This window comes from Sulfitobacter sp. IGS-18, assembly GCF_059628195.1.
In genome coordinates, this window is record NZ_CM184556.1 from 1232312 (window position 1) to 1289233 (window position 56922).

A 56922-nucleotide genomic window follows, 5' to 3' on the forward strand; every position below is an offset into this window, starting at 1 on the left:
GCGGCGGGCCTGCGCGCGGACCTCTGTGTCTGGGATGTGCAGCATCCGGCGGAACTGGCCTATCGCATCGGCTTCAACCCCTTGCATCAACGCTATTTCGGAGGTGTCTCATGATCCTGAATCCCGGTCAGGTCAGCCTGAAAACGCTGGAGCGCATCTGGCGCGGCGATGATCCCGTGACGCTGGATGTGACCGCGAAACCGCAGGTCGTGCGCGCCGCGGCGCTGGTGGCTGAGGCCGCGGCGCAGGCTGCGCCCGTCTATGGCGTCAACACGGGTTTCGGCAAGCTGGCCAGCCGCAAGATCGCGCCCGAAGACACCGAAACCCTGCAACGCAACCTGATCCTGAGCCATTGTTGCGGTGTGGGAACGGCGCTGGGCGCACCGCTGACCCGGCTGATGATGGTGCTCAAGCTCAACTCTCTGGGGCGGGGTGCCTCTGGCGTGCGCTGGATGATCTGCGCCCTGCTGGAGGGCATGCTGAACGCGGGCGTGATGCCGGTGATCCCCTCGCAGGGTTCTGTCGGCGCCTCGGGCGATCTGGCCCCGCTGGCGCATATGGCGGCGGTGATGATCGGCGAAGGGCGCGCGGTTTATGACGGACAGGAAATGTCAGGTGCCACGGCGCTGGAACGGGCCGGTCTGACGCCCGTTGTGCTGGGGCCGAAGGAAGGGCTGGCACTGATCAACGGTACGCAGTTTTCGACCGCCTGCGCCTTGGCGGGCCTGTTCGAGGCACAGAACGCCGTGCGCAATGCCATGGTTATCGCGGCACTCAGCACCGATGCGATCATGGGGTCCACCGCGCCGCTGCTTGCCGAGATCCACAGCCTGCGTGGCCACAGCGGCCAGATCGAGGTCGCCGCAGAGATGCGCGCGCTGATGGAAGGCTCCGAGATTCGCGACAGCCACCGCGAAGGCGATACCCGCGTGCAGGACCCCTATTGCATCCGGTGCCAGCCACAGGTGCTGGGTGCCGCGCAGGACGTGATCCGACAGGCCGCCCAGACGCTGGAGATCGAGGCCAATGCCGTCACCGACAATCCGCTGGTGCTGGTGGAGCAGGGGCTGATCGTCTCGGGCGGGAACTTTCACGCCGAACCCGTTGGATTTGCGGCGGATATGCTCGCCCTTGCTCTGGCAGAGATCGGCGCGATCGGGCAGCGGCGCGTGGCGCTGATGGTCGACCCGACCCTCAGCCACGATCTGCCGCCGTTCCTGACGCCCAATCCGGGCCTGAATTCCGGTTTCATGATCGCCGAGGTGACCACGGCGGCGCTGATGAGCGAGAACAAGCACCTTGCCAACCCCTGCGTGACCGACAGCACGCCCACCTCTGCCAATCAGGAGGACCACGTGAGCATGGCCGCGCATGGGGCCTACAGGCTGGCACGGATGGTGGATAATCTTTACGTGATTCAAGCGGTTGAGGCGATGTGCGCAGCCCAGGGGATCGAGGCGCGTGCGCCGCTTGCAACAGCGCCCCGGTTGCAAAAGGCCATCGCCTGTTTGCGCAGGGCGGTGCCGACACTGGCGCAGGACCGTTACCTTGCCCCGGATATCGAAGCTGCGACCGCATTGGTGCGCAGCGGTGCATTGGTGGAGGCCGCGACATGATCGAAGTGGTTCAGGGCAGCCTGCCCATCGTGCTGGGCCTGCCGCACACCGGCACCGAGGTGCCGCCGGATATCTGGGAGGGGCTGAACGAAACCGGCCGTGCGCTGGCCGATACCGACTGGCATATCGACCGGCTGTACAACGGCCTCGGGCTGGATGTGAGCACGGTGCGCACACCGATCCATCGCTACGTGATCGACGTGAACCGCAGCCCCGAGGACAATTCACTTTATCCCGGTTTGAATACCACGGGCCTTTGTCCGCTGACGGATTTTGACGGCAAGCTGATCCACCTTGAAGGTGCAGCACCCGACGCAGCAGAGATCGCGCGAAGGAAAGAGGCCTATCATACGCCCTATCATGACGCCTTATCCACAGAACTGGCGCGGGTGAAGGCCAAACACGGCGTGGTGCTCTTATACGATTGCCACTCGATCCGCTCTGTTATCCCCTATCTTTTTGAGGATACCCTGCCAGATCTGAACATCGGGACGAATTCATCCCAAAGTTGTTCACCGATCATGGAAAGGGCCGTCCATACCCGGTGCCGGGCCGCGCAGGACTATCGAACGGCACTCAACGGGCGCTTCAAAGGCGGCTGGACCACCCGACACTATGGAAAACCGGCCGAAAACCAGCACGCGCTGCAGATGGAGCTGGCCCAATCCACCTATATGGACGAGCGCCCGCCCTGGCAGTGGCGCGCCGACAAGGCAGAGCGGCTCAGACCGGTGCTTTACCGTATTCTCAATGACTTGATCGAACTTCTTAACGAAAGGCCACTGCGATGACCGACCCCCGTCACAACATCCGCGACGTCTATCCTGCCACCGGAACCGAGATAACCGCCAAGAGCTGGCTGACCGAAGCGCCACTGCGGATGCTGATGAACAACCTGCACCCGGATGTCGCTGAAAATCCACATGAATTGGTGGTTTACGGTGGCATCGGACGCGCGGCGCGCACCTGGGCGGATTTCGACCAGATTGTCGCCTCTCTGACCGCGCTGGAGGCGGATGAAACCCTTCTGGTGCAGTCCGGAAAGCCTGTGGGCGTGTTCAAAACCCATGAAAATGCGCCCAGGGTGTTGATTGCAAACAGTAATCTGGTGCCGCACTGGGCCAATTGGGATCACTTCAACGAATTGGACAAGCGCGGGTTGGCGATGTACGGCCAGATGACCGCCGGATCCTGGATTTACATTGGAACACAAGGGATTGTGCAGGGAACCTACGAGACTTTTGTCGAGGCGGGGCGCCAGCATTATGACGGCAACCTTACAGGCAAATGGATCCTGACAGCGGGTTTGGGCGGCATGGGCGGCGCACAGCCCCTCGCGGCCGTGATGGCGGGCGCCTGTTGCCTGGCAGTCGAATGCAACCCCGACAGCATCGCCTTCCGGCTCCGCACCGGCTACCTTGATGAACGCGCCGAAACGCTGGACGAGGCCCTGGCGATGATCGCGGAGTGGACCTCGAAGGGCGAGGCGAAATCGGTCGGTCTGCTGGGCAATGCGGCGGATGTCTTTCCCGAATTGGTCAGGCGCGGGGTGCGCCCCGATATCGTGACCGACCAGACCAGCGCGCATGATCCGCTGAACGGCTACCTGCCGCAGGGCTGGGGATTGGCCGAGTGGCGCGCCAGGCGTGAAACGGATCCGAAGGCGGTGGAAAAGGCCGCGCGGGCCTCGATGAAGGTTCATGTCGCCGCGATGGTCGACTTCTGGAACGCCGGCGTGCCGACGCTGGACTACGGCAACAACATCCGCCAGGTGGCGCTGGAAGAGGGGCTTGAGAACGCCTTTGCCTTTCCCGGCTTTGTACCCGCCTATATCCGTCCCCTGTTCTGCCGGGGCGTGGGCCCGTTCCGGTGGTGCGCGCTGTCGGGCGATCCGGAGGACATCTACAAAACCGATGCCAAGGTGAAGGAGCTGATCCCCGACGACCCGCATCTGCACAAATGGCTCGACATGGCGCGGGAGCGGATCAGCTTTCAGGGCCTACCTGCGCGCATTTGCTGGGTTGGCCTGGGCCTGCGGGACAAGCTGGGCCTTGCCTTCAATGAAATGGTCCGCAGCGGAGAGCTGAAGGCCCCCATCGTCATCGGGCGCGATCACCTCGATTCCGGCTCCGTCGCGAGCCCGAACCGCGAAACGGAGGCGATGAAGGATGGCTCGGACGCCGTCAGCGACTGGCCGCTGCTGAACGCGCTGCTGAACACGGCCAGCGGCGCGACCTGGGTGTCCTTGCACCACGGCGGCGGCGTTGGCATGGGGTTTTCCCAGCATTCCGGCATGGTGATCTGCTGCGACGGCACCCCAGAGGCCGACCAGCGTATCGCGCGTGTGTTGTGGAACGACCCCGCGACCGGGGTGATGCGCCATGCGGATGCAGGCTATGAAACGGCGCTGGATTGCGCCCGCGGACACGGGCTGAACCTGCCGGGGATTCTGCGTTGACGGCAAGGCGGCGTGCGTGAGCATAGCTCACGACACCCCGCCCGCCGTCCCGGCAAATGAGCAGACATTCTAATCGAACCGGGCTTGAAAGCTCGTCGGCGTCAGGGTGACGTGGTGATCCAGCGGGGGGCGTAGCTCGAATGCTCTCGGCCCCCGCGCGTTGTTGTAGATCCTGAAGAGATGCCAGGTATCCCTGTTCTCATCCGCCACACGCAGTTCGTTTTGTGAGATATGGAACGGCGTGCGATCCCAGCCATTTGTCGTCTTGACCTCAAGCAGGCGAGGGGTGCCGTCCGGCGCGAAGCTGGAAATGTCGTAGCCCGCGCCGTCGCCCATCTCCTCGCTGACCCATTTGACCTGCCGAGCCAGATCGTCCCGGCCAGCATCCCTGAGCATCGCCCGTTCATGGGCCAGCGCGCGTTCTTCGCCCAGCCGTCCGAGCGCGCGATTGCGTTCCTGCTGTGCCGCGACGTCGAAATGTCGCGCGATGCTGCGCAACTGTTCGGCCTCTTCCGGAGGCGGGGTGTTGCGCATCGTGGGCGGAGTATCCAGGAACAGGCGGTCGTTGGTGAAGGCCATACCCGGGGTCGCGGCCTTTGGCAGCCGCTCGACCCATTCCGGATGAGCGCGCAGCCAGCGGTCGACAGCCTCGGCCAGCGTCGTCTGAACATTGAACCGGGGCAGGTAGCCGGTAAGGATCGGCTGGCCGAAGGCCGGCATCAGGGCGGAGATATTTGCATGCTTGAACTCGATCGAGCCTTTGGAGCGGTCGATCCGTTCCTGTAGGGCGCGGTTGTGTTCCGCCTTCACATATCGGCGGCCACAGAGATCGTCGGCGAGCATGGCGAAATAATCCGCCACGATCAGATCGTTCTCTTCGTCTGTCCAGGGACCTTCCGCCATTTCAGGACCTTAGCCGCAGTCAGCTGGGCTGTCACGCGGGGAGGCGAAAACTGCGGAATCTGTAAGCCGGCCTGCAAACCGCACCAGTATCCGCGCTGCCAAAGCAGTGAAGCAAGCGTCTGTGTTGTCGAGGAGATTGGAGGCGAGTACCGGAATCGAACCGGTGTACACGGATTTGCAAGAGTATCTAAAAGACTGTTTTAAAATGATAACGCGTTTAGATCGCCACGCAAAATCGGCGGAACATATCAAGAAAGTTTAGACTTGCGCTTGCGGTCGCTCGAAGTGGTCAGGCTGAGAACATATGAGCACAATCAGGCAATGAGGAGACGATACTCCGGCGTCTGTTGTCGGCCCAGACCTGCAATTTGCCTGGTTCGGCATTGCTGTAGCGTAGCTTCCCATACTAGACATCGCGTCTAGCCAGCTAACATCTGTTGCGATAGCGTCGTTTGGACGACTGGTAATATCAAAATCTGAGAAGTGACGTCTTGGGCATCGAAGAATTTGTTCCGAAGATAGGGACGGGCATTGACGGCATAGGTTTCCTCTTTGGTGCAGGCACTTCATTCGAATCCGGCTATCCCCTTGTTTCTGGCTTGACGAAATCAGTAGTGGGATCGCTGTCTCCGAAAGATCGAGACGCATTGGATGAAGCGCTGAGCGCAAAGGGGATGAGCTACCAAGATGACAGTGGGCTACCTAACATCGAGGAAATCTCAGACATCGTCATTGAACATCACACAAACAGTCAGGCGCAAAGGTTTCACGATCTAAAAGAAAAGGTCAGAGAGTTGGTGCGAGAAGCAATACTTAGCGTCTCGAATCCGGACATCACCAATCAGGTGATGCTGCTTGAAAAGTTAAAAAGGCGATCGTTTGATAGACCCACAACCGTGTGGTTCTTTACCACAAATTATGATCTCCTTCTCGAGGAAGCTTGCGCTGAAGTCGGGCTCAAGCTGACAAATGGGTTCTGTGGGGCAACAACTCGGTTCTTTTCTGAAAAAGAGTTCTCACTCGTATCCGGGACGACTTCGGGGCCTAAGTTCACGCCGGAGAGTGGACTAACTGTAAGACTGATTAAGCTTCACGGTTCGGTATCTTGGTATCGAAAAGGCGATCGAGTTTTTGAGGCAGCCCCGAACGCGATAGTCGAGCAAGATGCGCGCTGTATGGTGCTTCCGCGTCGAAGTAAAGTAATTGAGACCATGTCAAGCCCGTATGACCGGCTCTTCCATGTCTCGAATTCAGCGATGGGCGGGCGCTGCAAACACTTGATTGCATCGGGCTTCAGCTTTGGAGACAGCCATATCAATGACATCTTGGTAAAGCCTAACATCTCTTCTGGCGGAATATCTCTTTTCAATTTTTGCGAAATTGAACCTGTAGGCCTCGTGGATATTCGCGCCAGACCAAACGTGCTTCACGTCTGCAAAGACAAAAAGGTAATTGGCGGGCGTGAGATTGAAGAGATAAGCGACGCCTGGATGTTCAGCAGGTTTGTTAATTTATTCTAAAAGGGGGACTCAGTGAAGCACCAGATTGGAAAAGTGATCGAGGTCAAGGGTGATACAATTTCTGTATCTTTAGTCGACTTCGATGAAGATACGGGCGTCGGTGTGCCTGAAGAGATGTCCGTAGACGTATCGACACCTGATGGCCCGATTAATGTTCTCATCGGTCAACCTGGATCTTTTGTTGAACTGGCCCTGCCTAACGGAACGCTACTCTGCTTGGTCACGGAAACCCGGATGCGAGAAGCTACCGTCGGTATATCAGAGGCTAAAGAGGCCACCTCTTCAGGTGATTTCGTTGTCGACCAAGTGTCCAGACAGCTAGTAACCATCCCTGTGGGCACCTTGAATTCAAACAGCGTCTTTGATAGGGGAACCAATGTCTTGCCAACTGTGAACGCGCCTGTTTTTGCGGTGCTCCCTGCAACGATAAATGAAATCTACACCAGTTTCGCTGCTGGCGATTTCTCCCTAGGAAGCTTGTCTCTTCTCCCTGAACAAGAGGCCAAGATAAACCTCGACGCTTTCCTTGGTCGGCACGCCGCAATCTTGGGGCAAACGGGGGGTGGCAAGTCATGGACAGTGGCGTCATTCCTGCAAAAAATTTCGAGATTTCCACAGTCGACAGTTCTTCTACTAGATCTGCATGGTGAGTATGCATCGGCTTTCGGTGACGAAGCTGAAGTGATCTCTGCTGCCGATATTGAGATGCCATATTGGTTGATGAACGCTGAAGAGATTCTCTCTCTGATGATAGATCGAGCCGAGTCAAGCGCCCCAAACCAAAATGCAAAATTCAAAGAACTGCTTCAGGCAGCGAAGGAGAACCAGCCTGAAAATGCGGCACTCGACCTAGAGAAAATCACTATAGACACACCCGTTTACTTTGACCTCATGGAGATTGTAGACGAATTTCGACGTCTAGATGTGGAAATGGTTCCCGGGCAGAGAGGGCCGAAGTCTGGCCCCTTATATGGTCAGTTTACGCGTCTCCTGATGCGATTGGAGTCGAGGCTTAACGATCGGCGCTATGACCTCATTTTCAAACCTAAGACCTACAACACAAGCGCATCAATGGACGCTTTATTTCGCAAGCTTTTGGGTGAAGAGGTTTCAAAAAGGAAAAAGATCGTTGTTCTTGACCTAAGCCCTGTGCCTTTCGACGTTAGAGGCTCCCTTATCTCTCTAACTCTCAGATGTTTGTTTGACTTCTCGTATTGGCACAGCCGCCTTAAAGGGTCGCGCTTTCCCATATCCATTTTTGCAGATGAAGCCCACATTTATCTAAGTGACGCTGGCAGCAACCAAGCGCCCCGCGAGTCAGCAGAAAGGATCGCAAAGGAAGGCCGGAAGTACGGAATAAGTCTGACTGTGATCAGTCAGCGTCCTAGAGAGATGTCGTCAACCATATTGTCCCAGTGTGGAAGTTTTCTTTGTTTGAGGATCTCCAACCCGGATGACCAATCATATGTTCGAAATCTCCTTCCTGACTCCGTACGAGGAATAACATCGATGTTCGCTTCGCTACGGCGAGGCGAAGCGATTATGATCGGGGATTCGATGCTGATGCCGACGCGCATCAAAATTGATGCTCCGAATCCTGCTCCAGATAGTGCTGATGCATCATTCACCGCGCAGTGGAGTGAGGAACCCGTAGATTTGGATGTCGCAGGGGTTTTGGATACTTGGCGCAATCAAAAGGTGAGGAGTTGATATTAGAGACAAGCGGCAACGCTTTGCTTGGGTACGTGACTAGGGATAAGTAGTTTCAATTCGCATTTCCGCTCATGCCTTGGATCATTTCTCGGAGTACTGTCCGAAATCGGCCAGAGATGACGAGCTATCAGCTCGCGGACGGACAAGGCAGGAGGTCCGCTTCCCGCCTTTGGTGTCGATCGAGCGGGTTCCGGCCTTGGTTCTCGCCGGAATGTCCGCTGCCGCCGTGCGGCCGTAGTGTCTTCGCTACCGCGGCGAATGTCTGCTCTCCGCCCAAATGTTGCCTTTGCGTCGAGCTATCGCCCATTCCGATTTTCACGCATCTGCTGCGCGGCAATCGCTCTGATCCGTTGACGCACCTTCTTGGTGTAGTGCAGCACCATCGCCGGACTTTGACCCGTCACGGCTGCAACCAGATCATCGCTGCATCCGGCTTCCACAAGCTCGCAGGCCGCGTTGTAGCGCCAGCTGTGGATGTCATAGTCAACTGCCCCGATCTGCTCTCTGACCTTCCGCACGGCGGCGGAGGCGCCGCGATAGGACCAGCGGTTGGTTCCGCGTTCGTTTGTGACGATGAAGACTGAATGGCGCTCAGCGGCTTCCAACGCCTGTTGGAGTTGGGGCAGGATTGGAACCCAGAGTTCTTTCTTGGTCTTGCTCTGCCTTACAAAGACCGCGCCATCCTGAATATCCGACCAGCGCATTTCCAGAACGTCACCGATCCTCTGGCCTGTTCCGACGCAGAGCTCCATGACAAGGCGTTGTCTGGTGCCGAGCGGGCAGGTGGCCCGGTAGGTATCCAGAAGCTCCTGCGGCCACGGCTGGCGTTCGCGCTTGTCGGTCTTGAGTTCGGAAACGCCACGTGCCGGGTTGCTTTCGCGCCAACCGAGATCGACACAGTGTTCCATCAGAACGCGCAGGACGCGCAAAGAGTAATTTGCGAAATAGGCCTTCTCAGCGTTTGAGTCTCTCAGGCGGATCACGTCCTTCCGTTGCAGCTTGGCCGGGTTGCGATCGCCCATGATGGAAATGAAAAAATCCAGATGCTTGTCGTAATCCAGACCGGTACGCGGTTTGAGGTTCCGGTATCTGGGGGACTTCCGGTAGCTCTTGATAAGCGCCTTGAAACTTCGCGATGCGATGACTTGCGGCTTGTCCTTGGCGGCGAGTATGTCGGCGTATTCCTTCCAGAACGCCGCTGTCCCGAAGTCGCTTAGAAATTTTTGGGAGGGCCACCCCCGCCTCTGGAAGTAGATGCCGTTGCGTTGGCGGTAGACGTGCTTGGGCAGCTCGCGTTTAGCCATGCCGCATATCTACCCCGTCGAATTCGTCGGACATTTCACCCGAAGACAATTCAAGCTCGATCTTTCGACCGTCGATGGAGACGCGGGTGACCATTTTGCCTGCACGCTCAAATGCGCGGAGCAGGCTGAGTGCTTTTTGTTCCATGTTCGTCGCCGCCATCTTCAAACCAATCGTTCAACCTATGTTGGGTTTGCGCGCCTTACTCAGAGCGAATGTACACTGGGCGTTCATGCAAACCGTGTTGATGGAGTGAGGGTAGCGTGGCCGGACTCACGGCTCAAGCACTAGGGGGATTAAGTGCCAGCGCCCGTGTCTGCCTGTCACTAAACGCATATACAGCTTGGTGATTTTGAGGACACATTCGCTAATCAGTGTTAGGCTGCGGAGTTAGAAAGCAGTTGACAACTGAAGTTGATGTAATCTCGAAAGAATGGCGGTGTGGGACAGGTTTTTGAAGTCGCCGCTGTCACTAAATGCATATCTTATCAAGGTAGTGTTATGCGGGCCGCCTTCCGCCCCCTCCGATACTCAGGTCTACGGGGGCAGAATGCTCTGACGGAACGCCGGGCCGAGGTCAGTTCCGGGCGGACGCCTTGGCGCTGTTCGATGCGATCTGCGCCAACAGGCCAAGACCGACACCGAATACAATCATGATGAAACCTTGGTCAATCGCTTCGCCGGAAGCTCTCGACCCAAAGTATCGGGCGGTTGCAGCGGCATATGCCTCTGGTTCTGAAAACATCTGGGCGACGAAAATACCCATAGCGACGCGCAGAACGCCAAGAATGACAAGCGCCCACGAGATCAGTTTGCCGAGAAATACCATGCTAATCCTCCAGTTAGGGGGAGCATACGCCCAATGGTCGGAAGCGCGCAACTGGAGGCTGTAGTGGCGGGCTTCCTCTGCGGGACAGGGTCGGCAAAACTATCGGCGGCACTATGATTTAGGAACAGAACAAAAACAGAATGTTTAGACATTTGTTTAGACGCGCGGGCGGTCTAGTTGTCGGCTTGATCTAAGTCTTTGAAAATAAATGGAGGCGAGTAGGAGAATCGAACTCCTGTACACGGATTTGCAATCCGCTGCGTAACCACTCCGCCAACTCGCCAGCCGATGGGGTGATGCACTGCTATCTGATCACATCTGTGCCTGCAAGTCCCATGAAGCGGTGAAAATGAGGTTCGGGCCGTTGCCGCGCCGCGAGTGATGTGGCACACCTGATCAAAGAGAATCTGAACAGATGAGTTTAGCTGATGATCGATTTCGCCACGCGCCGCAATATGATGGTCGATACCCAGGTCCGACCCTCCGATGTGACCAAGTTTCCGATCATAGAGGCGATGCTGTCCGTGCCGAGAGAGGACTTTGTTCCATCTGCCCAACGCGAAGCGGCCTATATGGGAGAAAACCTCGACCTGGGGCAGGGCCGTGTCCTGCTTGAGCCGCGCACCCTGGCCAAGATGCTGGATGTTCTGGCGATCACCAACCGGGAACTTGTGATGGATGTCGGTGGGGGCATGGGCTATTCCACCGCAGTGATCGCCCATATGGCCGAAGCTGTCGTTGCCGTCGAAGAGGATGAGGCCATGGCCCATGAGGCGCAGGAAGCGCTGATGGCCGCCGGGGCGGACAACGCGGTGGTGCATGTCGGCCCGCTGGTCGAGGGCGCGCAGCAACATGGCCCCTATGACGTGATCATCCTTCAGGGCGGCGTGCAGCAGGTGCCAGCCCCCTTGCTTGATCAGCTCAAGGAAGACGGGCGGATCGCGGCATTGTTCATGGATGGTGAATTGGGCGAGGTGCGCGTCGGCCGCAAGCGCGGCGCGGACATCAGCTGGCGGATGGCCTTCAATGCGGCGGCACCGGTATTGCCGGGTTTCGGGCGCGAGGTTGCCTTCGAATTCTGATAAAAACAGACCCGGCGGCGTGCCGGGCCGGGGATATGAGCAGAGAGAAACTCATGATGCAGGTGATTTCCATCCAGAAACTGCGGCGCGCGGCGGGCATTGTCTGTCTTGCGACGGCGCTGGTGGCCGCGGACCGGCCGGCTCAGGCCGAAACATTGGCGGATGCGCTGGTCGGGGCGTACAACCATTCAGGGTTGCTGGAACAGAATCGCGCGGTCCTGCGGGCCGCCGACGAAGATGTCGCCGCTGCCGGTGCCGCGTTGAAGCCGGTTCTGCGCTGGACCGCTGGCCTGACCCAGAGCTACCGCGATTCGCCGCCACAGGGCTTTTTCGCGACAACAGGCAGTTCCAATTCGCTGAATGCGTCGATCAACCTGATTGCCGAAGTGCTGATCCATGATTTTGGCGCCTCGGCCTTCCGCATCGAGGCGGCCAAGGAAACGGTGCTTGCCACCCGCGATTCGCTTTTGAATGTCGAACAGCAGATCCTGTTGCGCGCGGTCAATGCCTATATGGGCGTGATCGAAGCATCGGAATTCGTGGCGCTGCGCCAGAACAACGTGCGGCTGCTGACGCAGGAACTGCGCGCGGCACGCGACCGCTTTGAAGTCGGTGAGGTGACCCGGACCGACGTTGCATTGGCCGAGGCACAGCTGGCAAATGCCCGCAGCGGCCTGGCCGGGGCGGAAGGCGACCTGTTGCGCGCGCAGGAAGAGTACCGTACCGCCGTGGGCCGCAAGCCCGGCCGGTTGAGCGGACCGCCCAAGCTGCCCGCGATCAGCAATGACATCGACACCGCCAAGGGGCTGGCATTGCGCCGCCATCCGCTGCTGCAGTCGGCCCAGCATCAGGTGGCCGCTGCCGACCTGTTGATCCGTGCGAGCGAAGCGGCGATGGCGCCGCAGATCAAGCTCTCCGGCTCGGTCGGCGTGTCCGAGGAATTCGGCAACCAGAATTACAACAACAATGCCTCCATTGGACTGGGCGTCAGCCAGACCATCTATCAAGGCGGTGCATTGTCATCTGCCGCGCGCAAGAGCATGGCGCAAAGGGATGCGCAGCGGGCCAATCTGCATGTGGTGCGCTTTGATGTCGAACAGGCGGTTGGCAATGCCTATGCCGGATTTGCCTCTGCCAGAGCGCAGCTTGAAGCATCCGAGCGTCAGATTCGCGCGGCACGTATCGCTTTCCGGGGCGTGCGCGAGGAAGCGACGCTGGGCGCGCGTACCACCTTGGATGTGCTGGATGCGGAGCAATCCCTGCTGGATGCCCAGTCGACACAGGTTTCGGCCCGCGCGAACCTTTATATCGCCGCCTATTCGATCCTCTCGGCGACGGGACAGTTGACAGCGGCCAGCCTGGGGCTGCCGGTCCAGATTTATGACCCTGCGGGGTATTACAATCTGGTCAAGGACGGCCCGGCAAAGGAATCCCGGCAGGGGCGTCAACTTGACCGTGTTTTGCGCGCTTTGCAAAAAGACTGACAATTTTCAGCGCCCCATTGTGGGAATCTCTGATCCGCGCTAACCTCCGCGTGAGGAATGAGTGGTAAAAATCTATGTCCGACCCCGTCACAAATGCCGAGGTGGAGGATGTCCTGTCTTCGATCCGCCGTCTGGTTTCTGAAGATAAACGTCCTTTGCAGACCAAAACCCGGCCCGTTGTCTCTGACCGGCTGGTGTTGACCCCTGCCTTGCGTGTTGCAGAGCCCGACGTCGAAACGCCGGACAAAGCTGACGATGCCATGGCGCAGGACTGGTCCGAAGAGGATGCCGCATTCGAGGCGGCCTATGGCGAAGATGCGAGCGATGAAACCTCGGTCGGGACGGGACCTGCGCCCGATACCGCGGCAGGAGATGAAGCCCTATCCGCCGCGCCGGACGTCGCCGGTGATCCGGATTTCGGTGATATCGAAACGGATCTGGATGACCCGGCCCTCGATTACGAAACCGATCCCTATAATTTCGCCGATGATGCCGACCAGGATGGCGAGGGGGACCGTGACAACTACGCCTTCGATGACGCATTCCAGGATGCGGACGAGGATGAAGCCGTTGCACCGGGGCCGGATGCGGATGATGATGCCACCCCCGCCCGGCATGACGCCCAGGCCGCAACGCTGAGCGCCAAGATTGAAGCGCTGGAAACCGCAATCGGCAATATTTCAGAAACCTGGGAACCGGACAGCCCGGGTGATGGTGAATATTCCGGCACCGAAGCGCCTGCGATGGCATGGGAAGATGATGTGGAGCAGACGGTCTCGACCGCGCGCCTGCACAACCTTCCCGAAAACCGGGGCGAACAGCCGGATCCTGCCAGCTTCTTCAGTGACCGGAGCGCGCAAGATCAGGCCAAAGCCGACCAGCCTGATGCGGCGGAAGATGCCAAGGCGGCAAAATCCGACGAACGCCCTGTGTTTGCCGAAGATGATCAGTTGCTGGACGAGGAAGCGCTGCGCGATCTGGTCAGCGAGATCGTGCGGGCCGAACTGCAAGGCGCATTGGGCGAACGGATTACCCGCAATGTGCGCAAGCTGGTGCGGCGTGAAATCCACCGCGCCCTGACCGCGCAGGAACTGGAATAACGCTCAGAGCTCGCCTGCAAGCGACAGCAGCAGGTCCACATCCATGTAGCTTTCGACATGCTCTGCCAGGGCGTCCAGCGTCTTGTCCACGCCAAGATCGAACTGGTGGGATGAGGTGACGCCGAAATCCGCCAGATAGGCGCGGCGGAAATCGTCGGACGTGAAGATCCCATGCATGTAGCATCCCTGGACACGACCATCTTCGCTGGTGGCCCCTTCGGGTGTGCCATCGAAGCTCAGCCAGCCCCGCGCGCAGTCAGGGCCGGTGGTTTCCCCGATATGAATCTCATACCCGGACAGGGCTGTGCCGCTTGCCGGATGGGTGCCGGTCTTGAGGGACAGGTGCTTTTTGGGGGCCATCACGGTTTCAATGTCGAGATGCCCCAGCCCGGCCACTTCTGATGGCGGCCCTTCGATGCCATGCGGATCGGCGATCCGACGACCCAGCATCTGATACCCCCCACAAAGCCCCAGCACATGCCCGCCACGCCGGATATGCGCGGCCAGGTCGATGTCCCAGCCTTCGGCACGAAAGGCCTCAAGATCGGAAATCGTGGCTTTGGAGCCGACCAGCAGCACCAGATCGGCCTCGGCGGGCAGGAGCGTGCCGGGCATGATCATGCGCAGATCCACGCCCGGCTCGGCCGCCAGCGGGTCCAGATCGTCGAAATTGGCAATGCGCGGCAGGCGCGGCACCGCGATCACGCAGCCCGCACCGCCGGAACGTGCGCGTGCGGGCAGGTCCATCACGTCTTCGGCAGGCAGGCGGTGCGCCAGGTCGAACCAGGGGATCACGCCCAGGCTGGGCCAGCCGGTGCGCCGCGCGATGTCGTCGCGGCCCGCATCGAACAAGCTGCGGTCGCCGCGGAACTTGTTGACGGCAAAGCCCCGCACCATTGCGTTGTCCTGCGCTGACATGACCGCCTGCGTGCCCACGATCTGTGCAATCACGCCGCCCCGGTCGATGTCGCCCATCAGGATGACGGGCACACCGGCAGCATTGGCAAAGCCCATGTTGGCAATATCGCCCGCGCGCAGGTTTGTTTCCGCCGGGCTGCCTGCACCCTCCACGATGATCAGGTCTATGCCCTTCGCCAGCCGGTGAAAGGACTCCAGCACATGGGGCATCAGCGCCTGTTTGTTCGCGCCAAATGCCGCCGCCTCCTGATGGCCTGCCACCTTGCCCTGAACCACCAGCTGCGCCCCCGTGGCCGACTGGGGCTTCAGCAGGATCGGGTTCATGTCCGTATGCGGCGCCACCCCCGCTGCACGGGCCTGCAGCGCCTGAGCGCGCCCGATCTCGCCGCCGTCTTCGGTCACGGCGGCATTGTTGGACATGTTCTGCGGCTTGAACGGGCGCACCCGCAGGCCCCGGTTCACGCAGGCGCGAATCAAACCGGCCACGATCATGGATTTCCCCACGTTCGAACCGGTGCCCTGGATCATGATGGCTTTGGTCATTTCAGCGCCTTTGCAACTGGTGCGCAAGCTGGCGCAAATCGCGCGGAGGGAAAAGGGGGATGTGACCACGGCCCTTCCGCCCCGCGCGAAAAAAAACGCAGCCCTGAGACTGCGTTTGATCTTGTTCTGATGGCGGAGGGAGGATCAGGCCGCTTCGGCCTGCTGAGCAGCATTGCGCCGCTCGGATTCTTCACGGCTCAGGGCGACGGAGGTCCTGACACCTTTTCCAACGAAATCCATGAGCCCGGTCACGACGCGTTCGTTCGGGTCGATGCCGGCACAGCTCAGCACTTCGCGCCCGTCACGTGACCGCGCCCAACGGGCAATCTGCTCTGGTCCGTTACCGTATTTCTTGTCGTCCGCAATCGCGTCATCAAGCGCTGCCAGTACCACGGCAGCGAAGAGTTTCCTGGCCCGATTTCCTTGCTCGTTATTGAAAGCGGTGCCATCAACGAAATCTTTCATCTCGTCGTCCTTTCTATTATTCTTGCTCTTGTCATTTCGGCGTGCGGCCTCTTATGACGGATATCACTCGATTCGGATACCGATATTTCGCATGTCTCCCATGCAGTGAACGCATGACCTTTCGCGGTTGCAGCATAACCCGCGCTCGCCTTGCAGGGAGCCGATGCGCCAGATATAGGATGCGATGAACATACATCAACCTTTATGACGGTTTTGCAAAATGCCAAAAATCAATGGAAACGAGATCCGCCCCGGCAATGTGCTGGAGCATAACGGCGGCCTCTGGGCAGCGGTCAAGGTCGACCATGTGAAACCCGGCAAGGGCGGGGCCTTTGCCCAGGTAGAGCTGCGCAATCTGCGCAATGGCTCCAAGCTGAACGAACGCTTCCGGTCTGCGGACAAGGTCGAGCGTGTGCGGCTGGAACAGAAAGATCAGCAATTTCTGTATGAAGACAATGGGATGCTGGTCCTGATGGATACCGAAACCTATGAACAGGTGCAGCTTTCCGCCGAGCTTCTGGGCGACCGCCGCCCCTTCCTGCAGGACGGCATGATGATCGTGGTGGAATATCACGAGGCAGAGGCGCTGAACGCCTCACTGCCGCAAAAGGTCGTTTGCAAGATTGTCGAGACCGAGCCGGTGGTGAAGGGGCAGACCGCTGCCAACTCCTTCAAGCCTGCCATTCTTGACAATGGTGTGAAGGTTTCCGTGCCTCCCTTCGTCGGCCAGGACGAGGATATCGTGGTCAACACCGAGACGATGGAATACGTCGAACGCGCCTGAGGCGTCAGGCCCTTGACGTGGCGTTATGCTGCGCGTGCAGCGCAAACCGGTGCGGATCGGGGCGAGGCCCGCTCATTTTGTCATAGCTGAATCCGACCCGTTCCATGTGACCTGGGCGGTATCGGCGGTCATCGGACCCGTGGCGCGATCAAACCTGAGGTAGGCGATGGCCTTGCCATCCGCCTGCGTCAGCAGGGTGCCCGCGGGTTTGTCACCAGACATAAGCTCCGTGCCCACATCGGCCGATCCTGCGACATCGACCTGTGCCAGACCCTTGCGCAGCGTCGTCTTGTGCCGCATCCGCGCGGTCACTTCCTGGCCGACATAGCAGCCTTTCCGGAAATCGACGCCATTCAGACGGTCCAGCCCGGCCTCCAGCACGAATGTATCGGGCGTCAGCTCCACGCCGGTTTCGGGGACAAGATGCGCCACGCGCAGGCTGTCCCAATCGGTTTCGTCATCTGTCTGCGGCTCGGCGCGATAGGCGCGCCAGCCCATCTGTGGATGACGGGGGTCGGCATAGCCGTCGGGCGGCGGGGTCCCGATGCCGCGATGCAGGTGCAATCCGGTGCCTTCGATCGTGACTGAGGCGCGCAGCTTGTACATCGTCAGCCGCTGCACCAGCATATCGCCCAGGCTCTCCGCGACATCGAGCAGGACCGCGCCATCCTCCTGGCCAGTGACAAAAAAGTCGGCCAGATACTTGCCCTGCGGCGTGAGAAGGGCGGCATAGATCGGCCCCTTTTCCAGTTTGCGGATGTCGTTGGTGATCAGGCCCTGAAGGAATTCGCGGGTGTCCTTGCCCGACAGGCGCAGGATACGGCGGTTTGTCATGATGGTGTCCTTTCTGCGGTAGCCATGACATATAGCTTCCGTCCAGCGTTCAAAAGGGGGCACCATGCGCGCGCCGATCACGGTCATCATTCCGACATTGAATGCGGCAGACGTGCTGCCGGATTGTCTGACGGCGCTGATGGAAGGGCTGGAGGCGGGGATTATCCGCGAATTGATCGTCAGCGATGGCGGATCGGACGATGCAACCGCCGCGCTGGCCCATGCCTGGGGCGCACAGGTGCTGCAGGGCGCGCCGTCGCGCGGAGGGCAACTGCGCCGCGGCTGTGCGCAGGCCAGGGGCGAGTGGCTGCTTGTCCTGCATGCCGATACGCGGCTGCAACCCGGCTGGGCCGATTGCATGCGCCATCACATCCGCAACAGCAGCAACGCCGGGTGGTGCCGCCTGAGGTTCGACAGGGGCGGGCTGCCGGCGCTGTTGGTCAGCGGCTGGGCCAACCTGCGCAGCCGTTTCGGACTGCCCTATGGGGATCAGGGGCTTTTGATTTCAAAGGCGCTTTACGAAAAGACCGGCGGTTTTCCCGACATCCCGCTGATGGAAGACGTGGCAATCGCGCGCGCCCTGCGGGGGCATTTGTCGGGGCTTGATACCGTTGCCGTCACCAGCGCCGAGAAATACCAGCGCCAGGGGTGGCTGCGACGGGGCCTGCGCAATCTGTGGACTTTGCTGCGCTACAGTGCGGGCAGCGACCCGGAGCAGCTGGCTCAGGGGTATCGGCGGTAGGGCAGGTTGATCCGGGAAAATCGCGGTGCAAACCTGCCGGCCGGAGGCTCTGCTGACTCTGCGGTGTCTTCCGGTCTGCGTCGCGTCACATGATGACATGTCATTTTTGACATGTCTCAGAAGACATATCTTGCATGACATGTCATCATTCCGACCATAAGGACGGTTTGGCCATGCGCCTCAGGCGGTCGATCAGCCAGCCAATCAGCCAGCCAATATGGTCCGCCCGGTAGTAAGTGACGGCCCCGGCCAGATCGCGACGATCAGCGCACCACCTGGCAATGCTCAGCCGAACAGGCGCTGGCCAATCCGTTGCAGAAGGTTTGGTGCGGCGGGGGCAAGCCCCCGTTCACGGGCCCGCAGCGCCCGCATGCCCCGGATGTCCGACACTGTCTTTCCGTCTTCGAACTGCAAACGATAGAGGTTTGCATAGATCCCGCCGCGCGCCAGCAACTCCTCATGGGTGCCTTCATCCATCACCTGGCCCCGGTCCATCACGATGATGCGGTCGGCGCTGCGGATGGTGGCCAGCCGGTGGGCGATCACGATGGTGGTGCGCCCGGCCGAAAGCCGGTCCAGCGCGTCCTGCACCACCTGTTCAGACTGCGCATCCAATGCGCTTGTCGCTTCGTCCAGCAGCAGGATCGGCGTGTCGCGCAGCAGCGCACGGGCGATCACCACCCTTTGCCGTTGCCCCCCCGACAGGGCAGAGCCGCGCGGCCCCACCTTCGTATCCAGCCCGTGCTCAAGCTTGGGCAGGAAATCGGCCACATGGGCCGCTTTCAGCACCTCCTGCAGGCGCGCCTCGCTGACATCCGTCCGGCCCAGCACGATGTTCTCGCGCAGGGTCTCGTCAAACAGCAGCGCTTCCTGCGTCACCACAGAGAAGAGACCGCGCAGGTCCGCCAGCGTCAGGTCCTTGACCGAGGTGCCACCGATGGTGACCTCGCCCTCCTGCGGGTCGATGAGCCGGGTCAGCACGTTGAAAATCGTCGATTTCCCGGCACCCGAAGCCCCGACAAGCGCCGTTGTCTCGCCTTCCTTCGCGGTCAGGGACAAACCGTCCAGCACCTTGGCCTCGCCAAAGGACAGGGTCACATTCTTCAACTTGATATCGGTGCCGGGCAGCGGCAGTGCCTTGGGGTGCTGCGGGTTGGTCTGGGGCGCGGGGGCATCCAAGAGCTCCTTGAGCCGCTCCAGCGCCGCTGCCGCCGTCTGCCACAGCCCGCTGACCCCGCCCAGCCGCCGCAGCGGACTGAAGGTAAAGCCCATGGCGGTGAAAAACGTCATGAACTGGCCGATTGTCTTGTCACCCGAAATGATCTGGCTGCCGCCATAAAGGATCACGGCCATGAAACCGATGCCGGACATGATGTCGATCATCCCCGGTATCGCGGAATTGCCAAAGGCGGCGCGCACTTCGGTGGTGATGAACCTGCGGGTCAGGTCGCGGTATTGCCGCGACTGGTATTCTTCCAGCGCATTCAGCTTGATCTGGACGATGCCGTGAAACACCTCGTCCAGCCGGGTTGCCAGATGTGCGCCCAGATCACGCGCTTCGCGGGCACGGCGGCGCACAAAGCGTTGGGCGGCAGCAGCGGGCAGCACCATCAGTGGCACCCCGATGCAGGCCAGGAAAGCCCAGACCGGATCAATCGAGATCGCCACCCCCAGCAACACCAGCAGGCCGATGGCGTCGCGGCCGGCACCCGTGATGACCGCGCGCCAGACATCGCCCACGGCATTCACGTCCGATTGCACCCGCTGGATCAGGAAGCCGGGGGGATGCGACTGGTGAAACGCGCCATCCTGGACCATCAGCTTGTCCAGCAGTTCGATGCGCATGTCGGCGGCGGTGCGCTGCGCGATGCGGGTCAGCAATACCTTCTGGATCACCCCGGCAATGGCGCGCATCGCAAAGATGCCGACCAGCACCAGCCCGACCCATTTGAGCGCGCTGCGGTCCCCGGCGACAAAGACCGTGTCGAACATCGGTTCCATCAGCCGTGCCAGAGCACCCAGCGTGCTGCCCTCGATCCCCATGAAGATCATGGCGACGATCATCAGCTTGGTGTGTTTCTTCAGGTAATCCCGCCAAAGCCAGCGCAAAAGCTCGCCCGACGTGTAGGTCTGATCGTTCATATCGACGTGGACGCTCCTTTGGGGCGGTCTGCAGACCTGTCTACGCAACCCATGGGGACAGGGCAAGGCAGGTGAGATATTGACGCCGGATCAAGGGGGCGTAGTGTCGGCCCGATCATAGCTACCACAACAAGGCATACCCATGGCAAAGACTCCGAAACTGGCGCAGGGGCGTCCTTATCTTGCGATTCCCGGACCTTCGGTCATGCCCGACGCGGTGCTGCGTGCCATGCACCGGGCCGCGCCCAATATCTATGCCGGTGAGCTGACAGAGATGATGCCCGGGCTGGTCACCGACCTGAAACGGGTCGCGCGGACGGATCATCACGTGGCAATGTACATCGGCAACGGCCATGCGGCCTGGGAAGCCTCCCTTTCCAATGTGCTTCAGCCCGGCGACAGGGTGCTGGTTCCCGCCACCGGGCGGTTCGGGCTGGGCTGGGGGCAGATGGCCAGAAGCCTCGGGCTGGAGGTGGATATCATCGACTTCGGCAGGCAATCCCCGATGGACATGGACCGCATCGCCGAGGCGCTGAAGGCCGATACGGGCCATCAGATCAAGGCGGTGCTGGCCGTGCATGTGGACACGGCAACCTCCATCCGCAACAACATCGCGGCCCTGCGCGCGGTGCTGGACGATGTGGACCATCCCGCGCTGCTGATGGCCGATTGCATCGCCTCGCTGGGCTGTGACGTCTTCGAGATGGACGCCTGGGGCGTGGATGTCATGGTGACGGGCTGCCAGAAGGGCCTGATGGTGCCGCCGGGCATGGCCTTTGTCTTTTTCAATGACCGGGCGGAGGCGGCGCGCGCCAGACTGCCCCGCGTCAGCTGGTACTGGGACTGGAGCCCGCGCGCCCACCCGGAGGAATTCTTTCAATACCACGGGGGCACCGCCCCCACCCACCATCTATATGGTCTGCGCACCGCCCTCACCATGATCCACGACGAAGGGATCGAACAGGTCTGGGCCCGCCATCTGTTGCTGGCCCGTGCGGTCTGGGCCGCCTGCGAGGCCTGGTCCACGGCCGGCACCTTCGGGATGAATGTCGCCGATCCGGCCAACCGCAGCTGCGCGGTGACCGCCCTGCGCCTGCAAAGCCCGCATGCCACCGAATTGCGCAACTGGGTCGAACAGGAGCTGGGCCTGACCCTTGGCATCGGGCTTGGGATGGCCGAACCCGGCGATCCGGCGCGCGACGGATTTTTCCGGCTGGGGCACATGGGCCATACCAACGGCCATATGATCATGGGCCTTCTGGGCGGGATCGAGGCCGGCATGCGCGCAATGAAGATCGAACACGGCCCCGGCGCGCTGGAGGCGGCAGCAGATGTGATCGCAGGCGCCTAACCTTCCAGCGCCATGATCATGTCGACCCTTGTGGCATGGCGTCCGCCTTCGAAGGCGGTGTCGAGAAACGCATCGACAATGTCGAGCGCGACGCCATCGCCGATCACCCGCGCCCCCAGGGCCAGCATGTTGGCATCGTTATGCGCGCGGATCATCCGGGCCGAAAAGACGTCAGAACAGACGCCGCAACGAATCCCTGATACCTTGTTCGCTGCCATCATGATCCCCTGGCCGGTGCCGCAAAGCACGATCCCCAGCGCGCAATCGCCTGACGTCACATGCCGCGCGGCGGCGGCACCGTGGTCGGGGTAATGCGTGCTCTCGGGCGTCTCGGGGCCGATGTCGACCACCTCATGGCCACGCGATGTGACATGGGCGGCAACGGCGCGGCGCAGGTTGATGGCGGCATGATCGCTGGAAAGCACGATGCGGAGGCTGGAGGACATGGGGCAGGCCTTTCGAAAGGGTGTCTGGGGCGCGGTGGCCGCGCGCGCCCCTATTGCCGTGTCGCGGCGATGCGATCAATCACCTTGTTCACCATCCAGCCCAGAACCGCTGCCGCGATCAGGCCCCAGATTGCCCAGATCGCCATCAGCACCCACGCCAGATTGACGCCGAACATCACGATGCAGGCCTGAGTGTAGTTCGGGGCAGCGGGACGGTCGTGGGGCTCGCGCATCGGTCTCTCGCAGCTTGATCGTGATCAAGTATATATGCCGATTGCGCCGAGTCAGCCCTTTTCTGCATCCGCCAGCGCGCCCGGCAGCGCTGCGGCAAAGGCATCGAGATCCGCAGGCGTGCCGCAGCTGACGCGAATACAGCGGTTCTGCGGTGCCGCGAAGGGCATGCGCACAAAGATGCCGCGCGCAACCAGACCGTCCAGCACAGCCTTGGCAAAGGCGTGGTCCCGACCGCAATCTATGGTGACGAAGTTCGCCGCGGAAGGCAGCGGTGTCAGCCCGTGTCGGCCTGCGATCTGCGCGATCCGGTCACGGGCGGCGGCGATTTCGGCCTGCACATGGGCCAGCCAGTCCGGATCCTCCAGTGCCGCCAGCGCACCGGCCTGTGCCGCGCGGTTCATGCCGAAATGGTTGCGGACCTTGTGAAAGGCGGTGATCAGTTCAGGCGCCCCGAGCGCATAGCCCACCCTTGCGCCTGCCAGCCCGTAAGCTTTTGAAAAGGTGCGCATACGGATGACGCGCGGATCGTCAAAAGGCAGCGGCAGCGCGGTGCCTTCGGGGGCCGTTTCCACATAGGCTTCGTCCAGGACCAGCAGCGTGCCCTCGGGCAGATTGCTCATCGCGGCGGCAATATCGGCGCCCCGGTGCCAGCTGCCCATCGGATTGTCCGGATTGGCCATATAGACCAGCTTGGCGTCCACTTCCGCCGCCCTGGCGAAAAGGCTTTCCGGGTCTTCGCCATCCGCGACGTAAGGCACCTTGTGCAATGCGCCACCGAAACCCGCGACATGGTAGTTGAAGGTCGGATAGGCGCCGTCCGAGGTGACAACCGCATCCCCGGGTGCCACGAAAAGCCGCACGAGATAGCCCAGCAGCCCGTCGATGCCCTCGCCCACCACGATATTCTCCATCGTCGTGCCATGGTGCCGGGCCAGGGCCGCGCGCAGATCGTGGCTTTCGGGATCGCCATACATCCAGTGGCCGGTTTCAGCCATGGCCGAAAGGGCGCGGGGCGAGGGGCCAAAGACATTCTCGTTCGCGCCCAGCCGGGCGGTGAAGGGGCGTTTTTGCGCACGTTCCTGGGTTTCGGGCCCGACAAAGGGGACAGAGGCGGGCAGGGAATGTGCAAGCGGGGTGAGGCGATGGTTTGTCATGCGGTTTGATAGGCCCGGTCGGCGCGCCGGGCAAGGGGGTGCGCGCTGCAGCCCTGCTCCAGAGTGCCGCAGCGTTGGGCTGGCGCGGTGGCGCGGCTTGCGCTCTACTGTCCGAAACCCTGCAGGAGGATGCCATGAGCCGCGTTTCGATCACCTATGAAAATCACATCGCCTTTGTCCGCCTGACCCGGTCGGACAAGATGAACGCCGTGGATCAGGAGATGATCGACGCGGTGATCGCCGCCGGGAACGAGGTCGCGGCATCGGAGGCGCGCTGTGTCGTGCTTTCCGGCGAAGGCAAGGCTTTCTGCGCCGGGATCGACATTTCCGGCCTGTCGGGCATGATCGGAAAGGACCCGGCGGAACTGCTGATGCCGCGCAGCCATGGCAACGGCACCACGAACCAGTGGCAGGAGGTCGCGATGGTCTGGTCCCGCATGGAGATCCCCGTGATCGCTGCCATCCACGGCGTCTGCTTTGGCGCAGGCATGCAGCTGGCGCTGGGGGCGGACATCAGGATTGCGGCACCGGATGCGAAATTCGCGGTGATGGAGATGAAATGGGGCATCGTGCCGGACATGGGCGGCATGGTGCTGCTGCCGAAACTGGTGCGCAGCGACGTGCTGCGGCGGTTGACCTATACGGCGGAGCCGATCGGCACCGCACAGGCAGAACGCTGGGGGCTGGTGACCGAGGTGGCCGAGGATCCGCTGGCGGCGGCAACGGCGCTGGCAGAGGTCATCGCGGGCAAGAGCCCCTCGGCCATTCGCGCGGCCAAGCGGCTGATTTCACTGGCGGAGGTTGCGGGGGAGGCGGCGGTTCTGGAGGCGGAATCGCGCGAGCAGGCCGATCTCCTGGGCAAGCCACACCAGATGGAGGTGGTCGCGGCCGAATTCGGGAAACGCCCCGCTGTTTTCAAGTAGCCGCGGCACCGGAAACATGAAGCGCGCGCCAGGGCGATGGCGCGCGCATGTGTATTTGCCGGAACAATGAAAGAGGGGGTCAGCCCATTTCCGCCAGCCGGTCAAGGGCGGCCTGAAGCTGGTCTGCCTCTTCCTGCCGGGCGTCCAGGTTGGCCTGGGCTTCGGCAACGACCTCTTCGGGGGCGGAGGCGGCGAACCTGGGATTGTTCAGGCGTCCCCTGAGCCCGCCGATTTCCTTGGCCAGCTTGTCCAGCGATTTTTGCAGGCGGGCCTTTTCTGCCGCGATGTCGATGATCCCCTCAAGCGGCAGGCCAAGCGTCGCGGCGCGCGCCGGGATGGAGGCAGTGCCCTTTGGGAAAGACTCGACTTTTTCAAGTTTTTCGACGCCGGCGCGCCGCGCGATCAGATCCTGGTTGCGCTCCCATGCCAGCAGGCCTGCCGCGTCGATTTCCGTATAGACCATCGGCACCTTCAGGCTGCCGGGCACGCCCATGGACACCCGCGCCGAGCGGATGTTCTGGATCAGCGAGATCACCCAGTTCAATTCCTCGTCGGCCTGCGCATCCACCATTGCGGCGGCGGTATAGGTCGGCCACGCCGCGTGCACCAGCATGCCGGGACGGTCCTTCTGGCCCCAGAGTTCCTCGGTGATGAAGGGCATGATCGGGTGCAGCAGGATCAGGCACTGGTCCAGCGCCCAGCCATAGGTCGCGCGTGTCTCAGCGATGGCTGCCGCGTCGTCGCCGTCGAAGATCGGCTTGGTGAATTCCAGATACCAGTCGCAGAAGGTGCCCCAGACAAAGGCATAAAGCGTGTTGGCCGCGTCGTTGAACCGGTACTGCGCCAGCGCCGCATCGACAGCCTCGCGGGTTTTGGCGATCTCGCCCTTGATCCATTTGTTGACCGTCAGCGTGGTGTCGGGGGGTGTGTCGCTGTGCGGCACTTCCAGCACGCCGTTACGCTCGGCAAAGGCCGTCGCGTTCCAGATCTTGTTGCCGAATTTGCGGTAGCCGTCGATGCGCGCGGTGCTCAGCTTCAGGTCGCGCCCCATGGCGGCCATGGAGGTCAGCGTGAAGCGCACTGCGTCGGTGCCGTATTCGTCGATCAACTCCAGCGGGTCGAGCACATTGCCGAGGCTCTTCGACATCTTCTTGCCCTTCTCGTCGCGGACCAGCGCGTGGACATAGACGGTGTCGAAGGGTTTCTGACCGACCACGGCATATTGCATCATCATCATCCGGGCGACCCAGAAGAAGATGATGTCGAAGCCGGTGATCAGGACGGAGGTGGGGAAGTATTTTTGCAGCTCGGGCGTGTCCTCGGGCCACCCGAGGGTGCCGATGGGCCAGAGGCCGGAGGAGAACCAGGTGTCGAGGACGTCGGGGTCGCGGCGGATGAAGATTTTGGAGAGCTTCCCGGCCTTGTCGAATTCGAAGCCAGCATGCTCCCCGTCGATGACTTCGATTTCCTCTCCCAACAGCCTTCTATAAAGCTCGGCGGCATCTTCGGTGGCTTCTTTGGCGTTAGCCGCGCAAAAGGTCTGTCTTTTGGCGAGAGTGTTTTCTTCTGAGAAAAACTCCTCAGCTCTCGGGTCCTTGGGTATCATTGGCCCATACCAAACCGGGATCTGATGCCCCCACCAGAGCTGGCGCGAGATGCACCAGGGTTCGATGTTTTCCAGCCAGTGGAAATAGACCTTCTTGTCCTGCTCGGGCAGGATTTCGACCTCACCCGAACGCACGGCGTCAATCGCGGGGCCGACGATCTTTTTGGTGTCCACGAACCACTGATCCGTCAGCATCGGCTCGATCACCACCTTGGAGCGGTCGCCGAAGGGCTGCATGATCTTCTTGGCCTCGACCAGCGGAATGTCGTCGGTGGCAGAGCAGACCCGCCCGTCGCTGTCGTCGATGGGGCCGGGGATCATCACGGCGAGGCCCTCGGCGGTGATGTCCGCGACCACGCGCTTGCGGGCCTCAAAACGGTCCAACCCGCGATAGGCTTCCGGCACGAGGTTCATGGCGGCGATGTCAGCCTCGGTGAAGTCCTGTTCGCCATTGGCGATGGCCTGGGCGACGGCGGCCTCCTCGGCATAGGGCTTGCCATCGGCGCGCATCGCGCCCTTGGTGTCCATCAGATTGTACATCGGGATGCCGGCGCGCTTGGCGACTTCGTAGTCGTTGAAGTCATGGGCACCGGTGATCTTGACCGCGCCGGAGCCGAAATTCTTGTCGGGATATTCATCGGTGATGATCGGGATCAGGCGGCGGTGTTCTTTCGGACCCACCGGGATTTCGCAGAGTTTTCCGATGATTGGCGCATAACGTTCATCTGTTGGATGAACTGCCACCGCGCCGTCGCCCAGCATGGTTTCGGGGCGCGTGGTGGCGATGGAGATATAGTCGCGCTCTTCCTCGAAGAGGACATTCCCGTCTTCGTCCTTTTCCACATAGGTATAGGTGGCGCCGCCCGCGAGCGGGTATTTGAAGTGCCACATGTGGCCGTCGACTTCGATGTTCTCGACTTCGAGATCGGAGATCGCGGTTTCGAAATGCGGGTCCCAGTTGACCAGCCGCTTGCCGCGGTAGATCAGGCCCTTGTTGTACATGTCCACGAAGACCTTGATGACCGCATCGTGGAAATTGCCCTCTTCGCCCTCGGGGGCGTTGGGGGCGCCGGACATGGTGAAGGCGTTGCGCGACCAGTCGCAGGAGGCACCGAGCCGCTTGAGCTGTTCGATGATCGTGCCGCCGGATTCGGATTTCCATTCCCAGACCTTGTCCAGAAAGGCCTCGCGCCCCATTTCCCGGCGCGAGGGTTGCTGGGTCTCGGCCAGCTTGCGTTCAACGACCATCTGGGTGGCGATGCCCGCATGGTCCTGCCCCGGCTGCCAGAGCGTGTCATGCCCGCGCATCCGGTGCCAGCGGATCAGGATGTCCTGCAAGGTATTGTTGAAGGCATGGCCCATGTGCAGCACGCCGGTGACATTGGGCGGCGGGATCATGATGGAGAAGGTTTCGGCACCTTCGCGGGCATTGGCACCGGCCTTGAAGGCACCGGCCTTTTCCCAGGCGGCATAGAGGCGCTTTTCGGCGTCCTGGGCGTTGAATGTCTTGTCGAGGGCCATGCTGATCCATCCTGTCGTCGTTTGGATGCTGATCTAGCGGAGGATGCGGTGAAGGGAAAGGGTGGCGGTACGAGGCTCCCGCGCTCGGGGCGAAACGTGCCCCGATCCTGGCGGCATCATGGGCCGGACCGATACCCTTTGTGGCACATCGGGCATCTTTGCCTCAACGGGACTGGTTTTGTTGAATCTTGCCAAGGGGCGTCGTCACTCAATATTGGTGCAAACCTCAGGCATTTCTGACCCAGGCAGGGCTTACGGAGCGGTGTGGGTCAAGGTCCGACAAGCGGACTTTGTTGCCATCAAACATGAGCACCCAGGCCCGGAACAAGCCGAAGGCGCCGGGCCAGCGCCTGCCCGCCAGTCGGGTAGGCGATTTGGTGAGGCTGTCTGTGTCCCCGATGGGATTCATCAAAGCTGAGAAATAAAGTGGCATGAACCAAGGTCAGCATCGCCCACCCCGGGCAGGCGCTGGCCCGGCTTGCTTTTAGCGTCACTCTGGGCTCAAACCCGCCTTTTGCCAAATCCTGCGCGACGGTTCGGTTTGCCATTCTGGGCCAGCTGATGACGTAAAGGTCAAAACCCTCTGACCTCGCGAACCGGACCGCTTCATCATGCATGGCCATCGGCGCTCCGGCCTGTGCCGCGATGCCGGATTGGGCCGGGAAGGTCAGGATAGTCCAGACTTTTTGCTTCTTTTTGCCCCAATACTTCTCTGTGCCCTTGGCATCTCATGCGCTGCCGGTGTCGGGGTGCGGGTTGGGCTGGACAACCCATATCTGTCCTATATCTGTTTCACCGACAGACACACCAAGGGGACCGATCATGGATAAATTCGGAAAAAGCCAACCGGTCAAGCGTACCGAAGACATGCGGTTTCTCATGGGCGAAGGGCGCTATGTGGATGACATCGCGCCGGAAGGGGCGTTGCATGCCTATTTCCTGCGGTCTTCGGTCGGGCATGGTGTGATCAGTGAGCTGGATGTCTCGGATGCTGCGCAGTCAGAGGGGGTTCACCTGATCCTGACCTGCGCCGATCTGGAAGCGGCGGGCATGGACATTTCGATGTCCGGTGCGGTGGTGGAGAACCGGGACGGCACCAAGGGCGCGGCGCCCCTGCGCCCGATGCTGGCCAGGGACAGGGTCAGATATGTCGGCGAACCCGTCGCCGTGGTGATCGCGGACACGCTGGCGCAGGCGCGCGATGCGGCCGAGCTTGTCATGCTCGACATTGACGATCTGCCTGCCAAGACAGACCTGCATCCGGGCGGCGAGACGCTGCACGCGGAGGCACCCGACAACAGGGCCTTTGATTGGGGCATGGGCGACGAAGCGGCGACGCAGGCGGCCTTTGACGCGGCGGCGCGGACCGTTGCCCTCGATGTGGAAGACAACCGTATCATCGTCAATTCGATGGAGCCGCGCGGCTGCTATGCGGAATGGCAGGACGGGCGTCTGCATGTCGCCAACAATGCGCAGGGCGTCTGGGTGCACAAGGTGTTTCTCAAGACTGCCTTTGGACTGGAGGACGCGCAGGTGCGGGTGACCAACCCCGATACCGGCGGCGGCTTTGGCATGAAGTCGATGACCTACAACGAATATTTCTGCGTCGCCCAGGCGGCACGGGCGCTGGGCCGTCCGGTGCGCTGGATGTCGGACCGGACCGAGGCGATGCTGAGCGACAATGGCGGGCGCGATCTGACCAGCCTTGCGGAATTCGCCTTTGATGCCGACAACCGCATCACCGCCTATCGGGTAAAGACCCGCTGCAACCTCGGGGCCTATAACTCGCAGTTTGCCCAGCATATCCAGACAACCCTCTTCAGCCGCGTTCTGATGGGGGTCTATGACGTTCAGACCACCTGGCTGCAGGCCGAGGGGTTTTACACCAATACCGTGCCGGTGGACGCCTATCGCGGGGCCGGACGGCCCGAGGCGATCTATGTGCTGGAGCGTCTGATGGACCGTGCGGCGCGCGAGCTGGGCATCGACCCCTGGGAATTGCGCCGGATCAACTTCATCAAGCCCGACCAGTTCCCCTACAGGTCCGCGACCGGAGAAACCTATGACGTGGGCGATTTCAATCGCCTGCTGACCCGCGTCGCCCGGGAGGCCGACCGCGATGGTTTCGCGGCGCGCAAGGCGGCGGATGCGGAAAATGGCCTGCTGCGGGGGCAGGGGCTGTGCTATTACATCGAGAGCATTCTGGGCGACCCTTCCGAAGGCGCCAAGGTGGTGTTCGAGGACAATGGCCGCGTGACGATTCTGGTCGGCACGCAGTCGAACGGGCAGGGCCATGAAACGGTCTATGCGCAGTTCCTGTCGGATCAGACAGGTATTCCCGCCGAACTGATTGACGTGGTGCAGGGTGACAGTGACCTGATCGCTCAGGGCGGCGGCACGGGCGGGTCACGTTCCGTTACCACGCAGAACAACGCCACATTGGCCACCGTGACGGCGATCACCCGGGCATTCACCGCCTTTCTGGCCGAGGAAATGGGCGTGGCCGCAAGCGAGATCAGCTTTGACGATGAACGCTTCCGCGCGGAGGGGTCGAACATGACGCCAACCATGCTGGAGGTGGCCGAAATGGCCCGTGCGAAGGGGCGTGACGACCTGCTGACCCATCACGAACGCGCGACGCTGGAAGCGCGCAGCTTTCCCAACGGGGCGCATGTGGCAGAGGTCATCGTCGATCCGGAGACCGGTGTCGTGACCACCGAACGTTATACGGTCGTCGATGATTTTGGTAATCTTATCAACCCGATGCTGGCCGAAGGGCAGGTGCATGGCGGTGTCGCCCAGGGCATTGGCCAGGCGATTCAGGAACGCGTGGTCTATGACGAGGATGGCCAGCTGCTCACAGCATCGTTCATGGACTATGCCTTGCCCCGTGCCGCCGACCTTCCCAATATCAGCTTTGTGTCGGAGCCGGTGCCATCCACGGCCAATGTCATGGGAATGAAGGGCTGCGGCGAGGCGGGCACAGTCGGCGCGCTGGCCGCGGTTGCCAATGCGGTTCAGGATGCGCTCTGGGAGCAGGGGGTGCGTCAGGCGGATATGCCATTCACGCCGCACCGGGTCTGGGAGATGTTGAACGGTGCCAAGATCGCCGCAGAATGAACCTGAAGGGGCGGCACCTCAGCGCGCCATCCATGTGATCGTTCTGGACGGCACCCTGTCGTCGCTTGAACCGGCCAGCAGGACCAATGCCGGGCAGGCCTATGGGTTGCTCAAGGAGACCAGAAGCGCGCTGTCGCTTTATTATGAGCCGGGGCTGCAATGGACTCATTGGCGCTCGATCTGGGATGTGATCGCGGGGCGGGGGATCAACCGGCAGATCAGGCGGGCCTATGGCTGGCTTTCGGCCCGCTACCGCCCCGGAGACCGCATCTTTCTGCTGGGCTATTCGCGCGGTGCCTATGCGGTGCGGTCGCTGGCCGGGGTCATGAACATGGTCGGCCTGCTGCGCCCCAATCACAGCACGAAAGAGGCGGTGCGCACCGCCTATCGTCATTATGAAACCAACCCGGCCAGTGCGGAGGCGCGCGCCTTCAGCGCCGCATATTGCCACCAGGGCGTGGAAATCGACACGATTGCCATCTGGGATACGGTAAAGTCACTGGGGCTGAATGCGCCCGTCCTGTGGCGTTTGTCCCGGAAGGTGCACGGGTTTCACAATCATGAACTCGGTGCCGATGTGCTGCATGGATATCACGCCCTGGCCCATGACGAGACGCGGGTGGCCTATGCGCCGGTACTTTGGACCACTCCCGAAGGGTACTCCGGGCGGGTCGAGCAGGTCTGGTTCCCGGGCACCCATGGCGACGTGGGCGGGCATCTGGGCGGATTCGAGGCGGCAAGACCCCTGGCCAATATTCCGCTGGTCTGGATGCTGTCAAAGCTTGAGGCGCGGGGGCTGCCCCTGCCGCCGGGGTGGCAGGACAGATTTGTCCAGGACCCGCTTGCCCCGTCGCAGGGGACATTCCGGGGGTATGGCAAATTGCTGGTCACCCGCAGGCGGCGCAGGATCGGGCTGGACCCGTCGGAAAGGCTGCATGTCAGCCTCCACAGCCGTTCGCAGGCCCTGGGAACCCGGCTTGGCCATCATGCAGGCCCCTACGTGCAAAGCACTTCCTAGCCGGGAGCGGTGGCGGATTTTTGGAAAAATCCGACCCGGAAAATTCGAATTTTCCGGCGCGTGTGGCTGGCGTCAGGCAATCTTCATCACGATGCAGGTGGTCGATCCGGTGGCATAGAGCTTGCCATCCTCGACGCCCCTGATCTCACCATGGGCGACCCCGGTGGAGCGGCCCACATGATCGGCAAGGCCGATGCAATCAATCTGCAATCCCAGGGGGATGCTGCGCAGGATATTCACCTTGTATTCCAGGGTGGTATAGACCGATCCCGCCGGCACCTTCGTCATCACCGCGCAGGCCATGGCGCTGTCCAGCAGGGTGCCGTACCAGCCGCCGTGGACCGTTCCCATCGGGTTGGTCACATTGAATTCAGGCGCGCCCCGGAACACGACGCGGCCATCTTCGACCGCATGCAGCCTATACCCCATGGTGGCACCGATCGGGGGGCCGGGATTGGTGCCATCCAGAATCGCCTGCATGAACTCTAGCCCTGACAGTTTCAGGGCCTCTTGCTGGGTCAGCAGTTCTTCGGGGCTTTGGGCTATCTTGGGCATGAAAAATCTCCGGCAGGGCTCTGCCGGAGATGGTAGCGGGCCACCGGGACCGGGCGCAAACGTTACGCGACGTCTTCCAGGGTGACCTGAGGCGTGACGCCAAGTGCGCGGCAGACATCGCGGGTCAGATCGGCGCGGTTCAGCGTGTAGAAATGCAGGTTCTCGACGCCCTCGTCGATCAGGTCGCTGCACATTTCGGTGCACAGGGATGTGGCCAGCAGGTTTGTCCGGTCATCCCGTTCCGCCTTGGCAAAGGCATCGTCGAGCCAGGCCGGAACCGGCGTGCCGCAGCGCTGGGCGAAATTGCGGGCCGATTTCCAGTTCACGATGGGCAGGATGCCGGGGGTGATCGGCTTGTCGATCCCCGCCTTGGCGCAGGCATCGCGGAAGCGCAGGAATGTCTCGGCCTCGAAAAAGAACTGTGTCATCGCCTCTTGTGCACCGGCATCGAACTTGCGCTTGAGCCATTCGATGTTGGCCTCCTGGCTGGTCGATTCGGGGTGCGGGTCGGGGTAGGCGCCGACACGGATGTTGAACTTGCCGGTTTCGGCCAGCGCCGTGATCAGCTCGCAGCTGTCCTGGAACCCCTCGGGGTGGGGGGTAAAGGTGCTGGCCCCGTCGGCAGGATCGCCGCGCAGCGCCACGATGTCCGTCACGCCGATCCTGGCAAAGCTGTCAGCCACTTCCATGGTTTCCGCCTTGCTGGCCCCGACGCAGGTCAGATGTGCCGCAACCGGCAGGCCGGATGTCCGGCGCAGCACATGGGCCGCGTCATGGGTCAGGTCACGGGTCGTGCCGCCTGCGCCATAGGTCACCGAGAAAAAGCGCGGTGCCAGCGGTGCCAGCGCCTGTGCGGTGTCCCACAGCTTGAAAGCCGCATCCACCGTGCGCGGTGGAAAGACTTCGAAAGAAACTTTGGGCGTGGCCATGTCGGTATCCTTTGAATAACGTGTTGGCACCTTGTTTCATGAATATTGATGTGAGACAAATTCATAACTTTCATCTTCAACATGAGTTCCGCCTCACATGCACATCGAATTCCGTCATCTGCGCACCATTCAGGCCATTCATGAAGCGGGCGGTCTGGCCCGGGCTGCAGAGATGATGAACATCACCCAGTCGGCGCTGTCCCATCAGGTCAAGGGGCTGGAGGATCAGGCGGGGGTGGAATTGTTTGTGCGTCGCTCGAAGCCGCTGAAACTGTCGCCTGCGGGTCAGCGGCTGCTCAAGCTGGCCCAGCAGGTGCTGCCGCAGGTTCAGGCCTTGCAGGATGAATTCTCGGGCCTGCGCGCGGGCAGCACGGGGCGGATGCACATCGCCATTGAATGCCATGCCTGTTTTGAATGGCTGTTCCCGGTGCTGGAGCAATTCCGCCGCAGCTTTGTGGATGTGGATGTGGACATCCGCCCCGGCCTCGCCTTTGACGCCTTGCCCGCATTGCTGCGCGAAGAGGTCGATCTGGTGGTGTCCTCCGATCCCGAGGATCTGCCGGGTGTCGAGTTTGTGGAGCTTTTCGATTACGAGGCGGTCTTTGTCGCGGCCAGCACCCATCCGCTGGCCACGAAACCCTTTGTCGAAGCGGCGGATTTCCGCAGTGAAACGCTGATCACCTATCCGGTGGAACGGTCCCGGCTGGATGTGTTCAGCCAGTTGCTGATCCCGGCCAAGGTGGAACCCGTCGCGATCCGGCAGGTGGAGCTGACAGCGGTGATCCTGTTGCTGGTGGCCTCCAACCGGGGGGTGGCCGTCTTGCCCGATTGGGTGGTGCGGGAAGTGAAATACAGTTCCGATTACGTCACCCGGCCCCTGACAAAGGACGGGATCACCCGCAGGCTCTATGCCGCGGTGCGGACGGATGATCTTGAAAAACCCTATATGAAGAAACTGCTTGGCCTGGCCGGTCAGGAAGCGCGCAAACTGCAATCGGCCTGAGGCCGCCGCGCGGAAAGGGAAGGTGGGCGGCGCGCCCACCTTCGCCCGGTTCAGCCGACCTTCACGATCGTCTTGCCGGTGTTGCCGCCCCGCAGCATATCCATGAAGGCCTGCGGCGCGTTCTCCAGCCCCTCTGTGATGTCTTCCTCGTATTTCACCCGGCCGTCCGCGACCATCGGGGCGACCTCGGTCAGGAATTCGCCGTAGCGGTCCCAGTGGTTGGCGATGATGAAGCCGGTGACGGTCAGGTGATTGACCAGCAGCGTCCGCCACAGCTTCGGCCCGGTCAGGCCCTGGCTGCTGGCGCCGTCACCCAGCCCGCCTGCATTGTACCACGCGATCATGCCGCACAGCGGGATGCGTCCAAAGCGGTTCATCTGGGGCAGGGTGGCCTCCAGCACCGGCCCGCCCACGTTCTCGAAATAGACGTCGATCCCGTCGGGGGCAGCCTCCTTCAGCGCGTCGCGCAGGCCGGATACGTTGTCATGCGCGCGGTGATCGACGCAGGCGTCAAAGCCGAAAGTTTCGGTCGCCAGCTTGCACTTGTCCGGGCCGCCCGCGACCCCCACGGCGCGCAGGCCCTTTGCCTTGGCCAGCTGGCCAACCATCGACCCCACTGGCCCGGTTGCCGCGGCGACCAGCAGGGTTTCACCCGCTTTTGGCTTCCCGATCTCGTTCAGCCCGTACCAGCCGGTGAACCCGGGCATGCCCAGCGCGGTGGTGATCGGTGCCAGATCCGGGTTCAGCTTGCGGCACATCCGCGCGTCGGCGACGGCATGGCTGGCCCAGCCAAACGGGCCGAACACCGCGTCCCCTTCGGCAAAGCCTTCGGCGTTGGAGGCGATCACATGGCCAACGCTGCCACCTTCCATCTTGCCGCCCAGCGGGACGGGCGCGGCATAGGATTTGGCGTCGTCCATCCGGCCCCGCATATAGGGATCGAGCGACATGTAGGCCACCTTGACCAGGATCTCGCCCGCACCCGGTGTCGGCATATCGGATGTTTCCAGCCGGAAGTTGTCGTGACCGGGGGCGCCGTCAGGGCGGCTTGCCAGAACGATTTGCTGCATTTGTGAACTCATGAGTCTCTCCGTTTTCTTGCTGCCCCTACCCTGTGGCATTCAACCGCAAAGGCAAGGGTGATCACACGTCACAAGCTGTGCGGGCTTTCCGGGCGATCTGCCCCTTGGCATTCTGTCACGTGAAGCATATACGCAGCGCCTGATCCATCTAAGGGGCACAACATGGTTGGCAGTGCGAATCTCAACATCATGATCAAGGCGGCACGCAAGGCGGGGCGCGGGCTGATCAAGGACTTCCGCGAAGTTGAGAACCTGCAGGTTTCCGTGAAGGGCGCAGGCGATTTCGTCAGCCGCGCCGATCTGAACGCGGAAAAGACCCTCAAGGAAGAATTGATGGGCGCACGCCCGACCTATGGCTGGCTGGCCGAAGAGGGCGGCGAGGAAGCCGGGCAAGACCCGACGCGCCGCTGGATTGTCGATCCGCTGGATGGCACCACCAACTTCCTGCACGGTCTGCCGCATTGGGCGATTTCCATCGGGCTGGAACACAAAGGTCAGATCGTGGCCGGGGTGGTTTTTGACCCCGCCAAGGATGAAATGTTCTTTGCCGAAAAAGGTGCCGGGGCCTGGATGAACGAGAGCCGCCTGCGGGTCTCGGGGCGCAGCCGCATGATCGAAAGCATCTTTGCCACCGGTCTGCCCTTTGGCGGTCGCTCCGACCTGCCCGCGACGCTCAAGGATCTGGGCCGGTTGATGCCGGTTTGCGCCGGTGTGCGGCGCTGGGGATCGGCTGCGCTGGACCTCGCCTATGTGGCCGCCGGTCGCTATGACGGCTATTGGGAACGCCGTCTGAACGCCTGGGATCTTGCGGCAGGGCTGTTGATCGTCAAGGAAGCGGGCGGGCTGGTTGAGCCGCTCGACCCTGCGGGCGATGTGCTGGAGAACGGCGAAATCATCTGCGGCAACGAAGCGATTTTCAGCAATTTCGCCAAAGCCATCCGCGGCTGAGACAGGCGGCCTTCAGCGGCGGTCTGAAGGGTGGTTCACGCCATCTGTCCATTTGACAGGCTCGTGTTCCCAGGTCTTGACCCCTTTGATGCAGCCCAGGTTCACGCCGCATTGCGCAGGATCGGACCGCCGCTGGTGGTACATGTAGATGCCGCAGGTCTTGCAGAAATAATGCTTCGCGGTCCCGGTGTTCCATGTGTAGAGCGTCAGGTTTTCCGCGCCCTTCGTCACTTTGACCGATGCGGTTGTGGCGGTCACCGCCGCCGCCTGTCTGCGCGCGCAGAAAGAGCAGGTGCAGCGCCCGGTATCTGCCAGCCCGCCGGGCAGATGCGCCTCAAGCTCGACCGCGCCGCAATGGCAGGACGCGGTGATATCCATCGGATCCGCGCTCATTGCCGCTTGACCCTGGGAATGCGGCTGCGAACGGTCGGATAGGTCGCAGCAGGATGCGGCGGGTGGCCCTCGGTCCTGGACCAGAAGCTGAAACCGCCCCGGCGCAGCCACAGCGGCAGGGTCAGCGCGAGCCCGACAATGAACCCGCCCGCATGCGCCCAATAGGCCACGCCACCGGTTTCGGGCGTCGCCCCCATGCCGCCGATGAATTGCATCGCAAACCACAGGATCAGGATGATCCAGGCCGGGATCGGAAAGATGCGGAAAAACACGATAAAGATGATCAGGATGTCGATCTTGGCCTTGGGGAACAGCAGCAGATAGCCGCCCATCACACCCGCGATGGCACCGGATGCGCCCACCATCGGCACCCATGAGCCGGGTTCAAACAGCACCTGCGCCAGGCCTGCGGCGGTGCCGCAGGCGAGATAGAACAGCAGATAGGGGATATGGCCCATCTCGTCTTCGACATTGTCGCCATAGATCCACAGAAACAGCATGTTCCCGGCCAGATGCATCCAGCCTGCGTGCAGGAACATCGAGGTGAACAGCCCGCTCAGACCGCCGCCATCCGTAACCTGCGCCGGGATCAGCGCATAGTTTGAGAAAAACAGGTTGATCTCGCGCGGGTCCGACAGGATCGGCACATAGCTCAGGAAGATCCCGATGTTCAGGATCATCAGCGCGTAGGTCACATAGGGCGTGCGCCCGGAAGGGTTATGATCACGTATCGGAAACATGGCCGCACAATTTGCCATTGCACAGGCCGGGTCAAGTGGTGTTGCCTGCCGTAAAACGAAAGACCGCCGCGATGAAGATCACCTGCCTGCATACCGCCGATGTCCATATCGCGACATTCGACGCCTTGTTCGCAAAGGCAGGGTTTCAGGGCGTTGTCCGTCATGTGGTGAGGGCTGACCTGCTGGCGCAGGCGCGCGAGGAGGGGGCAGAGGCCGCGCGCGCCGATCTGCGGCAGGCCATCGCGGCACTTGGTGATGCGGGTTCGGTGTTGTGCACCTGTTCGACCCTGGGGCCGCTCGTTGACGATATGGCGCAGGCCGATCCACGTCTGTTGCGCATCGACCGGCCACTGATGGAGAGCGCGGCACGGCTTGGCGGCAGGGTATTGGTGGTGCTTTGCCTTGAAAGCACCCGCCGGGCGACCTGCGACTTGCTGGAGCGCGCCGCGTCAGAGCTGGACCGGAAGGTGCTGCCAGAGCTCTTGCTCTGCGCCGAAGTCTGGCCGCTGTTCGAGGCGGGACAGACAGCGGCATTCTCCCGCGCAATCGCGGCGCGTATCCGGCAGGCGCTGTCGGAGACCCCCGACATCAGCGCGGTGGTCCTTGCCCAGGCCTCCATGATGGGGGCTGCGGATTATCTGGCGGACGTGACCGTGCCGATATTGTCCTCACCGCAACTGGCGGTGGACCGGGCAATGGAGATTGCCCGGTCCTGATTGATCAGGTCGCCGCACCCAGAAGCTGCGCATTGCCGCCCGATGCGGTGGTGTCCACGCAGACGTGACGCTCGGCGCGCACGCGGGCGGGATCGGGCAAGCCGGGGATCATCGGCGTGATCGGCCCCTTGCGCTTTGACAAGGCCTGTTCGATGGCGCGGCCGGTTTCCGCGTCACCCCACCACAGGACACCGCCATAGCCGGGACCGTCCGTCAGCGCCGCCGGGTCGATCCGGCCGCTGGCCTGCACGGCAACGCCGCCCAGGGCCTCCACCGCGCGGGCCTGTGCCGCCGCCGCTTCCGCGCCCGGACCGATGCAGAGCAGCGCAGGCCTGGGCAGGGTGGAGAGGCGGTTGGATTCGCCCGTCGGCCCCGGCATCGACAGGGTCTCGATCGGTTTATAGGCGCCATGTGGCGGCAAGGGGGGCAGCTTGTCCTGCGCCTTGTCCCAGGTGCCGTCACGCTGCTGCACATCCGGCGCGCTGAAGCGCGGCAGGTAGTTCGGCCCGCCCGCCTTTGGCCCGGTGCCCGACAACCCCTCGCCCCCAAAGGGCTGGCTGCCGACAATCGCCCCGATCTGGTTGCGGTTGACATAGATGTTGCCCGCCTCGATCCGTTCGGACACATGCTGCACCCGGTCGTCGATGCGGGTGTGCAGGCCAAAGGTCAGCCCGTAGCCGGTGGCGTTGATCGCGTCGATCACCTTGTCCAGATCACCGCTCCTGAAGGTCGCCAGATGCAGCACCGGGCCGAAGATTTCGCGCTCCAGATCGGCAATGCCCTTCACGCTGATGATGGTGGGCGCGATATAGGTGCCGCCCTGAGGCGCGGTCAGCTCGGCAATCACCCGCCCCTCGGCACGGGCGGCGGCGATGTGATCCGCGATCCCCTTGCGCGCGGCCTCGTCGATGACCGGGCCGACATCGGTGGACAGCTGCCAGGGATCACCCATGTTCAGCGCCTGCATCGCGCCGATCAGCATCCTGGTGAATTCCTCGGCAATGTCCTCCTGCACATAAAGGCAGCGCAGCGCGGAACAGCGCTGGCCCGCCGATTGGAAGGCGCTTTCGACAATCGCCTGCACCGCCTGTTCAGGCAACGCGGTGCTGTCCACGATCATCGCGTTCAACCCGCCGGTTTCCGCGATCAGCGGGGTGCCGGGGGCGCAATGTTCGGCCATATTGGCGCGGATGCGCATCGCCGTGGCGGTGGAGCCGGTGAAGGCCACGCCGTTCACGCGCGCATCGCCGGTCAGGGCCGCGCCCACGTCACCGCCGCCGGGCAGCAGTTGCAGCGCGGTTTCCGGCACCCCGGCGCGGTGCAGCAACTGCACGATCAGATGCGCAACCAGCGGTGTCTGCTCCGCCGGTTTCGCCAGCACGCCGTTGCCCGCCGCCAGTGCCGCAGCGATCTGTCCGGTGAAGATCGCCATGGGAAAGTTCCAGGGCGAAATACAGGTGAAGATGCCTGCGGGCGGTTCGTTCATCGCCTGTCCGGCGTAGTAGTAGAGGAAATCGACCCCCTCGCGCAGTTCCGCCACACAATCCGGCAGGCCCTTGCCCGCCTCGCGGGCCAGCAGAGCAAAGATCTCGCCATAGTTTTCCTCGATCAGGTCGGCGGCTTTCATCAGCACCCGGCGGCGTTCCTCCAGCGGGGCGTCCCAGGGGGCGGCGTTATCCAGCGCCATCGCCACATCGGCCTTCGACGCATGGCGCACCGTGCCGGGGGAGGCATCGGGCAGGGCCGGATTGGTCACCGCCACCGGCTTTTCCGGCGCGGCATTGCCCGCGATCAGGGGGGCTGCTTCCCAGTGGTGCGACAGGAAGGGCGCGCGCGCCTCCTCCACCTCGGTCAGGGTCTGGGCGTGTGACAGATCGAAGCCCCGCGCGTTCCGGCGATGGGGCAGGAACACCTCCGGCCCCTTGGGGATCGCGACATTGGTGCGGCCCAGCTGTGCAAAGGGGTCGGCGGCCACGACCTCGGGCGGCACATCCTCGTCCACGATCTGGTTCACGAAGCTGGAGTTGGCCCCGTTCTCCAGCAGCCGCCGCACGAGATAGGCCAGCAGATCGCGGTGCGCGCCCACGGGCGCATAGATGCGGCAGCGGGTCTTGTGCTTGTCCATCACCAGCGTATGCAGCGTCTCGCCCATGCCGTGCAGGCGCTGGAACTCGAAGGTTTCCTTGTCCTTTGCCATGTGCAGCACCGCAGCGACGGTATGCGCATTATGGGTGGCGAACTGGGGATAGATCCGGTCGGTCATGCCCAGCAGCTTGCGCGCATTGGCGATATAGCTGACATCGGTCGCGGCCTTCTGGGTGAAGACCGGAAAGCCGTCTACCCCGTCCACCTGGGCGCGCTTGATCTCGGTGTCCCAATAGGCGCCCTTGACCAGACGCACCATGATCCTGCGGTCATATTTCTGCGCCATCTCGTAAAGCGCGTCGATCACCGTGCCCGCACGGGGGCCAAAGGCCTGTACCACGATGCCGAACCCGTCCCAGCCTGCCAGCGCAGGCTCCGACATGACGCGCTCGATCACTTCCAGCGACAGGGCCAGCCGGTCGGCTTCCTCCGCATCAACGTTCAGTCCCATGCCGGCGGATTTTGCCAGCAGCGCCAGCGCCCGCAGACGCGGCACCAGCTCGTTCATCACCGCCTCTTCCTGCGCCACCTCATAGCGCGGATGCAGCGCCGACAGCTTGACCGAAATGCCGGGGTTCTTGCGGATGTCCTCATCGGTGCAGGCGGTTGCGATGGCCGAAATCGCGCGGGAATAGCTCAGATGATAGCGTTTCGCGTCGCGCTCGGTGCGCGCGGCCTCGCCCAGCATGTCATAGGAATAGGTGAAGCCCTTCTTCTCCATCCCCGCCGCGCGTTTCATCGCGGCTTCGATGTCCTCACCCAGCACGAACTGGCGGCCCATTTCCTTCATCGCGCGGGAAACGGCGGTGCGGATCACCGGTTCGCCCAGGCGTTTGATCGCGGCGCGCAGGTGGCGCACCGGGCCGGGCTGATCATCGTCCAGCACACGGCCCGTCAGCATCAGCGCCCAGGTGGAGGCATTGACCAGCGAAGAGGTGGAATGGCCCATGTGGCGTCCCCAGTTGCTGGGCGCGATCTTGTCCTCGATCAGCGCGTCGATGGTATCCGCGTCCGGCACCCGCAGCAGTGCCTCGGCCAGACACATCAGGGCGACACCTTCGTCGGTGGACAGGCCATATTCGGCCAGAAAGACCTCCATCAGGCCGGGCGCGGTGGTGCTGCGGATGTCGCGGACCAGACCTGCGGCATCGGCGCTGATGGCGGCGCGCGCCTCGTCGCTGAGCTTGGCGCTGTCGATCAGCCCGTCCAGAACGGCCTGGGGGTCGGCATACATGCCTGCGTCGATGCGGTGGCGCAGTGAGGGGGCATTCTGAACGGTCATGGGTTCCTCCATCAGATCATCCGCCAAGTATATCGTATCCTTGCAGGGCCTTTTGACTTATAATCGGATTTCCACGATGCGATTTGCGGCAATTGAGGGGGACGCGAAGTGAAAAGTGACACATTCGAACTGGATCGCTTTGACAGATCGATTCTCTCGGTCCTGGCCGAGGACGGCCGCATCAGCATCACCGATCTTGCCAAGCGCATCGGCCTGTCCAAATCACCCACCCAGGCCCGCCTGCGCCGGCTGGAGGAAACCGGGGTGATCATCGGCTATCGCGCCCTGCTCGACCCGATCCGTCTGGGCCTTGATCACGTCGCCTTTGTCGAGGTGCGGCTCAACGACACCCGGGAGGCCGCCCTGCGCGCTTTCAATGCGGCGGTGGCCAAGGTGCCCGAGATCGAGCAGGCCCATATGATCGCAAGCCATTTCGACTACCTGCTCAAGGTGCGGACGCCTGACATGTCCGCCTATCGCAAGTTCCTTGGCGAGACGATATCAAGCCTGCCGCATGTGTCAAACACCTCGACCTATGTGGCGATGGAGGCGGTGAAAGAGACGATGCTGGCGGATGGTGCTTGACGGAAGGCCAATCTGAACCATTCTTAGGCCATGCGCATGTTGATCCTTGCACTGGCACTGTCGCCCGCGATGGCCATCGCGGAGTGTCCCGCGCCGCCCGACGTGCGGTCCGAGATGCTGAACCTCATCGCCAGATCCCAGGCCGCCAAGACCTATACTGACGGGCGCCGGGCATCGGCCGCAATGTGGGAAGTCTGGCTGCGCGCCCCCGACTCGGCGGCGCAGGAGGTGCTGGACGCCGGTCTGCGGCGGCGCGATTCCTATGATTTTGCCGGGGCGCTGGCGGAGTTCGACAGGCTGGCGGCCTATTGCCCCGCATATGCCGAAGGTTTCAACCAGCGCGCCTATATCCATTTCCTGCAGGAAGACTACGAAGCGGCACTTGTCGATCTGGATATTGCGCTGGGGCTGCAGCCCCTGCATATCGCGGCGCAATCGGGCCGGGCCCTGACCCTGATGAATCTGGGCCGCATCGACGAGGCCCGTGCGCAATTGCTCGAAGCGGTGGAAAACAACCCCTGGCTGTCGGAGGCCGCATTGCTGGCCGAAGGCGCACCGCTTGGCCCCAAAGACCGCGACATCTGACCATTTACACCCCGGGATCAGCGGCTATGGTGCGGCGCATGCGGGCGTGATGGAATGGTAGACATACCAGACTTAAAATCTGTTGGGGCGTAGCCCCGTGTGGGTTCGAGTCCCACCGCCCGCACCAACTTTTGTTGTGCTACCGCGCGGAGCGCTACTTGAGCACGGGTTTGGTTCGAGGTTTGTCCTCTCACCTGCACCAGCCCTGCCTTTCACAGAGGATGACAGCCCGCCAACCTGTTTCTGAGGCGGGGTCATGATGAACGGTCAGCGCCACGAGGGGCGGGGCCGGGGCAGAGTGATCCGGTTTCGATGCGCCGGCACCCGGTCCGCCGATGCGCGGGAACCCGCCCATTTATTGCGCGATTGTCGTGAATGCCCGGGGAACACCAGATAATGCGGTTCACAGGCCTTCAAACACCAGAGTCGGATTGCAGGCAGGGCGGAAATATCGCTTAATCGGTCTAAGTGTCCGAAAAGGACAGACCGTGGCAACCACGGTGTTTCGGTGTGAGTAGGGGGCGTTGGCGTGGCGCAATTCAAGGCATTGCTTACGAAGAACCGCGGCAAGGCTGCCGGGCTTTTGGCGTTGTTTCTTGCGGCGACGGCACAGTTTGGCGCGGCGGCGAACCTCAAGATCACCGGTATTCCGGAGCGCAGCGATCTTTACAAGACTTTGGCCGGCGGGTCCCTGCTGGTCGAGCAGACGGCGGAAGGTGCCAATCCCAGCTCGCAGGAGGTGGTTGCGGCGGCGCAGGCCGATTACCAGAGGCTGCTGGCGGTTCTCTATGACAACGGCTACTTCGGTCCGGTGATCAAGATCACGCTGGACGGCGTGGACGCGGTGAACATCCCGCCGGTGAACCCGCCGCGTCAGATCAGCCAGGCGGTGATCGCGATTGATCCGGGCCCCCGGTTCCGTTTCGGACAGGCCCGTATCGCGCCGATTGCTCCCGGCACCGAATTGCCCGAAGGATTTGCCAGCGGCCAGACCGCCAGCCTGGGGGTGTTGAAAAACACGGTTTCTGCCGGGATCGAGGGCTGGCGCGACCAGGGTCACGCCAAGGCCGAACTGGCCAGCCAGGACCTGACCGCGCGGCACGCAGAGCGCACCATTGATGCCAATCTGCGCCTGGCCCCGGGCCCGCGCCTGCGGTTCGGTCCCCTGATCGTAAAGGGCAATCAGGATGTGCGCACCCAGCGTATCATCGACATCGCGGGCCTGCCGGAGGGCAAGGTCTTCTCGCCCCAGGACCTGCGGCTGGCCCGCGAAAGGCTGCGGCGCACCGGTGCCTTCAATGCCGTGGCCCTGCAGGAGGGCGAGGTGATCGGGCCCGGCGACACGCTTCCCATCACCGCATTGATCACCGAAGCGCCGAAGCGGCGTTTCGGTTTCGGGGCGGAGCTTTCCTCGCTCGAAGGGCTGACGGTCTCGACCTACTGGATGCACCGCAACCTGCTGGGCGGCGCGGAACGGCTGCGGCTGGAGGCCGAAGCGGGCGGGATCGGCGGCAACTCCGGCGGTGAGGATTATCGCCTGTCCGCCCGTTTCGACCGCCCCGCAACCTTCAACGAAGACACGAACTTCTACGCGCTGACCAAGCTGGAACAGCTCGACGAGGTGAACTTCTTTTCCCGGCAGCTGGATGTTGAGGCGGGCTTCACCCGCATCGCCAATGAAAACCGGACCTACCGGCTGGGGCTGGGTCTGCGCCGGGCCGAGACACGCGACGCCTTTGGCACCAACCGCTACAGCTTGCTGACCCTGCCGCTGGGCATCGAATTCGACTACCGCGACAAGGAACTTGACGCGAAAGAGGGCTATTACATCAACGCCTCGGCGACGCCGTTCCTGGCGCTCAGCGGGGCGGACGACGGGCTGCGCACCTATGTCGATGCGCGCTATTACAAGACTTTCGGGCAGACCCGCCCGGTCACCTTTGCCCTGCGCGGGCAGCTTGGGTCTGTTTACGGGCCGGACCTGTCCGAGGCACCCGCCGATTACCTGTTCTATTCCGGCGGTGGCGGAACGGTCAGGGGGCAACCCTATCAGTCGCTGGGCGTCGATCTGGGCGGCGGGCAGACGGTCGGCGGGCGCTCCTTTGTCGGCTTTTCCGCCGAGGCGCGGATCAAGGTGACCGATGCCATCGGGATCGTCGGTTTCGCCGATGCGGGCTATATCGGGGCCGAGGAATTCTATGACGGGTCGGGCCGATGGCAATCCGGTGCGGGCTTCGGGCTGCGCTATGATACCGGCATCGGGCCGATCAGGCTTGACCTTGCCGTGCCGACCTCAGGGCCGGAGACGGGTGAGAACTTTCAGGTCTATATCGGCATAGGGCAGGCATTCTGATGCGGGGGCTGGTTGCATTTCTCGTGGCGGTCACATTGTGGATCGCAAGCCTTGGTGCCGCCGTGGCACAGGAGGACGACAAGGGTTTTCTGACCCGCGCCATCCAGGACGCGCTCAGCGGGGCGGGACGCACGGTCAGCATCGACGGGTTTCAGGGCGCGCTCAGCTCCACCGCCAGCTTTGACCGCATGACCATTGCCGACAGCGAAGGGGTCTGGCTGACGCTGGAAGACGTGACATTGGACTGGACCCGTTCCGCCCTGTTGCGCGGACGGCTGGAGGTTCAGAGCCTTACGGCGGCGCGGCTGGACCTGCCCCGCCTGCCGCTTCCCGAGGAAGGCGTCGATCTGCCGGAGGCCGAAGCCCAACCTTTCAGCCTGCCGGAACTGCCGGTTTCCATCAATATCGCCGATTTTGGAGTGGATCAGATCAACCTCGGTGCCCCGCTACTGGGCGAGGCCGCGCAGCTGAGCCTGCGGGCCACGGCGCAATATACCGACGATCTGCTGAACCTCGACATCTCGGCCAGCCGCACGGATGCCAAACAGGGTGAATTCGCGATCAAGGCCAACCTTGAACGGTCCGACAACATCCTCGATCTCTTGGTGAAACTGAGCGAGGGCGAGGAGGGGATTGTCGCGAAACTGATGAACCTGCCCGATCAGCCCGCCGTCGAGATGACGGTTGAGGGCAGCGGGCCGCTCACCGATTTCGCAAGCGATCTCAATATCTCGACCGACGGGCAGGAACGGCTGGCGGGGAAAATCACCCTGGGCACCGAAGCCTCGCGCGGGGGGTTCGACACGCCTGACCGGCGCATCCGGGCTGACATCGGTGGTGACGTCACCGCGCTGCTGGCGCCACGCTTTCGCGAATTCTTTGGCGAGGAGGTGCAGCTGAAGATCGACGCGCTGGTCGAAGGCAGCGGCGCGGTCGAGGTCAGCGATTTCACCCTCAAGGCACAGGCCGCCGATCTGGCGGGCCGGGTCACGCTGAACAGGGACAAATGGCCCTCAGTCATCGACATCACCGGCACGATTGCCAACCCTGACGGCACGACCATCCTGCTGCCCCTGGGCGGCGAGGGCACAATTGTGAAACGCGTTGGTCTTCGGGTGAATTATGACGCGGACAATGGCGAGGCGCTGAATGCGGATTTCGACATTGACGCGCTGGAAATGGCGGGGCTTGCCATTGAACGCACCCAGCTGGGCCTTGATGGCACCTTGCAGGGCAACGTCGGCTCGGTCGGGCAGTTTCTGGGTGATGTGAGCTTTACGGCCGACGGGCTGGAACTGACCGACGCCGCCAGTGCCGAGGCGATCGGCAGGCGCATCACCGGCAAGGCCAATATCAACTACATCGAGGGCCAGCCGACGCGGATCAGCGATCTGGATCTGACCGGAACGGATTACGGGCTGACCGGCCAGATCATCATCGCGGGTCTTGAGAACAATTTCCGCACCCGGCTCGACATGGCGTTGAGCGCTGCCGACCTCAGCCGGTTTTCGGCCCTTGCCGGGCGCGAGTTGGATGGCCAGACCGACCTGGGCCTGAAGGGCACGGTGACACCGCTGGGCGGCCTGTTCGACCTGAAGGCAACCGGCAGCACACAGGATCTTGCGCTGGGCATCCCGCAGGCCGACGCGGTGCTGAAGGGCCGGACAGAGCTGAGCCTGCAGGCCAGCCGGGATGAGACCGGCACCTTCCTGCGCGATCTGGTGCTGAAGAATGATGCCCTGAGCCTGACCGGCGCGGCGGAACTGCGCAGCGATGACAGCCGCGTGCAGGCGGATTTCCGGCTGGAGGATATCGGCCTTGTCCTGCCGCAATATGACGGGCCGATCACGGTCAGCGCGACGGCCAGGCAGGACAGGCGCGGCTGGGTTGTCGATGCGGTCACCGATGGCCCCTATGGTGCCGCCCTGACAGCCAGGGGGCTGGCGACAGGCCCGGATGCAAGGATCGAATTCACCGCCGATGTGCCTGATGCAAAGCCATTTGCCGAGCAGGTCGAAGGCCCGGTCAGGGCCACCGGCAGCCTGAGCCAGACGCCCGACGGCTGGCGTATCCGCACCGATGCGACGGGGCCCTATGATCTGACCGCGGCGGTCGAAGGGCTGGTCAGCCCGGCCATCGACATCCGTTTCGATCTGTCGGTGCCTGACCTGCGACCCCTGGCCCCGCAGGTGAGAGGGCCGCTGAAGGCAACCGGCACGCTGCGCCAGACCGATGCAGGCTTTGTCGTGGATACCGAAGCGACGGGCCCCTATGGCGCCAAGGCTCTGGTGGCGGGGCTGGCGACCGGCCCTGACATGTCATTGAATTTCAACCTCTCGGTTCCCAATGTGAACCCGATGCTGCCCGGGGTGAACGGCCCGCTTTCGGCCAATGGCAAGCTCTACCAGACCCCGGAGGGCCTTGCGGTCGACACCCAGGCGAGCGGACCCTATTCGGCGCGCGCCACGGTCACCGGCGTTGTCACCGGGGCCAACGCTGCGGTGGATTACTCGCTGGCGATGCCCAATCTCGCAGCCATCGTGCCGCAGTTGAACGGCCCGCTTGACGTTGACGGCTCTGCCCGCAGGCAGGGCGGCGCATGGCAGATCAATACCGCGGCGCAGGGTCCGGGTGGCACGCAGGCGCGTGTTTCGGGTCAGGTGGCCGAGAACGGCACCCTGAACCTGGACATCGCGGGCACCGCGCCGCTGGGGCTCAGCAAGCCCTTTATCGAACCGCGCAGCCTGCAGGGGCAGGCACGGTTTGATCTGACGGTGAATGGCCCGCCGGCGCTGTCCTCGGTCTCTGGCCGGATCACGACATCCGGCGCGACCTTGAGCGCGCCAAACCTGCGCATCGCGCTTGATGCGATGAATGCGGATATCCAGCTTGGCAACAACCGCGCCAATATCGACGTGACCGCCAATGCGGTTGGCGGCGGACGTCTGCGGGTCGGCGGCGGTGTGACCCTGACGGGATCCCTGCCCGCGGATATTCAGATCGCATTGGAAAACGTCGTTCTGACCGATCCCAAGCTCTATCGCACCAGTGTCGGGGGCAATCTGCGGATCGCAGGCCCGCTGGCGGGGGGCGCGCAGATCAGCGGGCAGATCAACGTGGGCGAGACCAATGTGAACGTCCCCTCGACCGGGCTGACCACCATCGGGGATATTCCCCAGATCACCCATATCGGTGCGGATCAGGCCGTGATCGCCACGCGCCGCAAGGCGGGGCTGACCGGGGCGCAGTCCGGTGCCGACCCGTCAGCAAAAAGCAGCGGGGGCGGCTTTGGGCTGAACCTGCAGGTGAATGCGCCGAACCGCATTTTCGTGCGGGGCAGGGGGCTGGACGCCGAACTGGGCGGTGGGCTGACCCTGACCGGGACCACAAATAACATCATCTCTGCGGGCCGCTTCGAACTGCTCCGCGGCAGGCTGGACATTCTCGGCAAACGCTTTGACCTGGTGGAGGGGTCGGTGCAGTTCCAGGGCGATCTGATCCCCTATCTGCGGTTCGTGTCCTCGACCAAGACAAACGCAGGCGAAGTGCGGGTGATCGTACAGGGACCGGCGGATGAACCGGAGGTGATTTTCGAATCCACCCCGGCGGCACCGCAGGACGAAGTGCTGGCGCAGCTTCTGTTCGGCAAGAACATCGACGACATCTCGGCCTTCCAGGCGCTGCAACTGGCCTCTGCCGTGGCGACGCTTGCAGGGCGCGGCGGGGCCGGCGTGGTCTCGCGTCTGCGCGATGGCTTTGGCCTGGACGATCTGGATGTGACCACAACCGACAGCGGTGCGACAGCGGTGCGCGCGGGCAAGTATATCTCGGATAACGTCTATTCCGATGTGACCGCCGCATCCGACGGCACCGCGGATATCTCGCTGAACATCGACATCACGCCGAACCTCAAGGGCAAGGCGACACTGGGCTCGGACGGCGACAGCGGTATCGGCCTGTTCTTTGAAAAGGATTACTGAGGGTCCTGCGGCACGAAGGTCCCGAAACGTCCCTGATCGAACAGCAGGCCCGCGCCATGGCCCCGGCGCTGCGCGGCATGGGTGATCAGGCCGAGGATGATGGAATGATCCCCCGCCGGATGCACCGCATGGGTTTCGCAGTGAAAGGTCGCCAGCACGCCCGCAAGGGTCGGGGTGCCATGGGGGCCTTCCTGCCAGTCGAAACCTGAAAAATCATGACCCTGGCCCGCGAAGTGCCGGGCCAGAGGGCCCTGATCCTCTGCCAGGATGTGGATGCAGAAATGCGGCGCCTTTGCAAAGACGTCATGCCGCTTGGAGCGCAGCGCCGCGGACCACAGTATCATCGGGGGATCCAGCGATACCGATGAAAAGGAATTTGCGGTCATTCCCAGCGGCCCGGATTCCGTCTGGGTGGTGATCACCGTGACACCGGTGCCAAAACGGCCAAAGGCGGCGCGCAGCGCGGCACCGTCCTGCGCCCGGGGCGCAAAGGAAATCAAATCATTGTTCATCGGCGCCACGGGTGCCACGGCCCTGCCGATTTGTCCAGCGACGCCCATCAGGCCTGCGCCGGGGGATTGAGTGCTGCGGTGTGCTTCATGCCTTCGCATTAGATTTCCATCGCGACCAAAACATGGCGCAACAGGGGCGGTGTTGCGGAAATCCGCCCCATTTCCCGGAAAGTCCCACACTGCCGGAACCTGCGTGGCCCGCCCGTGTTGTGTTGGCAAGAGAGGCATCGTCACCCCCCGGGCTGACGCTGGCTGTCGGTTGGGGCGGCAGGGCACAAGGCCTTGCCGGTCACCAGGGCACCCGAATGCCGCAGAAACGGGCGTTTCAACAGCGCCCAGCAGGAGATGACTATGACACACAACATGAAAAACATGAAAATGACCGCTGCCGCCGCCATGATTGCCGGTGCGGCCTTGGGAACAACCGCTTATGCGGCGGACAGTGAGACCGTCGATCACACCGAAATCGGATCGCTGTCCTGTGATGTGGGTGACGGCACCGGCTATGTCTTTGGCTCAACGCGGGAATTGACCTGCGTCTTCAACCCGGTGGAGGAAGGTCTGGCGGATGAAACCTATGTCGGTGAAATCAACCGCTATGGCATTGATATCGGCAAGACCCAGAATGGCCAGATGTCCTGGCTGGTGCTGGCACCGACGGAATCCGAATATGTCGAAGGCGGGCTGAACGGCAGCTACAAGGGCGTTTCGGCAGAGGCGACACTGGGTGTCGGCCTTGGCGCGAATGCGATGACCGGCGGTTCGGAAAACACGCTGGCGCTGCAACCGATCAGCGTGAACACGCAGACTGGCGTGAATTTCGCTGTTGGCGTGGGTGAGATCAATCTGACCCGCGTGGAAGGGTAATTCCCCTGCCCGACCCGTGAAAGCCCCCCTCGCGGGGGCTTTTTGCGGTCTGGGGTGCCGGTGGGAAGGGGACGGATGCTCCTGAACCACGTTTCGGCCGGGACGGCCCCGCCGTTGGCAGCATCGCCCGAGGCATTAGCCCAGATAGATCTGACCCGGCGGATATTTGACCCGGGGCACGGCGCGTGTGGCCAGGAAGAACCCCAGCGCCAGCGGGCCGACCCGCCCGATGAACATGATCAGCATGATCAGGGCGCGGCCGATGCCATCAAGCTCTGCGGTGGCACCCATCGACATGCCCACCGTGCCAAAGGCCGATGTCACCTCGAAGGCGAGATCGACAAACTGGCCATCATGGCTGATGGCTATGGCAAAGATGCCTGACAGGACCAGCAACATGGATATCGTGGTCAGCGCCAGTACCTTCAGCACTTCCTCGACCCCCAGCGCCCGGCCAAAGGCGTGCAGGGTGGTCTGACGGCGAAAGAAGGCCACCGTTGCCAGCAGCAGGACCGCAAAGGTCGTCACCTTGATCCCCCCGGCGGTCGAGGTGCTGCCACCGCCCACCAGCATCAGCGTCATTGTCATCATGGCGGTGGAATCATGCATCCCGCCGGTGTCGATCGTGTTGAACCCGGCGGTCCGGGGTGTGACGCCCTGAAACCAGCTCGCCCACAACTTGTCGCCAAGCGAAAGCGCGCCCAGCGTGTCGGGGTTGGTCCATTCCAGCGCGGCAAACCACAGGCAGCCCCAGAGGATCAGCAGGGCAGTGCCCATCAGCATCAGCTTGGAATGCAGGGTCAGCCGCCGCCAGCTGCGGGTCTGATAGATGTCTCCCACCACGATGAAACCGATCCCGCCCATGATGAACAGCGCCGGGATCACCAGGTTGATCACCGGGTTGCCGACCCATTGCGACAGGCTGTCGGGATGCAGGGCAAAGCCCGCGTTGTTGAAGGCGGAAATGGCATGGAACACGGCCTGCCAGATGCCGTTCCAGCCGTATTCGGGGACAAAGACAAAGGCCAGCAGCAGGGCGCCGATTGCTTCGCACAGCAAGGCGACCACAATGATCACGCGCACCAGCACCGTCAGATTGCTGATCGAGGTCTGGTTGAGATCCTCGCGCAGGATCAGCCGTTGCGGCATCCCTACCGGAATGCCAAGCGCGCTCAGCACCAGCACCGCGAATGTCATCAGCCCCAGGCCGCCGAACTGGATCAGCAGCGCGATCACGGCCTGCCCGAACCCGGTAAAGGCAGCACCGGTATCCATCAGCACCAGCCCCGTTACCGTTACGGCAGAGGTGGAGGTGAACAGCGCTTCCGCCAGCCCGACGTCGCCATGATGCGAAACGGGCAGCCAGAGCAGGCTTGCCCCGATGACGATAAAGACAAGATAGAGCAGCCCCAGAACAACCGGCGGCGGCAGCGCCAGGCCAGAGCCTGTTTTGACCCGCTGTGCGCCCCTGGCCATGTTAAAGGCTGGCCGCGAAGCTGCGCAGGTCCTTGCGCTGCCCCAGCAGCAGCAGCAGGTCGTCGCGCTGCAAGGTGCATGTCGTCCCGTCCTGACCGACAAATTCCGTGCCGCGCATCACGCCGATGCAGCGCAGATTGAATTTCTCGGTATGGGGCAGATCGACCAGCCGCTTGCCCTCAAGGCTTTCGGGGATGCGGAAATTGACCACGTGATAGCCGTTGCCAAGGCTGACATAATCGCGCACCAGCGGGTTGTGCAGCACCTGCGCAATATGTTGGCCCACTTCGATTTCGGGGTGGATCACCCGGTCCACGCCCAGCTTGGACAGGATGCGGTGATGGGTCTTGGTGGTGGCCTTGGCCCAGATCTGCGGCACCCCGATCAGTTTCAGGTTCATCGCAGTCAGAATGCTGGCCTCAAGATCGGAGCCCATGGCGACAACGGCGATGTCACATTCGGCAAAACCGGCCTCGCGCAGGCCCAGATCGTCCCGCGCATCCACGATCACCGCCTGGCTCAGGGATTCAGCATGGGCCGAAACGCGCTTTTCATCCGTATCGACGCCGATCACATGGTTGCCGAAACGCTGAAGTTCCGTTGCGACGGTGCTGCCGAAATTGCCCAGCCCGATCACGCCGATTGCCCGAGTTCCATGTCGTGCCATTGCTGCGCCTTTCCGATCCCGTTCCGACGCTAGTTAGAGCGTTCGGCGGGAAGGTGAAATACCTGTGGTGCGGAAATTGATTTGGGTCAGGTGCATTTGCGCTGCCTCAAGCTGTGTTGATGATCGCGGCGAAAGGTGGATCGCTGTCAGGAATGGCAGCTTCCTCCGGTCTGCACCGGCGTAACGACAGGCACAGGCCGGGTGGGGGCTCCTGGGCCGGGGACCGCAGAAAAACGCCCCCGCAGATTGCTGCGGGGGCGATATGTTCGCTTCGGCCCCTTAAGGACCCGATCGGCTTTTCAGCGGTTCATCCGGTTTTCGATCAGATCGTCGACGACGGAGGGGTCCGCAAGGGTCGATGTATCCCCCAATGCGCCAAAGTCGTTCTCGGCAATCTTGCGCAGGATGCGGCGCATGATCTTGCCGGAGCGTGTCTTGGGCAGGCCGGGGGCCCATTGGATCAGGTCGGGTTTGGCAATCGGTCCGATTTCGTTGCGCACCCAGCCTTCCAGCTCCTTGCGCAGATCTTCCGAAGGTTCCTCGCCGCCCATCAGGGTGACATAGCAATAGATGCCCTGGCCCTTGACCTTGTGCGGATAGCCGACGACGGCGGCCTCGGCCACTTTCTTGTGGGCGACCAGCGCGCTTTCCACCTCTGCCGTGCCCATGCGGTGGCCAGAGACGTTGATCACGTCATCCACCCGGCCGGTGATCCAGTAATCGCCATCCGCGTCACGCTTGCAGCCGTCGCCGGTGAAGTAATAGCCGGGATAATCGGCGAAATAGGTCTTTTCAAAGCGTTCGTGATCGCCCCAGACGGTGCGCATCTGCCCCGGCCAGCTGTCCGCGATGACCAGCACGCCCTCTGCCGGGTTGTCGGTGATGATCTCTGCCGATGTCGGCTCAAGGATCATCGGTTTGATCCCGAAGAACGGTTTCATCGCCGCACCCGGTTTCATCGCATGGGCACCGGGCAGGGGGGTCATCAGGTGGCCGCCGGTTTCGGTCTGCCACCAGGTATCGACGATGGGGCAACGCCCGCCGCCGACAACCTCGTTGTACCAGTTCCAGGCCTCGGGGTTGATCGGCTCGCCCACGGTGCCCAGCAGCCTGAGGCTGGACAGATCGCATTTGGTGACAAAATCGTCACCCTTGCCCATCAGTGCGCGGATCGCCGTGGGCGCGGTGTAGAACTGGTTCACCTTGTGCTTTTCGCAAACCTGCCAGAACCGCGAGGCATCCGGGTAGGTCGGCACCCCTTCGAACATCAGCGTGGTGGCCCCGTTGGCCAGCGGGCCATAGACGATATAGCTGTGCCCGGTGACCCAGCCCACATCCGCCGTACACCAATAGATGTCGCCATCGTGGTAGTCGAAGGTGATCTCGTGGGTCATCGCGGCATAGACCAGATAGCCGCCGGTGGTATGGACCACACCCTTGGGCTGGCCGGTGGAGCCGGAGGTATAGAGGATGAAGAGCGGGTCTTCGGCCCCCATCGCGGCAGGTTCAAAGCTGTCGGCGGCGTCTTTGGCCAGCGCGGTGTAATCGACATCGCGATCCGCGTTCCAGGGGACCTCTCCGCCGGTGCGGCGGACCACCAGGCATTTGACGGAAGCGTCGCAGGAGGCCAGTGCCTTGTCCGCATTGGTCTTGAGCGGTGTGTTGCGCCCGCCACGGGGGGCCTCGTCGGCGGTGATCACGACCTTGGCCTCTGATCCCTTGATCCGCGCGGCCAGCGCATCGGGCGAGAATCCGGCAAAGACGATGGAATGGATGGCACCGATCCGGGCACAGGCCAGCATGGCATAGGCGGCCTCGGGGATCATCGGCATGTAGATGATGACCCGGTCGCCCCTGGTCACGCCCTGATCGCTCAGGATATTGGCCATCTTGCAGGTGTTGGCGTGCAATTCGCGGTAGGTAATGTGCAGCGCCTTTTCATCGGGGCTGTCCGGCTCCCAGATGATCGCGGTCTGATCGCCACGGGTGGCCAGATGCCGGTCAATGCAGTTGGCGCTGACGTTCAGCTGCCCGTCCGCATACCAGTTGATCTTGACCTGACCGAGGGTGAAGTCCACGTCCTTGACCTGGCTGAACGGCTTGATCCAGTCCACCCGCTTGCCCTGTTCGGCCCAGAAGGATTCCGGGTCGTTCACGGAGGCCATGTACATGCTGGCATATTGGTCGGCGTTCACATGTGCGCCTTTGACCATGGCATCGGATGGCGGGTAGATTTTGGCGTCAGACATCGGGTGTTCCTCCTTGACAGTATTCTTGCACGCATGATGAGGGGCAGCTCCCTCAAAACACATATCTCCTCTTGCGCGGGATCATAGCGCGCGCTGTAAGGATTGAAATAACCATATGGAATGGCTTGATTTCGCTGTAAAACTATTTCCGTGTTTTTGAACGACTTGTAAACCGGCCTGAAAATACGGTGCAAAATACCCGTGTTTTCAATGCGCTGCCTGTCAAATGGCCCTTCCGGGGCGGGGGACAGCCATACCTGCCTTTCGCTATTGCCGCGCGGCCGGGCCTGTCATGGCTTTTGCGATGACCCTTTGGGGTTGGCAGCCCGGGACGGTCGCGCTAGCCTTGGCCCAAGCGTGGCAGAATGGCCGCGCAGCTAGGGAGAGATATCAATGACCAACCTCATGAGCGGCGCAGCCGTCTGCGCGCTAAGCATAGCCTTTGTCACTGAAGCTGCGGCAACTGAATGGAATGTATCCGTCTGGGGCAAGCGCCGCGCCTTTACCGAACACATCGAAAAGATCGCCGAGCTGGTAAGCGAAAAGACCGGCGGCGAATTCACCATGAACGTGAGCTATGGCGGCCTGTCCAAGAACCGCGAGAACCTCGACGGTATCTCCATCGGGGCCTTCGAGATGGCGCAATTCTGTGCCGGCTATCACCCTGACAAGAACCGCGTCGTGACCGTTCTGGAATTGCCGTTCCTGGGGGTCGAGAACCTTGAACAGGAAGTCGCGGTCTCCAAGGCCGTCTATGCGCATCCTGCCGCCGCCGAAGAGATGGCGCAATGGAATGCAAAGCTGCTGATGACCTCGCCCATGCCGCAGTACAACCTTGTCGGCACCGGCGATCCGCGCACCACGCTTGAGGAATTCGAAGGCATGCGTGTCCGCGCCACCGGTGGTCTGGGCAAGGCCTTCGAGGCGGTCGGCGCGGTGCCGACCTCTGTTACATCAAGCGAAGCCTATCAGGCGATGGAATCCGGTGTTGTCGACACGGTTGCCTTTGCCCAGCACGCGCACCTCAGCTTTGGCACCATCAACCAGGCGGACTGGTGGACGGCCAACCTGAACCCCGGCACCGTGAACTGCCCCGTCGTGGTGAACATCGACGCTTACGAATCGCTGTCGGATGCGGAGCGGGAGGCGCTGGATTCCTCTGTGGACGAGGCGCTGGACCACTATCTGGCCAATTACGGTGAACTGCTCAAGCGCTGGGATGCGGTGCTGGAGGAGAAGGGCGTCGAGAAGGTCATGATCGCGCCGGAAGTGCTGGCAGAGTTCCGCGAAACCGCCGCCGCACCGGCACGGGATGCCTGGATCGCTGACATGGAAGCACAGGGCCTGCCGGGCCAGGAGCTTTATGATCTGGTGGTCTCGACACTGGAAGAAGCCAAAGCCAGCGGCAGCTGACCTGACATCGGGCCGCCCCGCGATTTCCGGGGCGGCCTCTTCGTTTTTGGCGAGCGGCCCGGCGTCGGGCGGTTTCTCAAAAACGGCGAAAATGCCGAACAGGGGAGAGGGACTTATGGCCGGATCGGCGGCAGTGCTGGAGGATTCCAGCCTACTCAGCAAACTTGACCGGATGTTGCTCCCGATTGAGCGTTTTTGCGCGTTGCTTTCGGGTCTGGCGATCTTTGCGCTGATGTTCCTGGCGGCCTATTCGGTCAGTTCGCGCAAGTTCTTCGGCGCGCCGATGATGGGTTATGTCGATTACATCGAGGCCGCGATGCCGATCATCGCGATCATGGGCGTGTCCTATGTCCAGCGTGACGGCACCCATATCCGGATGGACATGCTGGTCTCGGCGCTCAAGGGCCGGGTGCTGTGGTTCTTTGAACTGGTCTCCGTCCTGCTGATCCTTTTGCTGATCGTGGCATTGACATGGGGGGCCTGGGAACATTTCGACCGCTCGTTCGACTGCGCGCGGCCCCTGTGCAGCCGCGACAGTTCCATCGACGTCGGCATCCCCATATGGCCCAGCAAACTCGTGGTCCCGGTCGCATTTGGCGTGCTGGCGCTGCGGTTGCTGTTGCAGGCCTGGGGC

Annotated in this window: 47 protein-coding genes and 2 tRNA genes (2 of these 49 only partly in view); 26 read left to right on the top strand and 23 right to left on the bottom strand. The window is 62.3% G+C overall.

The features are described 5' to 3' along the window. The 4 genes in view from hutI to hutU are tightly spaced (each overlapping or abutting the next) and all read left to right on the top strand, a layout consistent with a single transcriptional unit that may run on beyond the window. Nucleotides 1-114, top strand: the end of a protein-coding gene (gene hutI, locus ACWNZ3_RS05970) for an imidazolonepropionase (protein WP_496901528.1). It extends 1077 nt beyond the left edge of the window; only the last 114 of its 1191 coding nucleotides appear in the window; the start codon falls outside the window, past its left edge; its stop codon occupies nucleotides 112-114. After that, nucleotides 111-1616 carry a histidine ammonia-lyase gene (hutH, locus tag ACWNZ3_RS05975; RefSeq protein WP_496901529.1) on the top strand — a complete coding sequence of 502 codons (1506 nt, stop codon included), beginning with the start codon at nucleotides 111-113 and terminating at the stop codon, nucleotides 1614-1616. Before hutI ends, hutH begins: the two co-directional genes overlap by 4 nt. After that, nucleotides 1613-2407, top strand: a complete 795-nt coding sequence (gene hutG, locus ACWNZ3_RS05980; RefSeq protein WP_496901530.1) for an N-formylglutamate deformylase — start codon at nucleotides 1613-1615, stop codon at nucleotides 2405-2407. Before hutH ends, hutG begins: the two co-directional genes overlap by 4 nt. Next, nucleotides 2404-4074: a urocanate hydratase gene (gene hutU / locus ACWNZ3_RS05985; RefSeq protein WP_496901531.1), complete on the top strand. Its 1671-nt coding sequence runs from the start codon at nucleotides 2404-2406 to the stop codon at nucleotides 4072-4074. The genes hutG and hutU overlap by 4 nt, the downstream gene beginning before the upstream one ends. 69 nt (nucleotides 4075-4143) lie before the next feature. Here hutU and ACWNZ3_RS05990 read toward each other — a convergent pair whose 3' ends face one another. Further along, nucleotides 4144-4977 carry a protein NO VEIN domain-containing protein gene (locus ACWNZ3_RS05990; RefSeq protein ID WP_496901532.1) on the bottom strand — a complete coding sequence of 278 codons (834 nt, stop codon included), beginning with the start codon at nucleotides 4975-4977 and terminating at the stop codon, nucleotides 4144-4146. A gap of 491 nt (nucleotides 4978-5468) precedes the next feature. Here ACWNZ3_RS05990 and ACWNZ3_RS05995 point away from each other — a divergent pair, with 491 nt between their 5' ends. Both ACWNZ3_RS05995 and ACWNZ3_RS06000 read left to right on the top strand, forming a co-directional pair. Continuing rightward, nucleotides 5469-6497: an SIR2 family protein gene (locus tag ACWNZ3_RS05995; RefSeq protein ID WP_496901533.1), complete on the top strand. Its 1029-nt coding sequence runs from the start codon at nucleotides 5469-5471 to the stop codon at nucleotides 6495-6497. A gap of 12 nt (nucleotides 6498-6509) precedes the next feature. Continuing rightward, nucleotides 6510-8207 carry an ATP-binding protein gene (locus tag ACWNZ3_RS06000; RefSeq protein WP_496901534.1) on the top strand — a complete coding sequence of 566 codons (1698 nt, stop codon included), beginning with the start codon at nucleotides 6510-6512 and terminating at the stop codon, nucleotides 8205-8207. A 299-nt stretch (nucleotides 8208-8506) separates the two neighbouring features. Here ACWNZ3_RS06000 and ACWNZ3_RS06005 read toward each other — a convergent pair whose 3' ends face one another. The 4 genes from ACWNZ3_RS06005 to ACWNZ3_RS06020 all read right to left on the bottom strand — a co-directional run bounded on the left by ACWNZ3_RS06005 (nucleotide 8507) and on the right by ACWNZ3_RS06020 (nucleotide 10624). Then, nucleotides 8507-9514 carry a tyrosine-type recombinase/integrase gene (locus tag ACWNZ3_RS06005; RefSeq protein ID WP_496901535.1) on the bottom strand — a complete coding sequence of 336 codons (1008 nt, stop codon included), beginning with the start codon at nucleotides 9512-9514 and terminating at the stop codon, nucleotides 8507-8509. Then, nucleotides 9507-9659: a hypothetical protein gene (locus tag ACWNZ3_RS06010; protein WP_496901536.1), complete on the bottom strand. Its 153-nt coding sequence runs from the start codon at nucleotides 9657-9659 to the stop codon at nucleotides 9507-9509. Before ACWNZ3_RS06010 ends, ACWNZ3_RS06005 begins: the two co-directional genes overlap by 8 nt. Before the next feature lie 430 nt (nucleotides 9660-10089). Beyond that, nucleotides 10090-10341 carry a hypothetical protein gene (locus ACWNZ3_RS06015; protein ID WP_496901538.1) on the bottom strand — a complete coding sequence of 84 codons (252 nt, stop codon included), beginning with the start codon at nucleotides 10339-10341 and terminating at the stop codon, nucleotides 10090-10092. Between the two features lie 209 nt (nucleotides 10342-10550). Next, nucleotides 10551-10624 (bottom strand) — tRNA-Cys (locus ACWNZ3_RS06020). Between the two features lie 145 nt (nucleotides 10625-10769). Here ACWNZ3_RS06020 and ACWNZ3_RS06025 point away from each other — a divergent pair. The 3 genes from ACWNZ3_RS06025 (at nucleotide 10770) to ACWNZ3_RS06035 (ending at nucleotide 14007) form a co-directional block, all read left to right on the top strand. After that, nucleotides 10770-11423: a protein-L-isoaspartate O-methyltransferase family protein gene (locus ACWNZ3_RS06025; RefSeq protein ID WP_496901539.1), complete on the top strand. Its 654-nt coding sequence runs from the start codon at nucleotides 10770-10772 to the stop codon at nucleotides 11421-11423. A 35-nt stretch (nucleotides 11424-11458) separates the two neighbouring features. Beyond that, complete coding sequence (locus ACWNZ3_RS06030; RefSeq protein ID WP_496901540.1) at nucleotides 11459-12907, top strand: TolC family outer membrane protein; 1449 nt, start codon at nucleotides 11459-11461, stop codon at nucleotides 12905-12907. Between the two features lie 74 nt (nucleotides 12908-12981). Next, nucleotides 12982-14007 carry a hypothetical protein gene (locus ACWNZ3_RS06035; RefSeq protein ID WP_496901541.1) on the top strand — a complete coding sequence of 342 codons (1026 nt, stop codon included), beginning with the start codon at nucleotides 12982-12984 and terminating at the stop codon, nucleotides 14005-14007. Between the two features lie 3 nt (nucleotides 14008-14010). Here the strand turns inward: ACWNZ3_RS06035 and ACWNZ3_RS06040 are convergent, their stop codons facing one another. Both ACWNZ3_RS06040 and ACWNZ3_RS06045 read right to left on the bottom strand, forming a co-directional pair. Further along, a complete protein-coding gene (locus tag ACWNZ3_RS06040) occupies nucleotides 14011-15468 on the bottom strand; it encodes a cobyric acid synthase (RefSeq protein ID WP_496901542.1) in 1458 nt (485 codons plus the stop codon). A 144-nt stretch (nucleotides 15469-15612) separates the two neighbouring features. After that, a complete protein-coding gene (locus ACWNZ3_RS06045) occupies nucleotides 15613-15933 on the bottom strand; it encodes a DUF6280 family protein (RefSeq protein ID WP_008228933.1) in 321 nt (106 codons plus the stop codon). A 220-nt stretch (nucleotides 15934-16153) separates the two neighbouring features. Here ACWNZ3_RS06045 and efp point away from each other — a divergent pair, with 220 nt between their 5' ends. Next, the gene (gene efp / locus ACWNZ3_RS06050) at nucleotides 16154-16717 is read left to right on the top strand and encodes an elongation factor P (RefSeq protein ID WP_114272728.1); all 564 of its coding nucleotides are present in this window, start codon (nucleotides 16154-16156) and stop codon (nucleotides 16715-16717) included. 72 nt (nucleotides 16718-16789) lie between these two features. Here the strand turns inward: efp and ygfZ are convergent, their stop codons facing one another. Next, nucleotides 16790-17551, bottom strand: a complete 762-nt coding sequence (ygfZ, locus tag ACWNZ3_RS06055; protein ID WP_496901543.1) for a CAF17-like 4Fe-4S cluster assembly/insertion protein YgfZ — start codon at nucleotides 17549-17551, stop codon at nucleotides 16790-16792. Between the two features lie 64 nt (nucleotides 17552-17615). On the opposite strand from ygfZ, the gene ACWNZ3_RS06060 reads away from it, so the two are divergent. Beyond that, nucleotides 17616-18293, top strand: a complete 678-nt coding sequence (locus tag ACWNZ3_RS06060; RefSeq protein WP_496901544.1) for a TIGR04283 family arsenosugar biosynthesis glycosyltransferase — start codon at nucleotides 17616-17618, stop codon at nucleotides 18291-18293. A gap of 285 nt (nucleotides 18294-18578) precedes the next feature. On the opposite strand, the gene ACWNZ3_RS06065 is transcribed toward ACWNZ3_RS06060, so the two are convergent. Then, nucleotides 18579-20435, bottom strand: coding sequence for an ABC transporter ATP-binding protein (locus tag ACWNZ3_RS06065; RefSeq protein WP_269365132.1), 1857 nt, complete (start codon nucleotides 20433-20435; stop codon nucleotides 18579-18581). 142 nt (nucleotides 20436-20577) lie between these two features. Here ACWNZ3_RS06065 and ACWNZ3_RS06070 point away from each other — a divergent pair, with 142 nt between their 5' ends. Continuing rightward, nucleotides 20578-21786: a pyridoxal-phosphate-dependent aminotransferase family protein gene (locus ACWNZ3_RS06070; protein ID WP_496901545.1), complete on the top strand. Its 1209-nt coding sequence runs from the start codon at nucleotides 20578-20580 to the stop codon at nucleotides 21784-21786. Here the strand turns inward: ACWNZ3_RS06070 and rpiB are convergent. From rpiB to ACWNZ3_RS06085, 3 genes are read right to left on the bottom strand one after another with little or no spacing between them, the layout of a single operon-like run. Next, a complete protein-coding gene (rpiB, locus tag ACWNZ3_RS06075; RefSeq protein WP_114272733.1) occupies nucleotides 21783-22232 on the bottom strand; it encodes a ribose 5-phosphate isomerase B in 450 nt (149 codons plus the stop codon). The genes ACWNZ3_RS06070 and rpiB overlap by 4 nt on opposite strands. Nucleotides 22233-22282: 50 nt before the next feature. Continuing rightward, nucleotides 22283-22465 (bottom strand): hypothetical protein, encoded by a 183-nt coding sequence (locus ACWNZ3_RS06080; protein WP_274576371.1) that lies wholly within the window; start codon nucleotides 22463-22465, stop codon nucleotides 22283-22285. 51 nt (nucleotides 22466-22516) lie between these two features. Beyond that, nucleotides 22517-23620, bottom strand: a complete 1104-nt coding sequence (locus ACWNZ3_RS06085; protein WP_496901546.1) for a pyridoxal phosphate-dependent aminotransferase — start codon at nucleotides 23618-23620, stop codon at nucleotides 22517-22519. Nucleotides 23621-23754: 134 nt separating this feature from the next. Here ACWNZ3_RS06085 and ACWNZ3_RS06090 point away from each other — a divergent pair, with 134 nt between their 5' ends. After that, nucleotides 23755-24543, top strand: a complete 789-nt coding sequence (locus ACWNZ3_RS06090; RefSeq protein WP_496901547.1) for a crotonase/enoyl-CoA hydratase family protein — start codon at nucleotides 23755-23757, stop codon at nucleotides 24541-24543. A 79-nt stretch (nucleotides 24544-24622) separates the two neighbouring features. Here ACWNZ3_RS06090 and ACWNZ3_RS06095 read toward each other — a convergent pair whose 3' ends face one another. Then, a complete protein-coding gene (locus ACWNZ3_RS06095) occupies nucleotides 24623-27670 on the bottom strand; it encodes a valine--tRNA ligase (protein WP_496901548.1) in 3048 nt (1015 codons plus the stop codon). Nucleotides 27671-28492: 822 nt separating this feature from the next. On the opposite strand from ACWNZ3_RS06095, the gene ACWNZ3_RS06100 reads away from it, so the two are divergent. Together ACWNZ3_RS06100 and ACWNZ3_RS06105 are read left to right on the top strand one after the other, a co-directional pair. Beyond that, nucleotides 28493-30790: a xanthine dehydrogenase family protein molybdopterin-binding subunit gene (locus ACWNZ3_RS06100; protein ID WP_496901549.1), complete on the top strand. Its 2298-nt coding sequence runs from the start codon at nucleotides 28493-28495 to the stop codon at nucleotides 30788-30790. Then, on the top strand, nucleotides 30768-31808 hold the full coding sequence (locus tag ACWNZ3_RS06105) for a T6SS phospholipase effector Tle1-like catalytic domain-containing protein (protein ID WP_496901550.1): 1041 nt from the start codon (nucleotides 30768-30770) through the stop codon (nucleotides 31806-31808). The genes ACWNZ3_RS06100 and ACWNZ3_RS06105 overlap by 23 nt, the downstream gene beginning before the upstream one ends. 72 nt (nucleotides 31809-31880) lie before the next feature. Here the strand turns inward: ACWNZ3_RS06105 and ACWNZ3_RS06110 are convergent, their stop codons facing one another. Then, the gene (locus ACWNZ3_RS06110; protein WP_274576362.1) at nucleotides 31881-32363 is read right to left on the bottom strand and encodes a PaaI family thioesterase; all 483 of its coding nucleotides are present in this window, start codon (nucleotides 32361-32363) and stop codon (nucleotides 31881-31883) included. Between the two features lie 62 nt (nucleotides 32364-32425). Then, nucleotides 32426-33292 (bottom strand): methylenetetrahydrofolate reductase [NAD(P)H], encoded by an 867-nt coding sequence (metF, locus tag ACWNZ3_RS06115; protein ID WP_496901551.1) that lies wholly within the window; start codon nucleotides 33290-33292, stop codon nucleotides 32426-32428. Nucleotides 33293-33389: 97 nt separating this feature from the next. Here metF and ACWNZ3_RS06120 point away from each other — a divergent pair, with 97 nt between their 5' ends. Next, a complete protein-coding gene (locus ACWNZ3_RS06120) occupies nucleotides 33390-34295 on the top strand; it encodes a LysR family transcriptional regulator (protein WP_114272742.1) in 906 nt (301 codons plus the stop codon). 50 nt (nucleotides 34296-34345) lie between these two features. Here ACWNZ3_RS06120 and ACWNZ3_RS06125 read toward each other — a convergent pair whose 3' ends face one another. Next, a complete protein-coding gene (locus ACWNZ3_RS06125; protein ID WP_496901552.1) occupies nucleotides 34346-35377 on the bottom strand; it encodes an NADP-dependent oxidoreductase in 1032 nt (343 codons plus the stop codon). 162 nt (nucleotides 35378-35539) lie between these two features. Here ACWNZ3_RS06125 and ACWNZ3_RS06130 point away from each other — a divergent pair, with 162 nt between their 5' ends. Continuing rightward, entirely contained in the window at nucleotides 35540-36325 is a 786-nt protein-coding gene (locus ACWNZ3_RS06130) for an inositol monophosphatase family protein (protein ID WP_269365111.1), read from the top strand. Between the two features lie 12 nt (nucleotides 36326-36337). Here ACWNZ3_RS06130 and ACWNZ3_RS06135 read toward each other — a convergent pair whose 3' ends face one another. Both ACWNZ3_RS06135 and ACWNZ3_RS06140 read right to left on the bottom strand, forming a co-directional pair. Further along, nucleotides 36338-36718 (bottom strand): GFA family protein, encoded by a 381-nt coding sequence (locus ACWNZ3_RS06135; RefSeq protein ID WP_269365109.1) that lies wholly within the window; start codon nucleotides 36716-36718, stop codon nucleotides 36338-36340. Then, nucleotides 36715-37458 carry a rhomboid family intramembrane serine protease gene (locus ACWNZ3_RS06140; protein WP_269365106.1) on the bottom strand — a complete coding sequence of 248 codons (744 nt, stop codon included), beginning with the start codon at nucleotides 37456-37458 and terminating at the stop codon, nucleotides 36715-36717. The genes ACWNZ3_RS06135 and ACWNZ3_RS06140 overlap by 4 nt, the downstream gene beginning before the upstream one ends. A gap of 71 nt (nucleotides 37459-37529) precedes the next feature. On the opposite strand from ACWNZ3_RS06140, the gene ACWNZ3_RS06145 reads away from it, so the two are divergent. Beyond that, complete coding sequence (locus ACWNZ3_RS06145; RefSeq protein WP_496901553.1) at nucleotides 37530-38174, top strand: hypothetical protein; 645 nt, start codon at nucleotides 37530-37532, stop codon at nucleotides 38172-38174. 4 nt (nucleotides 38175-38178) lie between these two features. Here the strand turns inward: ACWNZ3_RS06145 and putA are convergent, their stop codons facing one another. Continuing rightward, entirely contained in the window at nucleotides 38179-41601 is a 3423-nt protein-coding gene (gene putA / locus ACWNZ3_RS06150; protein ID WP_496901554.1) for a bifunctional proline dehydrogenase/L-glutamate gamma-semialdehyde dehydrogenase PutA, read from the bottom strand. A 108-nt stretch (nucleotides 41602-41709) separates the two neighbouring features. Here putA and ACWNZ3_RS06155 point away from each other — a divergent pair, with 108 nt between their 5' ends. The 5 genes from ACWNZ3_RS06155 to ACWNZ3_RS06175 all read left to right on the top strand — a co-directional run bounded on the left by ACWNZ3_RS06155 (nucleotide 41710) and on the right by ACWNZ3_RS06175 (nucleotide 49104). Then, nucleotides 41710-42186 (top strand): Lrp/AsnC ligand binding domain-containing protein, encoded by a 477-nt coding sequence (locus tag ACWNZ3_RS06155; protein ID WP_114272747.1) that lies wholly within the window; start codon nucleotides 41710-41712, stop codon nucleotides 42184-42186. A 36-nt stretch (nucleotides 42187-42222) separates the two neighbouring features. Then, nucleotides 42223-42771, top strand: coding sequence for a tetratricopeptide repeat protein (locus tag ACWNZ3_RS06160; protein ID WP_496901555.1), 549 nt, complete (start codon nucleotides 42223-42225; stop codon nucleotides 42769-42771). A 40-nt stretch (nucleotides 42772-42811) separates the two neighbouring features. Then, nucleotides 42812-42898, top strand: a tRNA-Leu gene (locus ACWNZ3_RS06165). 456 nt (nucleotides 42899-43354) lie between these two features. Further along, on the top strand, nucleotides 43355-45124 hold the full coding sequence (locus tag ACWNZ3_RS06170) for an autotransporter assembly complex protein TamA (RefSeq protein ID WP_496901885.1): 1770 nt from the start codon (nucleotides 43355-43357) through the stop codon (nucleotides 45122-45124). Continuing rightward, the gene (locus ACWNZ3_RS06175) at nucleotides 45124-49104 is read left to right on the top strand and encodes a translocation/assembly module TamB domain-containing protein (protein WP_496901556.1); all 3981 of its coding nucleotides are present in this window, start codon (nucleotides 45124-45126) and stop codon (nucleotides 49102-49104) included. Before ACWNZ3_RS06170 ends, ACWNZ3_RS06175 begins: the two co-directional genes overlap by 1 nt. Here the strand turns inward: ACWNZ3_RS06175 and ACWNZ3_RS06180 are convergent. Next, nucleotides 49098-49616, bottom strand: coding sequence for a flavin reductase family protein (locus ACWNZ3_RS06180; protein WP_496901557.1), 519 nt, complete (start codon nucleotides 49614-49616; stop codon nucleotides 49098-49100). The genes ACWNZ3_RS06175 and ACWNZ3_RS06180 overlap by 7 nt on opposite strands. Nucleotides 49617-49979: 363 nt before the next feature. Between ACWNZ3_RS06180 and ACWNZ3_RS06185 the strand changes: the two genes are divergently transcribed. Next, nucleotides 49980-50483, top strand: a complete 504-nt coding sequence (locus ACWNZ3_RS06185) for a DUF992 domain-containing protein (protein WP_496901558.1) — start codon at nucleotides 49980-49982, stop codon at nucleotides 50481-50483. Between the two features lie 135 nt (nucleotides 50484-50618). Here ACWNZ3_RS06185 and ACWNZ3_RS06190 read toward each other — a convergent pair whose 3' ends face one another. From ACWNZ3_RS06190 to acs, 3 genes are all read right to left on the bottom strand, one after another. Beyond that, nucleotides 50619-51959, bottom strand: a complete 1341-nt coding sequence (locus ACWNZ3_RS06190) for a TrkH family potassium uptake protein (RefSeq protein ID WP_269365095.1) — start codon at nucleotides 51957-51959, stop codon at nucleotides 50619-50621. Between the two features lies 1 nt (nucleotide 51960). Next, the gene (locus tag ACWNZ3_RS06195; RefSeq protein ID WP_269365093.1) at nucleotides 51961-52626 is read right to left on the bottom strand and encodes a potassium channel family protein; all 666 of its coding nucleotides are present in this window, start codon (nucleotides 52624-52626) and stop codon (nucleotides 51961-51963) included. A gap of 299 nt (nucleotides 52627-52925) precedes the next feature. Continuing rightward, a complete protein-coding gene (gene acs / locus ACWNZ3_RS06200; RefSeq protein WP_496901559.1) occupies nucleotides 52926-54875 on the bottom strand; it encodes an acetate--CoA ligase in 1950 nt (649 codons plus the stop codon). Between the two features lie 393 nt (nucleotides 54876-55268). Between acs and ACWNZ3_RS06205 the strand changes: the two genes are divergently transcribed. Then, nucleotides 55269-56288 carry a C4-dicarboxylate TRAP transporter substrate-binding protein gene (locus tag ACWNZ3_RS06205; protein ID WP_269365089.1) on the top strand — a complete coding sequence of 340 codons (1020 nt, stop codon included), beginning with the start codon at nucleotides 55269-55271 and terminating at the stop codon, nucleotides 56286-56288. Nucleotides 56289-56403: 115 nt separating this feature from the next. Further along, nucleotides 56404-56922, top strand: the 5' portion of a protein-coding gene (locus ACWNZ3_RS06210; protein WP_269365088.1) for a TRAP transporter small permease subunit. 111 nt of this gene lie beyond the right edge of the window; 519 of the gene's 630 nt are visible here — the first part of the coding sequence; its start codon is at nucleotides 56404-56406; its stop codon lies beyond the right edge, outside the window.

What these genes read in the sequence shown, in the direction of transcription:
- ACWNZ3_RS06130 (WP_269365111.1), top strand. Translation starts at nt 35,540, where the DNA reads ATGGTTGGCAGTGCGAATCTCAACATCATGATCAAGGCGGCACGCAAG.
- efp (WP_114272728.1), top strand. Translation starts at nt 16,154, where the DNA reads ATGCCAAAAATCAATGGAAACGAGATCCGCCCCGGCAATGTGCTGGAG.
- putA (WP_496901554.1), bottom strand. Translation starts at nt 41,601, where the DNA reads ATGACCGTTCAGAATGCCCCCTCACTGCGCCACCGCATCGACGCAGGC.
- ACWNZ3_RS06190 (WP_269365095.1), bottom strand. Translation starts at nt 51,959, where the DNA reads ATGGCCAGGGGCGCACAGCGGGTCAAAACAGGCTCTGGCCTGGCGCTG.
- ACWNZ3_RS06180 (WP_496901557.1), bottom strand. Translation starts at nt 49,616, where the DNA reads ATGAACAATGATTTGATTTCCTTTGCGCCCCGGGCGCAGGACGGTGCC.
- ACWNZ3_RS06175 (WP_496901556.1), top strand. Translation starts at nt 45,124, where the DNA reads ATGCGGGGGCTGGTTGCATTTCTCGTGGCGGTCACATTGTGGATCGCA.
- ACWNZ3_RS06065 (WP_269365132.1), bottom strand. Translation starts at nt 20,435, where the DNA reads ATGAACGATCAGACCTACACGTCGGGCGAGCTTTTGCGCTGGCTTTGG.
- ACWNZ3_RS06070 (WP_496901545.1), top strand. Translation starts at nt 20,578, where the DNA reads ATGGCAAAGACTCCGAAACTGGCGCAGGGGCGTCCTTATCTTGCGATT.
- acs (WP_496901559.1), bottom strand. Translation starts at nt 54,875, where the DNA reads ATGTCTGACGCCAAAATCTACCCGCCATCCGATGCCATGGTCAAAGGC.
- rpiB (WP_114272733.1), bottom strand. Translation starts at nt 22,232, where the DNA reads ATGTCCTCCAGCCTCCGCATCGTGCTTTCCAGCGATCATGCCGCCATC.
- ACWNZ3_RS06045 (WP_008228933.1), bottom strand. Translation starts at nt 15,933, where the DNA reads ATGAAAGATTTCGTTGATGGCACCGCTTTCAATAACGAGCAAGGAAAT.
- ACWNZ3_RS06080 (WP_274576371.1), bottom strand. Translation starts at nt 22,465, where the DNA reads ATGCGCGAGCCCCACGACCGTCCCGCTGCCCCGAACTACACTCAGGCC.
- ACWNZ3_RS06085 (WP_496901546.1), bottom strand. Translation starts at nt 23,620, where the DNA reads ATGACAAACCATCGCCTCACCCCGCTTGCACATTCCCTGCCCGCCTCT.
- ACWNZ3_RS06160 (WP_496901555.1), top strand. Translation starts at nt 42,223, where the DNA reads ATGTTGATCCTTGCACTGGCACTGTCGCCCGCGATGGCCATCGCGGAG.
- ACWNZ3_RS06035 (WP_496901541.1), top strand. Translation starts at nt 12,982, where the DNA reads ATGTCCGACCCCGTCACAAATGCCGAGGTGGAGGATGTCCTGTCTTCG.
- ACWNZ3_RS06015 (WP_496901538.1), bottom strand. Translation starts at nt 10,341, where the DNA reads ATGGTATTTCTCGGCAAACTGATCTCGTGGGCGCTTGTCATTCTTGGC.
- ACWNZ3_RS06040 (WP_496901542.1), bottom strand. Translation starts at nt 15,468, where the DNA reads ATGACCAAAGCCATCATGATCCAGGGCACCGGTTCGAACGTGGGGAAA.
- ACWNZ3_RS06100 (WP_496901549.1), top strand. Translation starts at nt 28,493, where the DNA reads ATGGATAAATTCGGAAAAAGCCAACCGGTCAAGCGTACCGAAGACATG.
- ACWNZ3_RS06140 (WP_269365106.1), bottom strand. Translation starts at nt 37,458, where the DNA reads ATGTTTCCGATACGTGATCATAACCCTTCCGGGCGCACGCCCTATGTG.
- hutH (WP_496901529.1), top strand. Translation starts at nt 111, where the DNA reads ATGATCCTGAATCCCGGTCAGGTCAGCCTGAAAACGCTGGAGCGCATC.
- ACWNZ3_RS06120 (WP_114272742.1), top strand. Translation starts at nt 33,390, where the DNA reads ATGCACATCGAATTCCGTCATCTGCGCACCATTCAGGCCATTCATGAA.
- ygfZ (WP_496901543.1), bottom strand. Translation starts at nt 17,551, where the DNA reads ATGACAAACCGCCGTATCCTGCGCCTGTCGGGCAAGGACACCCGCGAA.
- ACWNZ3_RS06060 (WP_496901544.1), top strand. Translation starts at nt 17,616, where the DNA reads ATGCGCGCGCCGATCACGGTCATCATTCCGACATTGAATGCGGCAGAC.
- ACWNZ3_RS06010 (WP_496901536.1), bottom strand. Translation starts at nt 9,659, where the DNA reads ATGGAACAAAAAGCACTCAGCCTGCTCCGCGCATTTGAGCGTGCAGGC.
- ACWNZ3_RS06145 (WP_496901553.1), top strand. Translation starts at nt 37,530, where the DNA reads ATGAAGATCACCTGCCTGCATACCGCCGATGTCCATATCGCGACATTC.
- ACWNZ3_RS06095 (WP_496901548.1), bottom strand. Translation starts at nt 27,670, where the DNA reads ATGGCCCTCGACAAGACATTCAACGCCCAGGACGCCGAAAAGCGCCTC.
- ACWNZ3_RS06090 (WP_496901547.1), top strand. Translation starts at nt 23,755, where the DNA reads ATGAGCCGCGTTTCGATCACCTATGAAAATCACATCGCCTTTGTCCGC.
- ACWNZ3_RS06005 (WP_496901535.1), bottom strand. Translation starts at nt 9,514, where the DNA reads ATGGCTAAACGCGAGCTGCCCAAGCACGTCTACCGCCAACGCAACGGC.
- ACWNZ3_RS06205 (WP_269365089.1), top strand. Translation starts at nt 55,269, where the DNA reads ATGACCAACCTCATGAGCGGCGCAGCCGTCTGCGCGCTAAGCATAGCC.
- ACWNZ3_RS05990 (WP_496901532.1), bottom strand. Translation starts at nt 4,977, where the DNA reads ATGGCGGAAGGTCCCTGGACAGACGAAGAGAACGATCTGATCGTGGCG.
- hutG (WP_496901530.1), top strand. Translation starts at nt 1,613, where the DNA reads ATGATCGAAGTGGTTCAGGGCAGCCTGCCCATCGTGCTGGGCCTGCCG.
- ACWNZ3_RS06185 (WP_496901558.1), top strand. Translation starts at nt 49,980, where the DNA reads ATGAAAAACATGAAAATGACCGCTGCCGCCGCCATGATTGCCGGTGCG.
- hutU (WP_496901531.1), top strand. Translation starts at nt 2,404, where the DNA reads ATGACCGACCCCCGTCACAACATCCGCGACGTCTATCCTGCCACCGGA.
- ACWNZ3_RS06195 (WP_269365093.1), bottom strand. Translation starts at nt 52,626, where the DNA reads ATGGCACGACATGGAACTCGGGCAATCGGCGTGATCGGGCTGGGCAAT.
- ACWNZ3_RS06125 (WP_496901552.1), bottom strand. Translation starts at nt 35,377, where the DNA reads ATGAGTTCACAAATGCAGCAAATCGTTCTGGCAAGCCGCCCTGACGGC.
- ACWNZ3_RS06135 (WP_269365109.1), bottom strand. Translation starts at nt 36,718, where the DNA reads ATGAGCGCGGATCCGATGGATATCACCGCGTCCTGCCATTGCGGCGCG.
- ACWNZ3_RS06030 (WP_496901540.1), top strand. Translation starts at nt 11,459, where the DNA reads ATGAGCAGAGAGAAACTCATGATGCAGGTGATTTCCATCCAGAAACTG.
- ACWNZ3_RS06110 (WP_274576362.1), bottom strand. Translation starts at nt 32,363, where the DNA reads ATGCCCAAGATAGCCCAAAGCCCCGAAGAACTGCTGACCCAGCAAGAG.
- ACWNZ3_RS06025 (WP_496901539.1), top strand. Translation starts at nt 10,770, where the DNA reads ATGATCGATTTCGCCACGCGCCGCAATATGATGGTCGATACCCAGGTC.
- metF (WP_496901551.1), bottom strand. Translation starts at nt 33,292, where the DNA reads ATGGCCACGCCCAAAGTTTCTTTCGAAGTCTTTCCACCGCGCACGGTG.